55 protein-coding genes and 1 riboswitch (2 of these 56 running past the window's edge) are annotated in these 54552 nt (G+C 68.1%); of the genes, 25 read left to right on the forward strand and 30 right to left on the reverse strand.

Annotated features, from left to right (window positions below; all coding sequences use genetic code 11):
- On the reverse strand, positions 1-1436 hold the 5' portion of the coding sequence (locus VER16_RS09580) for a TonB-dependent receptor (RefSeq protein ID WP_324807549.1). It extends 1204 nt beyond the left edge of the window; the window shows 1436 of its 2640 coding nt (coding positions 1-1436); its start codon is at positions 1434-1436; its stop codon lies beyond the left edge, outside the window.
- A 190-nt stretch (positions 1437-1626) separates the two neighbouring features.
- Between VER16_RS09580 and queD the strand changes: the two genes are divergently transcribed.
- Both queD and VER16_RS09590 read left to right on the forward strand, forming a co-directional pair.
- Positions 1627-1989 (forward strand): 6-carboxytetrahydropterin synthase QueD, encoded by a 363-nt coding sequence (gene queD, locus VER16_RS09585; RefSeq protein ID WP_313206832.1) that lies wholly within the window; start codon positions 1627-1629, stop codon positions 1987-1989.
- A gap of 115 nt (positions 1990-2104) precedes the next feature.
- Positions 2105-2458 carry a phasin family protein gene (locus tag VER16_RS09590; RefSeq protein WP_324807553.1) on the forward strand — a complete coding sequence of 118 codons (354 nt, stop codon included), beginning with the start codon at positions 2105-2107 and terminating at the stop codon, positions 2456-2458.
- A 192-nt stretch (positions 2459-2650) separates the two neighbouring features.
- Here VER16_RS09590 and VER16_RS09595 read toward each other — a convergent pair whose 3' ends face one another.
- Positions 2651-4123: a HAMP domain-containing sensor histidine kinase gene (locus VER16_RS09595; protein WP_324807555.1), complete on the reverse strand. Its 1473-nt coding sequence runs from the start codon at positions 4121-4123 to the stop codon at positions 2651-2653.
- Positions 4120-4839, reverse strand: a complete 720-nt coding sequence (locus VER16_RS09600; RefSeq protein WP_324807557.1) for a response regulator transcription factor — start codon at positions 4837-4839, stop codon at positions 4120-4122. Before VER16_RS09600 ends, VER16_RS09595 begins: the two co-directional genes overlap by 4 nt.
- A 144-nt stretch (positions 4840-4983) precedes the next feature.
- On the opposite strand from VER16_RS09600, the gene msrB (VER16_RS09605) reads away from it, so the two are divergent.
- From msrB (VER16_RS09605) to VER16_RS09620, 4 genes are all read left to right on the forward strand, one after another.
- Positions 4984-5559, forward strand: a complete 576-nt coding sequence (gene msrB / locus VER16_RS09605) for a peptide-methionine (R)-S-oxide reductase MsrB (RefSeq protein ID WP_324807559.1) — start codon at positions 4984-4986, stop codon at positions 5557-5559.
- A 2-nt stretch (positions 5560-5561) separates the two neighbouring features.
- The gene (locus VER16_RS09610) at positions 5562-7331 is read left to right on the forward strand and encodes a cytochrome c biogenesis protein DipZ (RefSeq protein ID WP_324807561.1); all 1770 of its coding nucleotides are present in this window, start codon (positions 5562-5564) and stop codon (positions 7329-7331) included.
- Positions 7332-7346: 15 nt separating this feature from the next.
- Entirely contained in the window at positions 7347-8084 is a 738-nt protein-coding gene (msrA, locus tag VER16_RS09615; protein ID WP_324807563.1) for a peptide-methionine (S)-S-oxide reductase MsrA, read from the forward strand.
- Positions 8085-8293: 209 nt separating this feature from the next.
- Positions 8294-9745 carry a PLP-dependent aminotransferase family protein gene (locus VER16_RS09620; protein ID WP_324807564.1) on the forward strand — a complete coding sequence of 484 codons (1452 nt, stop codon included), beginning with the start codon at positions 8294-8296 and terminating at the stop codon, positions 9743-9745.
- A 78-nt stretch (positions 9746-9823) separates the two neighbouring features.
- Here VER16_RS09620 and bioD read toward each other — a convergent pair whose 3' ends face one another.
- Complete coding sequence (gene bioD / locus VER16_RS09625; RefSeq protein ID WP_324807566.1) at positions 9824-10507, reverse strand: dethiobiotin synthase; 684 nt, start codon at positions 10505-10507, stop codon at positions 9824-9826.
- Positions 10508-10574: 67 nt separating this feature from the next.
- Here bioD and VER16_RS09630 point away from each other — a divergent pair, with 67 nt between their 5' ends.
- Together VER16_RS09630 and VER16_RS09635 are read left to right on the forward strand one after the other, a co-directional pair.
- Positions 10575-11057, forward strand: coding sequence for a GAF domain-containing protein (locus VER16_RS09630; protein ID WP_324807568.1), 483 nt, complete (start codon positions 10575-10577; stop codon positions 11055-11057).
- Positions 11054-11404: a TfoX/Sxy family protein gene (locus tag VER16_RS09635; protein WP_324807570.1), complete on the forward strand. Its 351-nt coding sequence runs from the start codon at positions 11054-11056 to the stop codon at positions 11402-11404. Before VER16_RS09630 ends, VER16_RS09635 begins: the two co-directional genes overlap by 4 nt.
- Before the next feature lie 45 nt (positions 11405-11449).
- Here VER16_RS09635 and VER16_RS09640 read toward each other — a convergent pair whose 3' ends face one another.
- Positions 11450-12028 (reverse strand): histidine phosphatase family protein, encoded by a 579-nt coding sequence (locus tag VER16_RS09640; RefSeq protein WP_324807572.1) that lies wholly within the window; start codon positions 12026-12028, stop codon positions 11450-11452.
- 142 nt (positions 12029-12170) lie between these two features.
- Positions 12171-12393: riboswitch (cobalamin riboswitch) on the forward strand.
- Positions 12394-12509: 116 nt separating this feature from the next.
- Between VER16_RS09640 and btuB the strand changes: the two genes are divergently transcribed.
- Entirely contained in the window at positions 12510-14357 is a 1848-nt protein-coding gene (gene btuB, locus VER16_RS09645) for a TonB-dependent vitamin B12 receptor (protein ID WP_324807574.1), read from the forward strand.
- 193 nt (positions 14358-14550) lie between these two features.
- On the opposite strand, the gene gph is transcribed toward btuB, so the two are convergent.
- From gph to VER16_RS09660, 3 genes are read right to left on the reverse strand one after another with little or no spacing between them, the layout of a single operon-like run.
- Entirely contained in the window at positions 14551-15207 is a 657-nt protein-coding gene (gene gph / locus VER16_RS09650) for a phosphoglycolate phosphatase (RefSeq protein ID WP_324807576.1), read from the reverse strand.
- A 60-nt stretch (positions 15208-15267) separates the two neighbouring features.
- Positions 15268-16059, reverse strand: a complete 792-nt coding sequence (locus VER16_RS09655) for a class I SAM-dependent methyltransferase (RefSeq protein ID WP_324807578.1) — start codon at positions 16057-16059, stop codon at positions 15268-15270.
- Positions 16056-16985, reverse strand: a complete 930-nt coding sequence (locus tag VER16_RS09660; protein WP_324807581.1) for a LysR family transcriptional regulator — start codon at positions 16983-16985, stop codon at positions 16056-16058. The genes VER16_RS09655 and VER16_RS09660 overlap by 4 nt, the downstream gene beginning before the upstream one ends.
- Before the next feature lie 108 nt (positions 16986-17093).
- Between VER16_RS09660 and VER16_RS09665 the strand changes: the two genes are divergently transcribed.
- A complete protein-coding gene (locus VER16_RS09665) occupies positions 17094-17732 on the forward strand; it encodes an NAD(P)-dependent oxidoreductase (protein ID WP_324807583.1) in 639 nt (212 codons plus the stop codon).
- A gap of 84 nt (positions 17733-17816) precedes the next feature.
- On the forward strand, positions 17817-18731 hold the full coding sequence (locus VER16_RS09670; protein ID WP_324807585.1) for an MBL fold metallo-hydrolase: 915 nt from the start codon (positions 17817-17819) through the stop codon (positions 18729-18731).
- 325 nt (positions 18732-19056) lie between these two features.
- Here the strand turns inward: VER16_RS09670 and dinB are convergent, their stop codons facing one another.
- The gene (dinB, locus tag VER16_RS09675; protein ID WP_324807587.1) at positions 19057-20124 is read right to left on the reverse strand and encodes a DNA polymerase IV; all 1068 of its coding nucleotides are present in this window, start codon (positions 20122-20124) and stop codon (positions 19057-19059) included.
- Positions 20125-20315: 191 nt separating this feature from the next.
- On the opposite strand from dinB, the gene fabA reads away from it, so the two are divergent.
- A complete protein-coding gene (gene fabA / locus VER16_RS09680) occupies positions 20316-20831 on the forward strand; it encodes a 3-hydroxyacyl-[acyl-carrier-protein] dehydratase FabA (protein ID WP_324807588.1) in 516 nt (171 codons plus the stop codon).
- Positions 20831-22039 carry a beta-ketoacyl-ACP synthase I gene (gene fabB / locus VER16_RS09685; protein ID WP_079220497.1) on the forward strand — a complete coding sequence of 403 codons (1209 nt, stop codon included), beginning with the start codon at positions 20831-20833 and terminating at the stop codon, positions 22037-22039. Before fabA ends, fabB begins: the two co-directional genes overlap by 1 nt.
- A 131-nt stretch (positions 22040-22170) precedes the next feature.
- On the opposite strand, the gene VER16_RS09690 is transcribed toward fabB, so the two are convergent.
- The 3 genes from VER16_RS09690 to VER16_RS09700 are packed head-to-tail and all read right to left on the reverse strand — an operon-like array spanning position 22171 to position 24613.
- Positions 22171-22854: an HAD family phosphatase gene (locus VER16_RS09690; RefSeq protein WP_324807589.1), complete on the reverse strand. Its 684-nt coding sequence runs from the start codon at positions 22852-22854 to the stop codon at positions 22171-22173.
- Positions 22851-23552 (reverse strand): pseudouridine synthase, encoded by a 702-nt coding sequence (locus VER16_RS09695; RefSeq protein ID WP_324807591.1) that lies wholly within the window; start codon positions 23550-23552, stop codon positions 22851-22853. Before VER16_RS09695 ends, VER16_RS09690 begins: the two co-directional genes overlap by 4 nt.
- Entirely contained in the window at positions 23549-24613 is a 1065-nt protein-coding gene (locus tag VER16_RS09700) for a class I SAM-dependent methyltransferase (RefSeq protein ID WP_324807593.1), read from the reverse strand. Before VER16_RS09700 ends, VER16_RS09695 begins: the two co-directional genes overlap by 4 nt.
- A gap of 158 nt (positions 24614-24771) precedes the next feature.
- On the opposite strand from VER16_RS09700, the gene VER16_RS09705 reads away from it, so the two are divergent.
- Complete coding sequence (locus VER16_RS09705) at positions 24772-25035, forward strand: hypothetical protein (RefSeq protein WP_324807595.1); 264 nt, start codon at positions 24772-24774, stop codon at positions 25033-25035.
- A gap of 77 nt (positions 25036-25112) precedes the next feature.
- Here the strand turns inward: VER16_RS09705 and VER16_RS09710 are convergent, their stop codons facing one another.
- Positions 25113-25406, reverse strand: coding sequence for a DUF3247 family protein (locus VER16_RS09710; RefSeq protein ID WP_324807597.1), 294 nt, complete (start codon positions 25404-25406; stop codon positions 25113-25115).
- 46 nt (positions 25407-25452) lie between these two features.
- Positions 25453-27444, reverse strand: a complete 1992-nt coding sequence (locus VER16_RS09715) for an ATP-binding protein (RefSeq protein WP_324807599.1) — start codon at positions 27442-27444, stop codon at positions 25453-25455.
- 244 nt (positions 27445-27688) lie between these two features.
- Here VER16_RS09715 and VER16_RS09720 point away from each other — a divergent pair, with 244 nt between their 5' ends.
- A complete protein-coding gene (locus tag VER16_RS09720; RefSeq protein ID WP_324807601.1) occupies positions 27689-28255 on the forward strand; it encodes a DUF3016 domain-containing protein in 567 nt (188 codons plus the stop codon).
- A 356-nt stretch (positions 28256-28611) separates the two neighbouring features.
- Here VER16_RS09720 and alr read toward each other — a convergent pair whose 3' ends face one another.
- Positions 28612-29682 carry an alanine racemase gene (alr, locus tag VER16_RS09725; RefSeq protein WP_324807603.1) on the reverse strand — a complete coding sequence of 357 codons (1071 nt, stop codon included), beginning with the start codon at positions 29680-29682 and terminating at the stop codon, positions 28612-28614.
- A complete protein-coding gene (locus VER16_RS09730) occupies positions 29661-30965 on the reverse strand; it encodes a D-amino acid dehydrogenase (RefSeq protein WP_324807604.1) in 1305 nt (434 codons plus the stop codon). The genes alr and VER16_RS09730 overlap by 22 nt, the downstream gene beginning before the upstream one ends.
- Before the next feature lie 149 nt (positions 30966-31114).
- Here VER16_RS09730 and VER16_RS09735 point away from each other — a divergent pair, with 149 nt between their 5' ends.
- Positions 31115-31594: a winged helix-turn-helix transcriptional regulator gene (locus tag VER16_RS09735; protein ID WP_200733436.1), complete on the forward strand. Its 480-nt coding sequence runs from the start codon at positions 31115-31117 to the stop codon at positions 31592-31594.
- A 71-nt stretch (positions 31595-31665) separates the two neighbouring features.
- Here the strand turns inward: VER16_RS09735 and VER16_RS09740 are convergent, their stop codons facing one another.
- Positions 31666-31854, reverse strand: coding sequence for a lana protein (locus VER16_RS09740; protein WP_324807608.1), 189 nt, complete (start codon positions 31852-31854; stop codon positions 31666-31668).
- Positions 31855-31968: 114 nt separating this feature from the next.
- The gene (locus VER16_RS09745; protein ID WP_324807610.1) at positions 31969-32352 is read right to left on the reverse strand and encodes a classical arabinogalactan protein 4; all 384 of its coding nucleotides are present in this window, start codon (positions 32350-32352) and stop codon (positions 31969-31971) included.
- A gap of 139 nt (positions 32353-32491) precedes the next feature.
- Between VER16_RS09745 and msrB (VER16_RS09750) the strand changes: the two genes are divergently transcribed.
- The 5 genes from msrB (VER16_RS09750) (at position 32492) to VER16_RS09770 (ending at position 35725) form a co-directional block, all read left to right on the forward strand.
- On the forward strand, positions 32492-32959 hold the full coding sequence (gene msrB / locus VER16_RS09750) for a peptide-methionine (R)-S-oxide reductase MsrB (RefSeq protein WP_324807612.1): 468 nt from the start codon (positions 32492-32494) through the stop codon (positions 32957-32959).
- A 90-nt stretch (positions 32960-33049) separates the two neighbouring features.
- Positions 33050-33904 (forward strand): flagellar motor stator protein MotA, encoded by an 855-nt coding sequence (gene motA / locus VER16_RS09755; RefSeq protein ID WP_324807615.1) that lies wholly within the window; start codon positions 33050-33052, stop codon positions 33902-33904.
- Between the two features lie 3 nt (positions 33905-33907).
- Complete coding sequence (gene motB / locus VER16_RS09760; RefSeq protein WP_324807617.1) at positions 33908-34846, forward strand: flagellar motor protein MotB; 939 nt, start codon at positions 33908-33910, stop codon at positions 34844-34846.
- A gap of 101 nt (positions 34847-34947) precedes the next feature.
- Positions 34948-35439, forward strand: coding sequence for a hypothetical protein (locus tag VER16_RS09765; RefSeq protein WP_324807618.1), 492 nt, complete (start codon positions 34948-34950; stop codon positions 35437-35439).
- Positions 35440-35452: 13 nt separating this feature from the next.
- Positions 35453-35725, forward strand: coding sequence for a DUF4031 domain-containing protein (locus tag VER16_RS09770; protein WP_324807620.1), 273 nt, complete (start codon positions 35453-35455; stop codon positions 35723-35725).
- 63 nt (positions 35726-35788) lie between these two features.
- Here the strand turns inward: VER16_RS09770 and VER16_RS09775 are convergent, their stop codons facing one another.
- Entirely contained in the window at positions 35789-36331 is a 543-nt protein-coding gene (locus tag VER16_RS09775) for a DUF6630 family protein (protein ID WP_324807622.1), read from the reverse strand.
- Positions 36332-36420: 89 nt separating this feature from the next.
- Between VER16_RS09775 and VER16_RS09780 the strand changes: the two genes are divergently transcribed.
- Positions 36421-36669, forward strand: coding sequence for a DUF3297 family protein (locus VER16_RS09780; protein ID WP_032128750.1), 249 nt, complete (start codon positions 36421-36423; stop codon positions 36667-36669).
- A gap of 90 nt (positions 36670-36759) precedes the next feature.
- Here VER16_RS09780 and VER16_RS09785 read toward each other — a convergent pair whose 3' ends face one another.
- The 4 genes from VER16_RS09785 to VER16_RS09800 form a co-directional block, all read right to left on the reverse strand.
- Positions 36760-38409 (reverse strand): Na+/H+ antiporter, encoded by a 1650-nt coding sequence (locus tag VER16_RS09785; protein WP_108763919.1) that lies wholly within the window; start codon positions 38407-38409, stop codon positions 36760-36762.
- 110 nt (positions 38410-38519) lie between these two features.
- On the reverse strand, positions 38520-39173 hold the full coding sequence (locus VER16_RS09790; RefSeq protein ID WP_324807626.1) for a phospholipase: 654 nt from the start codon (positions 39171-39173) through the stop codon (positions 38520-38522).
- Positions 39170-39976, reverse strand: a complete 807-nt coding sequence (locus VER16_RS09795) for a class III extradiol ring-cleavage dioxygenase (protein WP_324807628.1) — start codon at positions 39974-39976, stop codon at positions 39170-39172. Before VER16_RS09795 ends, VER16_RS09790 begins: the two co-directional genes overlap by 4 nt.
- 31 nt (positions 39977-40007) lie before the next feature.
- Positions 40008-40418, reverse strand: a complete 411-nt coding sequence (locus VER16_RS09800) for a DoxX family protein (protein ID WP_324807630.1) — start codon at positions 40416-40418, stop codon at positions 40008-40010.
- 95 nt (positions 40419-40513) lie between these two features.
- Here VER16_RS09800 and VER16_RS09805 point away from each other — a divergent pair, with 95 nt between their 5' ends.
- Positions 40514-41395 (forward strand): LysR family transcriptional regulator, encoded by an 882-nt coding sequence (locus VER16_RS09805; RefSeq protein WP_324807632.1) that lies wholly within the window; start codon positions 40514-40516, stop codon positions 41393-41395.
- Positions 41396-41442: 47 nt separating this feature from the next.
- Here VER16_RS09805 and VER16_RS09810 read toward each other — a convergent pair whose 3' ends face one another.
- On the reverse strand, positions 41443-44394 hold the full coding sequence (locus VER16_RS09810; protein WP_324807634.1) for a bifunctional diguanylate cyclase/phosphodiesterase: 2952 nt from the start codon (positions 44392-44394) through the stop codon (positions 41443-41445).
- A 288-nt stretch (positions 44395-44682) separates the two neighbouring features.
- Between VER16_RS09810 and VER16_RS09815 the strand changes: the two genes are divergently transcribed.
- Positions 44683-46794: a M13 family metallopeptidase gene (locus VER16_RS09815; protein WP_324807636.1), complete on the forward strand. Its 2112-nt coding sequence runs from the start codon at positions 44683-44685 to the stop codon at positions 46792-46794.
- 192 nt (positions 46795-46986) lie between these two features.
- Here VER16_RS09815 and VER16_RS09820 read toward each other — a convergent pair whose 3' ends face one another.
- Positions 46987-47916: an oxygenase MpaB family protein gene (locus VER16_RS09820; protein WP_324807638.1), complete on the reverse strand. Its 930-nt coding sequence runs from the start codon at positions 47914-47916 to the stop codon at positions 46987-46989.
- A 309-nt stretch (positions 47917-48225) separates the two neighbouring features.
- On the opposite strand from VER16_RS09820, the gene VER16_RS09825 reads away from it, so the two are divergent.
- On the forward strand, positions 48226-48840 hold the full coding sequence (locus VER16_RS09825) for a hypothetical protein (protein ID WP_324807640.1): 615 nt from the start codon (positions 48226-48228) through the stop codon (positions 48838-48840).
- Positions 48841-48914: 74 nt separating this feature from the next.
- Here the strand turns inward: VER16_RS09825 and VER16_RS09830 are convergent, their stop codons facing one another.
- The 5 genes from VER16_RS09830 to VER16_RS09850 all read right to left on the reverse strand — a co-directional run.
- Positions 48915-49685 (reverse strand): LytTR family DNA-binding domain-containing protein, encoded by a 771-nt coding sequence (locus VER16_RS09830; RefSeq protein ID WP_324807642.1) that lies wholly within the window; start codon positions 49683-49685, stop codon positions 48915-48917.
- On the reverse strand, positions 49675-50934 hold the full coding sequence (locus tag VER16_RS09835) for a sensor histidine kinase (RefSeq protein WP_324807644.1): 1260 nt from the start codon (positions 50932-50934) through the stop codon (positions 49675-49677). The genes VER16_RS09830 and VER16_RS09835 overlap by 11 nt, the downstream gene beginning before the upstream one ends.
- 163 nt (positions 50935-51097) lie before the next feature.
- Positions 51098-52747 (reverse strand): M28 family metallopeptidase, encoded by a 1650-nt coding sequence (locus tag VER16_RS09840; protein ID WP_324807646.1) that lies wholly within the window; start codon positions 52745-52747, stop codon positions 51098-51100.
- 132 nt (positions 52748-52879) lie between these two features.
- Positions 52880-54130: an RNA polymerase sigma factor gene (locus VER16_RS09845; RefSeq protein ID WP_324807648.1), complete on the reverse strand. Its 1251-nt coding sequence runs from the start codon at positions 54128-54130 to the stop codon at positions 52880-52882.
- A 58-nt stretch (positions 54131-54188) separates the two neighbouring features.
- Positions 54189-54552, reverse strand: partial view of a VOC family protein gene (locus VER16_RS09850; RefSeq protein WP_324807650.1) — the 3' portion only. It continues 47 nt past the right edge of the window; the window shows 364 of its 411 coding nt (coding positions 48-411); its start codon lies off the right edge, out of view; it ends in the stop codon at positions 54189-54191.

The following is a 54552-nucleotide window of genomic DNA, read 5'->3' on the forward strand; positions in this document are numbered from 1 at the left end:
GCCGGGCGCAGGGTGGAGATGTTGATGGCATCGATCACCGACTGCGGGGTGGCCGACGGGTTGAGCAGGTTGTAGCTGCCGCTGGCCAGCGCATCGGCCAGCGCCCAGCGGTTGGCGAAGCCGCCCGACACCGTCTCGCGCTCGCTGCTGCGTGCGCCGAACGCGGCCACTTCCCAATCCCAGGCGGCGGTGCTGCCGCGCAGGCCGACCACGCCGCGGTAGGCGGTGGAGCGGTTGGTCTTGATGGTGCCGCCGAGGTCGAAGAAGGTGTATTCGATCGGCACCGCGCGGCCATACGGGTTGTACGGGCTGCTGGCCGGCAGGTTGGACGACACCGGCTCGGCCAGGCCGGTTTCCGCGTTCAGGGCGAAGCGACCACTTTCCAGGGTGAAGAACGGGCTGCTGCCGAACCAGGCGGCGCTCTTGATCTGGCTGTACAGCACTTCGCCGAAGGCTTCGACGTTCTCGCCGAGGCGGAAGGTGCCGTTGGCATACGCCTGGTAGCGCTTGGTCGAGGGAATCAGGGTGGTGTACGGCGCCTGGTTGTAGCCGCAGGTATCACCGGCCAGACCGTCGATCGGCGCGCTGGCGACGCGGGTGGTGCCGGTGGGGCAGTTGCCGTCGGCATCGAGCATCGGCACCGAAACGCCGTTGATGAGGTAGCGCGCGCCCTTGGCCGACCAGCCGTTCCAGCGGCCGCCGGGCTGGTCGCTGTAGATGCCGCTCCTGGTCAGGTTGCGCTCGTCCTGGTCCAGGCGCTCGCGGTTGTAGCCCTGCAGGCTGAAGAGGATGTTGTAGCCATCGGTATCCAGGTCACCGAGGCCACCGACGAACTTCAGGTTCTGCTCGTGCAGGCCGCCCTGGTCGGCACCACCGAAGCTGCCGCCGATCTCGGCGCCTTCGAAGTTCTGCCGGGTGATGATGTTGACCACGCCAGCCACCGCGTCGGAACCGTACACCGCCGATGCACCGTCCTTGAGCACTTCGATGCGTTCGACCGCCACCAGCGGCAGCGCGTTGAGGTCGACGAAGGTGTCGGACAGGCCGCCAGCGGGGAAGCCGTAGTTGGCCAGGCGGCGGCCGTTGAGCAGCACCAGCGTGTTCTTCTGCGAAAGGCCGCGCAGGCCGATGCCGGCCGAGCCGGAGGCCCAGCCGTTGTTGGTGGTTTCGTTGTTGGCGTTGCCGGTGTTGGCCGAGATCGAACGCAGCACGTCGGCCACGGTGGCCTTGCCGGTCTGTTCCAGCTGCTGGCGGCCGATCACCTGCACCGGGTTGGACGCCTCGGTATCGGTGCGCTTGATGTTGGAACCGGTGACGCGCACGGCGGCCAGGGTATTGGCTTCGCTACTGGCGTCGGCGGTGGTTTCGGCGGCGGCAGACAAAGGCGCGGCCAGAGCGACGGCCAGGGCCGCCACGAGCAGGGTGTGCTGGGGCATGACGATGTGGGGGGGGTAGTGGACGACGGAAGTTCCGCAGTAATCCATGCCAGGTCTGGCGCGACCAATAACATCTCTTCATACGGATATAAGAGAAGCTAACATCTCTTCATCCGGATAGAAAGAATTACTTTACGGAAATCCAACAACCGGGACGGCCGCGGCGGCGGGGCCGGCGTACAATCGCGCCATGGAAATCTTCAAAGTCTTCATGCTCGAGGCGGCCCACCGCCTGCCCAACGTGCCGCCGGGCCACAAATGCGCGCGCCTGCACGGCCACTCCTTCCGCGTGGAACTGAAGGTGGAGGGCGAGCCGGGTGCGCAGACCGGCTGGATCATGGATTTCGGCGACGTCAAAGCCGCCTTCCAGCCGATCTACGACCGCCTGGACCACCACTACCTCAACGACATCCCCGGCCTGGAAAACCCGACCAGCGAGAACCTGGCGGTGTGGATCTGGAAGGAGCTGAAGCCGGTCCTGCCCGCGCTGAGCGAGATCACCGTGCACGAAACCTGCACCTCCGGCTGCCGGTACCGCGGCCCGGGCGCCTGATCAAACTATTGATCTTGAAGGGTTTCTGAAGGCGCCTTGAGCGCCTTCCTGTTTTTTGTTGCATTGCGGCATGATCGGCGTATGCTGCATTGCATCAACCGCTTTCGATGCCGCCATGGCCAACGCCTTCGCCGATCGTTTCAGTGATGCCACCCGCCAGCTGGCGGCTGCGGCAACGCGTGCAAACCGATTGGCGCTGGAAAACGCCGAGAGCATGTTCGGCGTGCAGCTGAAGGCGATGGAACGCAACCTGACCGCGACCGGCGGCTGGCTGGGCGAACTGGCCCGCAGCGAAGATCCGGCCGGGTTGCTGCCCAAGGGCGCGCAGCTGTGGCAGGACAACCTGCAGCGGCTGGGCCAGGCCCAGCAGGACGTGGTCGATCTGGGCCTGCAGGCCGGTCGCGCCTGGTCCGACCTGGTGCAGGGCCAGACACAAACTTCGGCGGACGCCACCGGCAACAGCCACTGACGTCACGCCCACGCTCATTGCATGGGTCCCTCCCCCCATGCAATCCGGACCCGGCAGATCCCTCCCTCTGCCGGGTCTTTTTTTGCCTGCGGTTTACGCGAAGTGCATCCACGCATGGCGTGGATCTACTGGATGGTTGCGATCTGCGCGAACAGCATCCACGCATGGCGTGGATCTACCGCTGCGGCTCGGTCAGGTGGATGCGTTGTCCGCACGCGGCAGGGCGAACACGAACAGCGCGCCCGTCTCGCTTTCGCGCAGTTCAATGCGGCGCCCGTGCAACTGCACGATGCGCTGCACGATCAGCAGGCCCAGCCCGCCGTTCTCGCCGCGCCGCGCCCCCAGCGCCGCCGGTGCCTGGAACAGCTGCGCGCGCAGTGCCGGGGCCACGCCGGGGCCATCGTCGGCCACGCTCACTTCCACGCTGCCTTCGATGGCGCGCAGCTGCACCCGCACCTCGCCGCCTTCGGGCGCATGCCGCAGTGCGTTGTCCAGCAGGTTGGTCAGCACCCGCTCGACCAGGCCGAGATCGGCACGCACCAGCGGCAGCCCCGGTGGAAAATCGGCATGCAGGTGCTGGCCACGCGCCTGTGCGGCCAGTTCGAACTTCTGCAGCACGTCCTGCAGCAGCTCCGGCAGCGCGAACACCTCCCACTCCAGGCGCACTTCACCATGCTCCAGACGCGCCAGCTCGAACAGTGCGCGCGCCAGGCGGCCGACCTTGGCGCTCTGCGCCAGGGCAATGCCCAGGTAACGGCGGCGTTCATCCGCCGACAGCGTGGCTTCTTTCAACGCCAGTGTTTCCAGGTAGCCATGCAGCGACGACAGCGGCGTGCGCAGATCGTGCGAGATGTTGGCCACCAGCTCGCGGCGCTGCAGGTCCTGCTGGCGCAGCTGCTGCCACTGTTCGCCCAGCCGCTGCGCCATCTGCGCGTGGGCATGTTCGAGGATCTTCAGCTCGTCGCGCTCGCCACTGCGCAGCGGTACGGGGGCAGGCAATGGCGTGGGTGCATCGATGTCGAACGCCTGGATGCGCCGGGTCAACCGGCGCAGCGGCCGGGTGACCCAGTAGAACGCCACCAGCCCGGCCAGCAGGCCCAGGCTGCCCACCAGCAGCACCGACCACCACGTGGTGTTCCACTGGTTGCTGGCCGCCAGGTCGTCGGCCAGCATCTGCCGGTGTTCACCCACCAGCACCACGTAGACGTACCCGGCCTGGCGCCCCTGCACCACCAGCGGGGCGACGCTGAAGACCTTGCGGCCCGCGTTGCTGCGTGGGTCGTCGCCGAGGATCGGCAACGGCGCGCCAGCCAGCAGGCGACGCAGCGGTGCCAGGTCGACACGATCACGCAGCAGGTGGCCGCTGGGTGCATCGTGGCCGAGGATGCGCCCCTGGTCGTCCAGCAGGTACACCTCCACGCTGGGATTGACCGCCATCAATTGGCCGAACAGCGCGCGTACGGCGGTATCGCGCATGCCGCTGGTGTCCATCAGTTCGCTGCGCTGGGCGATGTGTTCGGCCAGGCCCAGCGACAGGCGCTGCACCACTTCCTGTTCGTGGCGGGTGTTGGCGTGCATCTGCAGGGCCAGCAGGGCCATGCAGCACATCAGCATCAGCGCGGCGATCACTGCCGCCAGCTTCTGCCAGAGGTTGGGCGTGATCATGCCGATGCCCCGGCCGGATCGACCAGCTTGTAGCCGCGCCCCCACACCGTCAGCAGCCGTCGCGGCGTGGCCGGGTCGACTTCGATCTTGCTGCGCAGGCGGTTAATATGGGTGTTGACGGTGTGCTCGTAGCCATCGTGCTGGTAGCCCCAGACCTGGTTCAGCAGTTCCATCCGCGCGAATACCTGGTCGCGGTGGCGGGCAAAGAACAGCAGCAGGTCGAATTCGCGCGGGGTCAGTTCCAGCGGCGCGCCCTCCACCGAGGCGGTGCGCGCCACCGGGTCCAGCTGCAGGCCACCGACCTCGACGGCACCGGCATCGATGCGTGCGTTCTGCGCCATCGCTTCGGCACGGCGCAGCAGCGCACGCACGCGCGCCACCAGCTCGGGCATCGAGAAGGGTTTGGCCAGGTAGTCGTCCGCGCCCAGTTCCAGGCCGACGATGCGCTGGGTTTCGCTGCCACGTGCGCTGATGATGATGATCGGCACGTAGCGCGCCATCGCCCGGGCACGCTGGCAGATCTGCAGGCCATCCACGCCGGGCAGCATCACGTCCAGCACCAGCGCGTCCCACGGGCCATCCTGCTCCAGCAGCCGCAGGCCGGCATCGCCGGTGGCGGCGTGGGCGACGTCGTAGCCCTCGTCGGCCAGGTGCATGCGCAGCAGGTCGGCGATGTGGGCGTCGTCTTCAACGATCAGGACACGTTTGGCGGACATCGGCAGCTCGGGCCAGTGGGAGAGGCTGCCTGCATTGTGGCGCGGGACGGCAGCCGATACCTCACGAAAAATTGAATCCTGCGTGAGGATTCGTTGACCCGGGCAGGCGCAGCATGGCCCCGTCGCCCCTTCCCGGAGTACGCCATGTCCCTTACCCGCCGCCACCTGCTGGGCCTGGGCGGTCTTGCCACCGCCGCCGGCGTGCTCGGCCTGGGCGCGTGCAGTCGTCCCACCACGGCCGCCGCCGAAGCGCGCCCGGCGCGTCAATTTCCGCTGATGCGCACCGACGCCGAGTGGCGCCGGCTGCTGACCCCGGCGCAGTATGCGGTGCTGCGCCAGCAGGCCACCGAACGCGCTGGCAGCAGCCCGCTGGACCGTGAACATCGACAGGGCACGTTCACCTGCGCCGGGTGCCAGCAGCCGCTGTTCTCCTCGTCCACCAAGTTCGAGAGCGGCACCGGCTGGCCCAGCTTCTGGGCACCGCTGCATGGCGCGGTCGGCGAGGACCGCGACACCACCTTCGGCATGCTGCGGGTGGAAGCGCACTGCAGCCGCTGCGGCGGCCACCTCGGCCATGTCTTCAACGATGGCCCGCGCCCCACCGGCCTGCGCTACTGCATGAACGGTGTCGCGCTGCTGTTCCAGCCCGGCGCCGCGCAGCAGGACAGCAATGGCGACTGGCGCGTGCCGCTCGGTTCTTCCCCCACTTCTGGAGCCTGATGATGCTGCTGTTGCTGCTGGCCTATCTGGGCGGCGTACTGACCCTGCTCAGCCCGTGCATCCTGCCGGTGCTGCCCTTTGTGTTCGCGCGCGCCAACCGGTCGTTCGTGCGCAGCACCCTGCCGCTGCTGCTGGGCATGGCGCTGACCTTTGCTGCAGTGGCCAGCCTGGCCGCCGTAGGCAGCCAGTGGGTGGCGCAGGCCAACCAGATCGGCCGCTGGCTGGCCCTGGTGCTGATGGCGGTGTTCGCCCTGGCGCTGCTCTGGCCGCGCCTGGCCGACCATCTGCTGGCGCCGTTCCAGCGCGTGGGTGCGCGCCTGAGTGCGCGTGCCGATGCCGCCGACGATGCCGGCCGTGGCGGTGCGTGGACCTCGCTGCTGATCGGCATCGCCACCGGCCTGCTGTGGGCACCGTGTGCCGGGCCGATCCTCGGTCTGGTGCTGACCGGTGCCGCGCTGCATGGCGCCAGCGTCGGCACCAGCGCGCTGCTGCTGGCCTACGCGCTGGGCGCGGCCACCGCGCTCGCGCTGGCGGTGTGGATCGGCGGCCGCGTGTTCAACGCCCTGCAGGCGCGCCTTGGCCTGGGCGACGTGCTGCGCAAGGTGCTGGGCGTGGCTGCGCTGCTGGCAGTGGTGGCCATCGGCCTGGGCTGGGATACCGGCCTGCTGACCCGCCTGTCCACGGTAAGCACCGCGCGCATCGAACAGGGCCTGCTCGACGCCGTGCCCGGTGCGCAACCGGCGGCGCCGCCGATGATGATGATGGCCGGCGCGAAGGCTGCTGCCGACGCGCCGCTGCCGGTGGAAGGCACCCTGCCCGCGCTGGACGGTGCCACCGGCTGGCTCAACAGCCCGCCGCTGAACGCCGAACAGCTGCGCGGCAAAGTGGTGCTGGTCGATTTCTGGACCTACTCCTGCATCAACTGCCTGCGCGCGATGCCCTTCGTGCACGAATGGGAGCGCCGCTACCGCGACCACGGCCTGGTGGTGGTCGGCGTGCACACGCCCGAGTTCGCCTTCGAACGCGACCCGCGCAACGTGATGAAGGCGGTGCAGCAGCTGAAGGTGGACTACCCGGTGGCGCTGGACAACCAGTATTCGATCTGGCGCGCGTTCAACAACCAGTATTGGCCGGCGCAGTACTTCGTCGATGCACAGGGCAACATCCGCGCCCATCAGTTCGGTGAAGGCAACTATGCGCATTCGGAACAGGTGATCCGCCGCCTGCTGACCGAAGCCGGCCAGACCGACCTGCCGCCGCCGGCCGACCCGGCCGCCGCCGACCTGCAGGGCGTGGCCACGCAGGCCGACATGGGCAACCTGCGCTCGCCGGAAACCTACCTGGGCCACGCACGCGCCGAGCATTTCGCCTCGCCCGGCGGGCAGCGTACCGGTGCGGTCTTTGACTACGCGCTGCCGGCCAGCCTCGCGCTGAACCAGTGGGGCCTGTCCGGCCGCTGGACCATCACCGATGAAGCCGCGCAGCTGCAGCAGGCCGGCGGCCGCATTGCCTTCCAGTTCCATGCCCGCGACCTGCACCTGGTGCTGGCACCGACGCAGGACGGCACACCGGTGCGCTTCCGCGTATGGCTGGACGGCAAGCCGCTGCCGGCCGCCGATGCCGGCAGCGATGTCGGCGCCGATGGCAGCGGCGTGGTCAACGAGAACCGTCTGTACCAGCTGGTGCGCCAGCGCGGCACGGTCGGCCCGCACCGCTTCGAGATCGAATTCCTCGACGCGGGCGTGCAGGCCTATGCCTTCACCTTTGGTTGAGCACAGGAGGGCACGATGAAATTCTCCTTCGAACAGGGCATTGCAGTGGGTGTTGCCGGGCTGGTCGCTACGGCACTGGTGGCCGGCGTGCTGCTGGTGGATCGCGGTGCGATGGCTGCGCCGGCCGCAGCCAGTGCGCAGGTACAGCCACTACCGGCCCCGGCCGGCGATGCGGCCTTCAGTGATGGCGCCACCCATGCCAGCGTGGTGTTTGCCGGCGGCTGCTTCTGGGGCGTGCAGGGTGTGTTCCAGCACGTGAAAGGCGTGAGCAACGCCGTGGCCGGCTATGCCGGTGGCAGCGCGGCCGATGCACGCTACGAGCGGGTCAGCAGCGGCCGCACCGGTCACGCCGAAGCGGTCAAGGTCGACTACGATCCGCGCCAGGTCAGCTATGGCCAGTTGATGCAGGTGTTCTTCTCGGTGGTGCACGACCCCACCCAGCTGAACTACCAGGGGCCCGACCACGGCAGCCAGTACCGCTCGGCGATCTTCAGCGATGATGCCCGCCAACTGGCCGCCAGCCGCGCCTACATCGACCAGCTGGGCAAGGCCGGCAGCTACCGCGGCCCGATCGTGACCCAGGTGGCCAGTGGGCAACGCTTCTACCCGGCCGAGAGCTACCACCAGAACTACATGGCCAACTACCCGCAGGCGGCCTACATCCGCTATTACGATGCGCCCAAGCTGGCCGCCTTCGGCAAACAGTTCCCGGCGCTCTACCGGCGCGAGGCCTCGCTGGTACCGATGCGCTGACCGCGCTTGAGTAGAGCCGAGCCCACGCTCGACTCTACGAAACGCCAGGCATCGTTGGCGCGGATTCGTTGACGTCCACGCAAAAAAGACGCACGGCCCTGCGGCCGTGCGTTTGAAATGGACCGGCCGGGCCCCGATCAGGCCCCACCGACGGCACCATGCTAGGCTCGGCGGCATCATGGGTACAGCTCCAGACGCAGGCCAGTCCAATGGATACAGATCCGCGTACTCCCCCGGCCCCGCCGCGCTACCAGCGCCTGTCCGATGAACTGGCCGAGGCCATCCACGGCGGTCGCCTGCCGGTCGGCAGCCGCCTGCCCTCGCTGCGGCAGATGGCCGCGCAGCGCAAGCTCAGCTTGAACACTGTCATCGCCGCCTACCGGCAGCTGGAAGATGCAGGCCTGGTGGTACCACGGCCGAAGGCCGGTTTCGAGGTGGCACCGCGCCTGTCGGTGCCGCAGCGTTCGCTACGCGATGCACCTTCGGCGCCGACCGCACCGCTGCAGCAGGTGTTGATGGCGCGCGTGCTCGAAGCACAGCGACGCCCCGGGGTGATCGACCTGGCCTTCGCCGGGCCACGTGGGCGGCAGTTCTATCCCGGCGCGCAGCTGGCCCGGCATACCGCACAGGTACTGCGCCACGGCCAGCAGACGGTGGAGACCTATGCGCGCCCGAACGGCTCGCCGCGCCTGCTGGCGCAGATCGTACGGCGCGGCCCGCGGCTGGGCCTGCACACCCATGCCGATCGCCTGCTGCTGACCCACGGCGCGATGGAAGCGCTGCAGCTGGCCCTGCGCGCGGTGACCGAACCCGGTGCCGCCGTAGGCATCGAGGCGCCGTCCTACTTCAACCTGTACCCACTGCTGGCCAACCTCGGCCTGCAGGCCATCGAACTGCCCACCCATCCGCAGCACGGGCTGGATGTGGATGCGCTGGAATCGCTGCTGGAACACACACCGCTGGCCGCGCTGGTGGTGATGCCCACCGTGCACAACCCGCTGGGCTGCACCATGCCCACGGCCGCCAAGCAGCGCCTGGCCGAGCTGGTCAACGCACGCCAACTGCCATTGATCGAGGATGCGGTGTACGCCGAGCTGCAGTTCTGCGAACCGCCCGCCCCCCTGCTGAAGGCGTTTGATCGCGATGGCTGGGTGATGGTGGTCGGCGGTTTCTCCAAGACGCTGGCACCGGACTACCGCATCGGCTGGCTCGATGGCGGCCGTTTCGCCGAGCGCATCGCCCTGCTGAAATTCCAGTCGACCGGCGGTGAACCGCAGCTGCTCGGCGATGCCGTTGCGGCTTACCTGGAAGCGGGCAGCTACGAACATCATCTGCACCGCATGCGCCGGCTGTACCGCGAACAGGTCGGACGCCTGCGCCAGCTGGTGGCCGAGCACTTCCCCGCTGGCACCCGCGCCACCGAGCCGCAGGGCGGCTTCCTGCTGTGGCTGGAGCTGCCGGGCGTGGACACCCGCGAACTGTTCGAGCGGGCGCTGGCGGAGGACATCGTGTTCATGCCCGGTCAGGTGTATTCGCGCGGCGCGCGCTACCGGCATTGCCTGCGGCTGTCGTGCTGCCAGGCGCTGGATGCACGCTTCATCAGCGCGGTGGAACGGCTGGGCGCGATCGCGCGGGAGTTATCTGCACGCTCTGCCCTGTAGAGCCGAGCCTGCGCTCGGCTGCGTTTCATCCGGATCCGGTGCCGAGCCGAGCATGGGCTCGGCTCTGCAGGAAGCAGATCAATCGCACAGGTGCACTGCGAGTCGCTCACCATCCGCGCCCGGCAGGTGCGGCAACCGCCCCCAGCACGGCATCGGCAGGCGCTGCTGCAGCGTGGCGATGTTCTCGTCCTGGCGCTGCATGGTGGGATCGATGTGGTTGCCGATCCAGCCCAGGCATTCCACGCCGCTGGCCTGCAGCGACTGCGCGGTCAGCCGCGCGTGGTTCACACAGCCCAGGCGCATGCCCACCACCAGCAGCACCGGCAACCGCAGTGCGCGCACCAGATCCAGCTGGTCCAGCGTGGCCGACACCGGCGCCAGCCAGCCGCCCACGCCTTCCACCACCACCACGTCGGCCTGCGCCCGCAGCCGCTCGAATGCGGCCACGATCGGCGCCAGCTGCACGTGCACGCCATCCTCGGCGGCGGCCAGTTCCGGCGCCAGCGGCTGCCGCAGCGCATAGGGGTTCAGGTCGGCGTAGTCCGGCACCGGCCGGCTGGCCGCCTGCAGCGCCAGCGCATCCTCGTTGCGCAGGCCCTGGCCCAGATCCCGGCTGCCGCTGGCTACCGGCTTCATGCCCACCGCACGCAGCCCACGCCGGCGCAGCGCGAACAGCAGCGCCGTACTGGTGGCGGTCTTGCCGATTTCGGTATCGGTACCGGTGACGAACAACGCCGGAGGCAGCGTGGCGGGCAGGTGCATCAAGGGCTCCAGGCATGCAACAGAGCGTGCATTATCGCTGGTCCCGTGCGCTTGCTAGACTGCAGGCATGTTCGCCAACGCCTCGCTCACCGGCAGCAAGCCGGAACAATACGCCCAGCTGCTGGAACAGGCCCGTGGCCTGGTCTACGGCGAGTCCGACCGCATCGCCAACGCGGCCAACCTCTCCGCACTGGTCTACCACGCCCTGCCCGACCTGAACTGGGTGGGTTTCTACCTGTACGACGGCAAGGAGCTGGTGGTCGGCCCCTTCCAGGGCCTGCCGGCCTGCGTGCGCATTCCGCTGGACAAGGGCGTGTGCGGTGCTGCCGCCAGCCAGCGCATCACCCAGCGCGTGGAAGATGTCGATGCCTTCCCCGGCCACATCGCCTGCGATTCGGCCTCGCGCTCGGAACTGGTGGTGCCGCTGCTGCGCGGTGAGGAACTGATCGGCGTGTTCGACATCGACAGCCCGAAGGTGGGCCGCTTCGATGCCGAGGACCAGGCCGGGCTGGAAGCCATCGCCCGCGTGTTCGTCGAGGCCCTGGGATGAGCGCACCGAAGCTGCGCAACATCGGCCCGAAGAGCGCGGCGTGGCTGCGCCAGGTCGGCCTGCGCAGCCGCGAGGACCTGGCCGCGCTCGGCGCGGTCGGGGCCTTCGTCAAGGTCAAGCGCGCCGGCTTCAAGCCCAGCCTGAACCTGCTCTATTCGCTGGAAGGCGCGCTGCTGGACTGCCACTGGCAGGAGCTGGGCGAAGCCCAGCGCGAGGCGCTGGTGCAGGATTACGAAGCACGCATTGCCGCACAGCCGTTGAAGGCGGCCGGCCCGGCATCGGGCCCGGTGCATGAGCAGCGCTTCGATACCGAAGAGGATGGCGAAGACCGCTTCGCCGAAGATTAAGGCCGCCGCGCTGCGCACTCGCCGGGCATGGCCCGGCGAGTGCGCTTACGGCTGCTGCAGTTCCAGCAGTTCGCCGACCAGGCCCACTTCGCCGCGTTCCAGCCGCACCCGCAGGCGCGTGCCATGGTCGATGCGCAGTGCCCAGCACAGCGAGAGGGGCAGGCCGCAGACCTGCGACAGCACCATCCGCAACGGCCCACCGTGGCTGACCACCACCGTAGGCACGGGATCATCGTCATCCAGCAGGCGATCCAGCGCGCGCGCGATGCGGCGCTCGAAGTGGCCCCAGCTTTCGCCATTGGGCGGCGGGAAAGCGTGCGGATCGGCGTGGAAGGCGGCCAGCGCATCTTCTGGCAGCTCGAACAGCGACTGCCCGTCCCAATCGCCGAAATCCAGTTCTTCCCACTCTTCGTCCGCGTCCACATCCAGCCCGCGCGGGGTGGCCAGGGCCATCGCCGTATGCAGCGAGCGCAGACGCGGCGAGCTGATCACCCGCTGCCAGTCATGCCCGGCATAGGCGTCGACCAGTTCCTGCGGCAGGCGGGCCAGCTGCGGCGGATCGCTGCGTCCATCGAGGAATTCGTCGCGGCCATTGCCGGCGTGACGGACCAGATCAAGGATCATGCGTGCGTCCTGTGCAGGCAACGCGGGAACAGCGGAAAACGGGGGGACATCGGCAACGGCACCACGGGATCGAGGGGATATTCTAAGGGCAGAGCAAAGGCAGTCGAGCAAGCTCGACTCTACCGGCCGGCCGGGATGCCGTAGACTGCGCGCACTTCCAGGTGACCTGCGGCCATGGCCGGCAGGTTGAAACGGGAAGCCGGTGACGCGTGGCAACACGCCAGGCCGGCGCTGCCCCCGCAACGGTAAGCACGTCTGTTCCAGGCAATACCGCCACTGTGCCATCGGCATGGGAAGGCGCCTGGACGGTGGCCTCGCGCCACCTGGCTGCAAGCCCGGAGACCGGCCCGGAAGCCTCAGGTCGCGATGCGGTGGGCATGGCGCTGGATGACCGCGGTGCTGCCGCGGCTTCGGCGCCTGCCTGCGTTCGCGGCTCCTCCCCTTCGCCACGCGGGCGTGCGTGGCACCCGGAGCCCTCCCGATGAAACTGCAGTCCCGAATGCTGTCCCTGGCCGTGCTGGCCGCCCTGCCCGCCCTGGCCCATGCGCAGGCCAGCGATGACACCGCCGCGCTGGACCAGGTGCTGGTCACCGCCACCCGCACCCCCATCGCCCTGCAGGACAGCATCGCCCCGGCGCAGGTGATCGACCGCGCACAGATCGAATCCAGCCAGGCCACCTCGCTGCAGGAACTGCTGGCCGGCCGCGCGGGCATCAACCTCACCAACGCCGGTGGCCTCGGCAAGCAGAGTTCTTTGTTCCTGCGCGGCACCAACTCCTCGCACACCGTGGTGCTGGTCGATGGCGTGCGCATCAACAGCGCCGACCTCGGCCTGGCGATGTACCAGGACCTGCCGCTGGCGCAGATCGAACGCGTGGAGATCGTGCGTGGGCCGCAGTCGAGCCTGTACGGCGCCGATGCCATCGGTGGCGTCATCCAGATCTTCACCCGCCGCAATGCAGGTGGTTTCAGCCCGCACTTCCAGCTTGGCGGCGGCAGCAACGGCCTGCGCGAAGCCAGCGGCGGCATCGGTGGCAGCGGCGAACGTGGCTGGTTCGGTGCCGACATCGCCTACCAGCACACCGACGGCATCAACGCCTGCCGTGGTTCGGCCACGCTGTTCACCGGCTGCTATGCCGATGAGCCTGATCGCGATGGCTACCGCAACCTGTCCAAGAGCCTGCGCGGCGGCTACACCTTCAACGAGCAGTGGAGCGTGGAAGGCAGCGCCCTGCGCGCCGAAGGCGAGAACCACTACGACGGCTACTACAACTATTCGGAAACGCTGCAGCAGGTGATGTCCGGCAAGGTGCGCTACACCCCGTCCGAGCGCCTGGCCTTCACCGCCAGCGTCGGCCGCAGCGACAACGAATCGGACAACTACGGTGATTTCGGTGCATTCGGCAGCGCGCAGACGCACCGCGACAGTGCATCGCTGCAGGCGGACATCGGCCTGGCCGAGGGCCAGCTGCTGAGCACCGGCGTCGACTGGAGCGAGGACAACCTGGATGGCAGCAGCGCGGGTTATCTGGTCGACAGCCGCCGCAACACCGGCGTGTTCGTGCAGTACCAGGGCCGTTTCGGCCGCCACCAGCTGCAGGTGAGCGCACGCAATGATGACAACGCGCAGTTCGGCAACCACGCCACCGGCAGCCTCGGCTGGGCGATGGACCTGGGCCACGGCCTGCGCGTGAATGCCAGCTACGGCACCGCGTTCAAGGCACCGACCTTCAGCGACCTGTATGACCCGTGGAGCGGCGTGCCGACGCTGGACCCGGAGAAGTCGAAGAGCGCCAACATCGGCCTGTCGCAGCATGGCCAGGGCTGGCACTGGGGCGTGGACGTGTACGAAACCCGCATCGATGACCTGATCACCTACGATGCGGCGACCTTCATGATGCAGCAGGTCGAGAAGGCGCGGATCCGCGGTGCCGAACTGACCGCAGGCGTGGTGCTGGTCGGCTTCGACATCAATGGCCAGCTGAGCTACACCGATCCGCGCAACCGCACCGCTGGCAGTGCCCAGTTCGACAACTGGCTGCCGCGCCGCGCGCAGCAGACCGCGCGCCTGGACGTGGACCGCCGCTTCGGTGATGTCCGCGCCGGGCTGACCGTGCAGGGCGCGGGCAAGCGCTACGACGATGCCAGCAACACGGTGAAGCTGGGTGGGTACGGCACCCTGGATCTGCGCGTGGAATACGCGCTGACGCCAACGTGGTCGCTGCTGGCGCGCGCGGCCAATGTGTTCGACCGCCGCTACGAGACCGTGGCGTGGTTCAACCAGCCGGGCCGCGAATACCAGCTGAGCGTGCGTTACCAGCCGAAGTAACGGGCTTCGGCATCGACGCATGGCGTCGTTCTGCTGTAGAGCCGAGCCCATGCTCGGCTGGGCATCCAGTTCGTGGCGTCGAGCGTGCTCGGCTGCGCGGTTCGCGCCGAAAGCAGCCGGGCGTAGGCTCGGCTCTACAGGGCCGCATCAGCAGCAACGGGGTGCCGGCCAGCGGCCGGCACTACCCAGTGCGTCAGCGCTGCAGCCCGGGCAGTTCACGCAGGTCGTCGATCACGGCCACGGCGTGTGCCTTTTCCAGGTCCAGGCCACGCGGGTAGCCGTAGCGCACCAGTGCGATCGGCATGCCCGCGTCCTCGGCGGCACGGTAGTCGGTAAGCGAATCACCGACCATCAGGCAGGCGTCGACTGCCAGCCCGAAGTGCGCGGCGATATGCCGCAGCGGTTCGCCACTGGGCTTGCGCTGCGGCAGCGAATCGCCGCCCAGCACCAGCGAAAATGCATCGCCAATGCCCAGGTGCTGCAGCAGCGGCGGCACCAGCGCGGCCGGCTTGTTGGTGCAGATGGCCAGCGGCACGCCACGCGTGCGCAGCAGGGCCAGCGCTTCGGGCACGCCGTCGAACAGGCGCGGGCTGCGCAGCAGGCACTCACGGTAATGCACCATGAACGTCGGCATCACCTCGGCCAGATCGATGTCACGACCGGCGGCGTGCACCGCCTGCTCCACCAGCCGACGCACGCCATCGCCGATCCAGCCCAGCACGGTGGCTTCAGGCACGCGGGCCAGGCCGATGTCTTCCAGCGTGCGGTTCAGTGCTTCGGCGATATCAGCCGCACTGTCCACCAGCGTGCCGTCCAGATCAAACACCACCAACGAATAGGGATACGACAACGGACGACACCTGTACGACGCGGGCCGTCCATTGTACGCCCTCCCTGCAACCCCGCCGCCTCAACCGATCCGGCGTGCACGCGTGGCCAGGAACGTGGGCAGGTAGCGGTCGATCAGGAAGCGCGGGCGTGGTTGCCAGTCTTCCATGAAGCGTTCGACCACGAAGCCGGCATCGAGCTGGCCACCGATCAGTTCGCCCAGGCTGTGGCCGAAGGTCAGCGCTTCGCCGCGCGCCAGCTTGGCTTCGCGCTCGTCGGCGGGCAGGTCTTCCAGGTCCGAATACGGAATGGCAAAACGCGGGCGTATCAGCCCCTGTTCCTGCAGCTGCGGATCACGCGCACCGACAAACACCACCGGGTTGTAGAAGCTGGCCAGCAGCAGCCCATCGCTGGCCAGCACCCGCTGGCACTCGGCCCAGACCGGGCGCACATCGGGCACGTACAGATTGGAAATGGGATGGAACACCACATCGAAGCTGCCATCGGCGAAGGCATGCAGGTCGCGCATGTCGCCCTGCACGGTGCGCAGTGACAGACCCTCGCGCTGGGCCACGCTGCGGTCCTGCGCCAGCTGGCCGTCGGACAGATCGAACACGGTGACCACCGCGCCCGCAGCGGCCAGTACGGGGGCCTGCTGGCCGCCGGCCGAGGCTAGGCAGAGGATGCGGCGGCCGCGCACATCGCCCAGCCAGTCCAGCGGCAGCGCGCAGGGCGTCAGGTGTACCTGCCAGCGGCCCTGGCGGGCGGCGGCGATGGTCCCGGCATCAACGGGGCGTGACCAGTCGCATGCCTCGCGTGCCTGCCGGTCCCACGCCGCGCGGTTGTGGTCGAGCAGTGCCTGTCCATGGTTCATGTGTCCTCCTTGATCGCTGGGCGCCAATCCAGATCCTGGAAGTCCGGGCTGGCAAAACACTCGGCCAGGAAATCCAGGAACCGCCGCATGATAGCGGGCTGCTGTCGACGCGATGCGTACACGGCATGAATGCCCAGCTCGTCCAGTTCATAGGCCGGCAGCAGCTGCACCAGTTCGCCCGAACGCAGCAGCGGTGCCACCTGGTAGGTCGGCAGCATGGCGATGCCGGCGCCGGCGCGCACTGCTTCCAGCAGCAGCGAGGCTTCGTTGGCACTGATGTTGCCGCCCACCGCCACCGACAGCGCGCGGCCGTCGCGGTGCAGCTGCCACAGGCTCTTTCCCACGTAATGATGGGTGAGGCAGTTGTGCGCGGGCAGCTGTTCCGGCGCGCTGGGCGTGCCATGCGCCTGCAGGTAGGCCGGCGTGGCGCACAGCACCGAGCGGCAGGTGGCCAGGCGCCTCGCAATCAGGCTCGGGTCGATCTGGCGCGCGATGCGCACCGCCAGGTCCACGCGCTCCTCCACCAGGTTGACCATGCGGTCGACCAGCAACAGCTCGATGCGCGCCGCCGGGTGGCGCTGCACGAAGGCGGCCACCGCACGGGCCAGATGGCTCTGCCCGAACGACACGCTGGCGGTGATGCGCAGGGTGCCGTGCGGCTCGGGATCGTCGCTGGCCAGTTCGCCCTGCAGTTCCTCGCCGATGGCCAGCATCTGCCGGAAGCGCGCCAGCGCGGCTTCACCGGCGCCGGTCAGGCTGATCCGCCGCGTGGTCCGGTGCAGCAGGCGCGCGCCCAGCCAGCCCTCCACTTCGGCCAGGTAGCGGCTGACCATGGCGCGGGACATGTCCAGCACCTCGGCGGCGGCGGTCAGGCTGCCGCGCTCGGCCACTTCGACGAACACGGTCATGGCGGTCAATCGGTCCATCTGCTCGATCCATGCAACAAACAAGCGCGTTATACGCTGTTTTTCGATCAACTGCAGCGGCCTACAGTGGCCTCGTTCCCACCCCATTCCGCCCCAAGGAGTCCTGCCATGAAGATTGCCCTCATCGGTGCCACCGGCAACATCGGCCGCCAGATCGCCCGCCACGCGCTTGCCAACGGCCACCAGGTCACGGCCGTGGTCCGCAGTGAAAAGGACCTGCCGGCCGAACTGGCCGGTGCCCAGCTGGCCATCGCCGCGCTGGACGACACCGACGCACTGGCTGCGGTCATTGCCGGCCACGATGTACTGGCCAGCGCCTACGGCCCGCGCCCCGGCGATGACATCGCCCAGATCGCCACCGTGGCCGACCAGCTGGTCGCCGCCGCACGCCAGGCCAGGGTGCCGCGCGTGGTGGTGGTCGGTGGTGCCGGCAGCCTGGAAATCGCGCCGGGCGTGCAGCTGGTCGACACCCCGGATTTCCCGGCCGCCTACAAGCCCTACGCACTGGCCGCGCGTGAAGCACTGAAGCGCCTGCAGGCCGTGGATGACCTGGACTGGACCTTCTTCTCGCCGGCCGCGGAAATCGGCCCGGGCGACGAGCGTGGCCAGTACCGCGTGCAGGCGAAGACCTTCCTCGCCGATGCCAGCGGCCACAGTCGCATCAGCTACGCCGATTACGGTGCCGCCTTCGTGGCCGAGCTGGAAGCGGCGAAGTACCCGAAGCAGATCATCACTGCGGCGTATTGATGACGTCTGCGACGTCGTAGAGTCGAGCTTGCTCGACTGCCCAGGTATCCCGTCGAGCAAGCTCGACGCTACGAGGATTCGTTGATGCGTACTGCTGCCCTGCTGCTTCCCCTCGCGCTGGCTGCGGGTTTCGCCAGTGCACCGCTGCTGGCTGCGCCGGCCGCGCCCGCTGCCGCCACCTCGGCGAAACACTCACAGCTGCACCTGCAGACCTTCCATCCCGGCCCGCAGGCGATGTTCTCCGTGTCATCGGTGCTGATCGAAGGCCGCCATGAGGCGATCCTGGTCGATGCGCAGTTCGCCGCCAGCGATGCGCGTGCAGTGGTCGAAAAGATCCGCGCCAGCGGCAAGCAGCTGACCACGATCTACATCAGCCACGGCGATCCGGATTACTACTTCGGCCTGGCCACGCTGCAGGATGCCTTCCCGCAGGCACGCATCGTCGCCACCGCGCAGACCGTCGCCCATATCGAGCAGACCCAGGCCGTCAAGCTGGCGTACTGGGGCCCGAAGATGGGGGCTGATGTGCCCGCGCGCATCGTCGTGCCGCAGGTGCTGGACGGCGATGCGCTGCAGCTGGAAGGCCAACGCCTGCCGCTGATCGGCCTGGAGGGTCCGACCCCGGGCCGCACGGTGCTGTGGGTGCCGTCGCTGCGTGCGATCGTCGGCGGCATTCCGGTGGTGGCCGGTGAGCACGTGTGGATGGCCGATACGCAGACGCCGCAGTCGCATGCCGATTGGCTGCAGACGCTGCAGCGGCTGCAGGCACTGAAGCCGGAGGTGGTGGTGCCGGGTCATTACGCACCGGGTGCGGCGCTGGATGCGAGCGCGCTGCGGTTTACGGCGGACTACATCCGTGCCTTCGATGTGGAAGCGGCGAAGGCGAAGGACGGTGCGGCACTGGTGCAGGCGATGCGGGCGCGCTACCCCACCCTGGCAGGCGTGGAATCGCTGGAGCTGAGTGCGAAGGTGGCCAAGGGCGAGATGCAGTGGCCATAAGGTAGGTGGTTTCTTTTTGCAGGGCTGCGCCCTGCACCCGCCGAAGCAAGGTCAAGATCAACAGCTGAGCATCTTTGGGTTGGCGGGGTGGGTCCGGTTGCGGGGGACGCCGTGAATCCGTCCATGGAGGCTCGGTCGCGCCATCCATGGCGCTCACGCCCCCGCAACCGGACCCACCCCGCCTTCGACAGTTTCCCGCGATCTGTCGGAACAGCACGGGGTCGGATCCCGTTGCTGCGCAACGGGCTCTGACCCCATCGCTACAAGGCAGTAGATCCACGCCATGCGTGGATGCTTCTGTAGCGTCGAGCCGTGCTCGACTGCCTCAATCGAACAACTCGCCCTGCACCACCGGTTCCTTATCGCGGAATCCGCCCAGACCGACACCGACCAGGCGGTAGCGGGTGTCGGCGGGAAGGTCGACGCGTGCGCGCAGGGACAGGGCGATGTCGCGCAGTTCCTGCAGCGATTCCGGGGGGCGGTCGGGGGTGTAGCTGCGGGTAAGGATGCGGAACTGGGCGGTTTTCAGTTTCAGCACCACGGTGTGGCCGATGCGTTCGGTCTTCCGTGTGGCATGCCAGGTCTTCTCGGCCAACTGCACGATGGCCTCGCCCAGGTCTTCCAGCAGCAGGTCTTCGGCGAAGGTGTCCTCGGAGGAAATCGACTGCACCTGCTGGTCCGGTTCCACCGGCCGCTCGTCGATGCCGCGCGCGCGGTTGTAGAGGCTGCGACCAAAGCTGCCGAAATTCTCTTCCAGGTCCGGCAGCGTCCAGTTGCGCAGGTCACCACAGGTGAGGATGCCGCGCTCGGCCAGCTTGCCTTCCATCACCTTGCCCACGCCCGGCACGCTCTTCACCGGCAGGGTCAGCAGGAACGCATCCACGCGTTGCGGCGGAATGACGAACTGGCCATCGGGCTTGCGCCAGTCCGAGGCGATCTTGGCCAGGAACTTGTTCGGCGCGATGCCGGCTGAAGCAGTCAGGTTCGTCTCTTCGCGGATCTGCGCGCGGATGGTGCGGGCGATTTCCGTGGCCAGTTCGATGCCGCTCTTGGGCGCGGTCACGTCCAGGTAGGCCTCGTCCAGCGACAGCGGCTCGACCAGGTCGGTATGGCGCAGGAAGATCTCGCGCACCTGGCGTGACACCGCTTTGTAACGCGCGAAATCCGGCGGCACGAAGATCGCGTCCGGGCACAGGCGCTCGGCGCGCAGTGCCGGCATGGCCGAGCGCACGCCGAACACGCGCGCCTCGTAGGAGGCCGCGCACACCACCGAACGGGCACCGCGCCAGGCCACCACCACCGGCTTGCCGCGCAGCGATGGATCGTCGCGCTGCTCCACCGACGCGTAGAAGGCGTCCATGTCGACGTGGATGATCTTGCGCAGTGCGTTCATGGTTGGCCGACATGATAACCGCACCGTACCTGTCCAGACGGCAAAGTATGGTCGTTGTGCATCAACGGGATGCGTGATTCCCGGGGAAAACACTACGCACGCGTACGGTGCGGCGGTTTGATTCCCGTTGCAACCGTCGTGCATCCTCGGGGACTTGTTGCCTCGTTTTCGCCTCCAGGATTGCGCTTTCCATGACTCGTCTCCACGCGTTCAACCGCGACCAGCTGCTGGCCAGCGCCCGCGGTGAACTGTTCGGCGCCGCCGCCGGCCGTCTGCCCAACGACCCGATGCTGATGTTCGACCGCATCACCGACATCCGCGAGGACGGCGGACCGCATGGCAAGGGCATGGTGCGTGCCGAACTGGATATCCGCCCGGACCTGTGGTTCTTCGGCTGCCACTTCATCGGCGACCCGGTGATGCCCGGCTGCCTGGGCCTGGATGCCATGTGGCAGCTGACCGGCTTCTACCTGACCTGGCTGGGTGCGCCCGGCAAGGGCCGCGCCCTGGGCTGTGGCGAAGTGAAGTTCACCGGCCAGGTGCTGCCGGAAGCCAAGCTCGTGCGTTATGAGATCGACATCAGCCGCGTCATCAACCGCAAGCTGGTGATGGCCCAGGCCGATGCCCGCATGTACGTGGACGACCGCGAGATCTACAACGCCCGCGACCTGCGCGTGGGCCTGTTCACTGAAACCGGGAGCTTCTGATGCGTCGCGTCGTCATCACCGGCATGGGCATCACCTCGTGCCTGGGCAATGATCTGGATACCGTTTCCTCGGCGCTGCGCGAAGGCCGCGCCGGTATCACCGCCCTGCCCGACCACGCCGAAGCCGGCCTGCGCAGCCAGATCGGCGGCCGCGTGGACCTGGACCTGGATGCGCAGATCGACCGCAAGCAGAAGCGCTTCATGAGCGATGCGGCTGCGTTTGCCTACATCGCCATGCGCGATGCGATCGCCGATGCCGGCCTGTCGCCGGAACAGGTGAGTGCGCTGCGCACCGGCCTGATCGCCGGTTCCGGCGGTGGCTCCAGCGAATGGCAGGTGGGTGCGGTTGACCTGCTGCGTGCCCGTGGCGTGCGCAAGGTCGGCCCGTACATGGTGCCGCGCACGATGTGCTCCACCGTGTCGGCCTGCCTGGCCACCGCGTTCCAGATCAAGGGCGTCAGCTACTCGCTGTCGGCCGCCTGCGCGACCTCGGCGCACTGCATCGGCGCGGCTGCCGACATGATCCGCCACGGCGCACAGGACATCATGTTCGCCGGTGGCGGCGAAGACCTGCACTGGTCGATGAGCGTGATGTTCGATGCGATGGGCGCGCTGTCGACCAGCTTCAACGACACCCCGGCCAGCGCCTCGCGTCCGTACGACAAGGACCGCGACGGCTTCGTCATTGCCGGTGGCGGCGGCATGCTGGTGCTGGAAGACTACGACCACGCCGTGGCCCGCGGCGCGCGCATTCATGCCGAGCTGATCGGCTACGGCGTGACCTCCGACGGTGCCGACATGGTGGCTCCGTCCGGTGAGGGCGCGGTGCGCTGCATGAAGATGGCGCTGCAGAACGTCGACCGTCCGCTGGATTACCTCAACACCCACGGCACCTCGACGCCGCTGGGCGACGTGACCGAGCTGGGCGCGATCCGCGAAGTGTTCGGCGATGCGGTGCCGCCGCTGTCGTCGACCAAGGCGCTGTCGGGCCACTCGCTCGGCGCGGCCAGCGTGCACGAGGCGATCTACTGCCTGCTGATGATGCGCGATGGTTTCGTGGCCGGTTCGGCCAACATCACCGAGCTGGACCCGGCGGTGGAAGGCTTCCCGATCCTGCGCGAGAGCCGCGAGCAGAAGCTGGATACAGTGATGTCCAACAGCTTCGGTTTCGGTGGTACGAACGCAGCCCTGGTGTTCGGCCGCGTTTGATTGAAAGGCGTGCCGACCAACGGTCGGCACCCACCCGTCAAGGCGTAGAGTCGAGCTTGCTCGACTGTGCCAACCAAGGTTGGCACCTACCAGAGCGGTGGAGCGTGCCAACCAAGGTTGGCACCCACCGGTTATTCCGGTAGCAGCGGCACCAGCAGCGCGTGTGCATCCACCAGCGAGCCGACGATGCGGTGGCCCAGTGCGCGCAGGGCTTCATCCGGAGGCACCAGGTCCGGCACCTGGATCACGGTCATGCCCGCGGCCACCGCGGCGCGCGTGCCGGCCGGTGAATCCTCCAGCGCCAGGCAGCGTTCGGGTGCTTTCCCCAACCGCTGCGCGGCCAGCAGATAGATATCCGGCGCCGGCTTGGGATGGGCGACATCACCACTGGTGATGACCGCATCGAAGTACGGCAGCAGGCCGGCCGCGGCCAACTTGCGGTTGGCCCGCGGCTGCCGCGTGGTGGTGGCCACGGCACGCGGAATGCCGTGCACCTTCAGCAGTGCCAGCAGCTGCAGGATGCCCGGCCGCAACGGCAGGCCGGTCTGCGTGCGCGCCTCGTAGAGGTCGTGGCAGCGCGCGGCCATCGCCTCGATCATCGCATCCGATACGCCCTGCCCGCGCAGCAGCGCCTGGCTGTCACGGTCGCCGAGGCCGACCATGCGCACGAAGAACGTCGCGTCCAGCGGCAGTCCCAACTCAGCGGCCGCCTCGCTCCAGCAGGCGATGGACACCCGCTCGCTGTCGATCATCAGGCCGTCCATGTCGAAGATGACGGCCTCCGGCAGGAACGGCAGCGCAGTGATGGCGGTCATGGAGCGAACAGCGTGTCCAGGTCGGTGGCGGCCAACATCCGCCATTGGCCTTCGTCCAGCCCCTGCAGGTCCAGGCCGCCCACGCGGCTGCGGTGCAGGGCCTGCACGTGGTTGCCGGTGGCGGCGAACATGCGGCGTACCTGGTGGTAGCGGCCTTCGTGCAGCACCAGGCGCGCCTTGCGCGGGCCCAGCACCTCCAGTTCAGCCGGCAGCAGCGGCGTCTTCTCCGCTTCCAGCATCAGCGTGCCGCTGGCGAACTGCGCCACTTCATCGCCGCGCAGGTCTTCGGCCAGTTCCACCTCATAGACCTTGGGCAGCTTCGACTTGGGCGAGATGATCCGGTGCAGCAGGCCACCATCGTCGGTCAGCAGCAGCAGGCCGCTGGTCTCGCGGTCCAGGCGGCCGACGGTGGACAGCACCGGGTCACGGTCGCGGAAACGCGGCGGCAGCAGATCGTAGATCAGTCGGCCGGTGTCCTTGGTCGAACAGGTGTAGCCAGCCGGCTTGTACAGCGCCAGCGACAGGCCCGGCGGCGGGTCCAGCGGTTCTCCATCAACCCGGATCGCCTCGTGCGGCACCTGGTCATCGGCATACAGGACTTCACCGTCGGCATCGGTGATGCGACCTTCGCGGAACATCCACTGCACCTGCTTGCGGCTGCCATAGCCGAGGTTGGCGATGTGCTTGACCAGCTTCACTTGCCCTTCCCCTTCACCGCTTCGACCAGCTTGAAGCCATCGCGCTCGGCGACCACGCGTACCGCGCCGAAGCTGTCGTTGAGGGTGTGTTCGTAGGGCAGGTGGCGGTTGGCCACCACGTACAGGCGACCGCCCGGGCACAGCGCCTGCGCGGCCACGGCGATGAAGCGCTGGCCGATGTCGGGACGGTCGGCGCGCGAGGGCGTGTGGAACGGCGGGTTGCTGATGATGACGTCGTAACCCGGCTCGATGCCGGCGGTGACGTCGCGCCACAGGAAACGCAGCGGCAGCGCGCGCGGCGGCGGCGCCAGGTTCAGCTCAGCCAGGGCCAGCGCACGCTGTTCGGCCTCGTACAGGTCCAGCGCAGTGATCTTCGGGCAGCGTTCCAGCAGTTCGCGCGACAGATAGCCATAGCCGGCGCCGAGATCGGCGGCGCGACCGGCCAGGTCGCCCGGCAGGTGCTCGGCCAGCAGCGCCGAGGCCGGGTCGATGCGGTCCCAGGCAAACACGCCCGGGCGGCTGAGGAAGCGGCCGCCGACGATCGGTCGCACCACATCCAGCGCGCTCCAGCGCTTGGCCAGGTCGGCATCGTGCTGGCCCTGCAGCGGCGCGGTCCAGTACACGCGGCAGTGGTTCTTGGTCAGGCAGCCGCCGAGGCCGGTCAGCTGCTTGAGGTCGCCTTCGCCGGAACGGGCGCCCTCGTTGTTGGACTGGCAGGCGACGATGCGGCCGCCCTCGGCCACCAGCGCCAGGGCGCGGGCAAACAGGGCGCGGGCTTCCTCACGCTGGCGCGGCGGCAGCACCAGCACCAGCGGATAGCGGCCCTTGCCGGCGGCGTCGTCGATCTGGCCGCTGACGGTCCAGCCATTGGCCTGCTGCAGCGGCCCGGCAAACGGGGCGAAGCTCTGCTCGCAGTGCACCTCGCGGTTGCCGGCGATCTCGCGCAACGGCCAGCCGTCGCGGGCACGCAGGAAGGCCACCGGGCCCTCGGGCCAGCGCAGGGCACCGGAACTGAACGGCAGGAACAGGGTCTGCAGGGGGGCGTCGTCGCTGGAGGCCATCGGCGCAGGTACTTCAAGCTTGGGGCCGACCATTGTACCGGCTTGGCCGGGTCGGCCCCGGCGGGCCGATTTGCGAAACTTCAACGGGCTGTTGATGTGCCGACAACATCAAAGCGTTCAGGGTAAGGGCTCCCCCAGCAAACCCCAGGAGAACCCGCATGCGCGCCTTGTTCGTCGGTGGAGTGGTCGACAACAGTGAAATGGACCTGGAAGGCAGCCATCCGCCCGTGCACTATCCGGAAGACACTGGTGGTGGCCACTCGCGTTACCGCCTGCACCAGGTCGGCCATGGCGCCGATGGCAGCGTGGCCTATGCGGTCTACGGTGCGCCGGATCTGGCCGATGCGGAGGTCGCCCGGGTAGCCGACGAACGCGCCTATGCGCGGCGGTTCGAGGCAACACCGACCGTGTTCGAGCATTGACGTCCTTGTAGCGCCCGAGCCCATGCTCGGGCGGCGGCGCAGCCGGCAGCCGAGCATGGGCTCGGCGCTACATCCGATCAAGGCACCTTCGGCGGCAGCCGGCTGACGCTGGCGATCTCATCCAGCCAGACATGATGCTGCTGTACCGGGTTGTCGTAGTCGTCCAGGCGCAGCTGGCCATTGCTGCCTTCATCGCCCGCTTCGTTGCGGTACTGCTGCAGGGTCGGGCGCACGGCCACGGTGCCGAGCAGGCGGCGGCCATCGTGCAGGGTCACCTGCACCTGCCATTCCCCCCCCAGCTGCGGCAACAGGGCTTCCAGGCGCGCGATCTGCGCCGGGTCGGTATGGATACGCGGAGCAATACGGGACATCGGTGAACCTCCTTGCCGGGCAGGTTCGCCGATCGGTCGTGAATGCTCAGTGCAATGGCGGGGTGCTGGCACGCATGGGGCGTACGCTGCGCACCGCCGACACCAGCTGGGCCACCGAGTACGGCTTGGCCACATGTTCCTGGAAGCCCGAGGCCAGCGCGCGGCGGCGATCATCGGCACGGGCCAGCGCGGTCACCGCTACCGCCGGCAGGTCGGTCGCCTCCACGCCCATGTCCTCGCGCAGCGTGCGCACCAGGCCATAGCCATCCATGCCCGGCATGCCGATGTCGGTGAGCATCACGTGGTACTGCAGGTGGCCGCTGTCAGCCAGCAGGGCCAGCGCTTCACCGGCCGAACCGACCGCCGAGACGCTGGCGCCCTGCTCTTCCAGCATGCGCCGCAGGTACTCCAGCACTTCCGGCTGGTCTTCCACGGCCAGCAGGTGCAGGCCGCGCAGCGGGTACGGCTCGACCACCGTCGGTTCCAGGATCGGCCCGCTGAACACCTCGCGCAGCGGACGGCGGTCGGCATCGGGAATGTACTGCGGCAGGCGCACGGTGAACGTCGAGCCATGGCCATGGCCCTCGCTGGCCGCACTGACCGTGCCGCCGTGCAGTTCCACCAGCTGCTGCACGATGGCCAGGCCCAGGCCCAGCCCGCCATGGCGGCGCGTGGTGGTGCCATCGGCCTGGCGGAAACGGCTGAACAGGTGGTGCAGGAATTCGGGCGCGATGCCATCGCCGGTATCGCGCAGGGTCATCGTCCAGTAAGCACCGTCGGCGCGCAGCTGCGCTTCGATGCGGCCTTCGGCCGGGGTGAACTTGATGGCGTTGGAGAGCAGGTTCCAGAACACCTGCTGCAGTCGCGTGGCATCGCCCAGCACCAGGCAGGGCTGCTCGGGCAGCTGCAGGGTGACGTCCAGCGCCTTGCCCTCTGCCACTGGTTCCTGTGCGCCGATCGCCTCGGTCAACTGCGCGCCCAGGTCCAGCACTTCCACTTCCAGCTGCACCTTGCCCAGCAGCATGCTGCTCAGGTCCAGCATGTCCGAGATCAGGCGCTTCTGTGCTGCCGCACTGCTGGCGATCACGTTCAGACCCTTGTACAGCGGGCTGGTGTTGTCCACCCGCTGCAGCAGCAGTTCACTCCAGCCCAGGATGGTGGTCAGCGGCGTGCGCAGTTCGTGCGACAGCGTGGCGAGGAATTCGTCCTTCAGCCGTGCCATGTTTTCGGCGGCACTGCGCGCGGCCCGTTCGGACTGCAGCAGCTCCTCGCGGGCCAGTTCGATCTCGCGCCGCTCGGTCACGTCCGGGCTGCTGTCGGCCAGGCCGATGAAGCGGCCCATGCGCGAGAAGCGCGGCCGCGCGTTCATTTCCAGCCAGCGCCACTGTCCATCGGCGCGCTGCGCGCGCACCAGCGCATGCATGGACCGCTGCGCCTTCAGCGCTTCCTGCAGCTCGTATTCAAATACCGAGGCATCATCGGGATGCACCAGGCCGCGCCAGACGTCTTCCGGCACGCGGGTCTCGTCGCCACCGAAGAATTCGCTGAAGGCACTGTTGACGAAACGGGCATGGCCACGCTCATCCAGCACCCAGACCGGCATCGGCAATCCGTCGGCCAGGGCGCTGAAGCGCGCCTCGCTTTCACCCAGTTCCACTTCAATCTGCTTGCGCGCGGTGACGTCGAAGAACAGGATGCCCACCTTGTCCTCGCCCGGCTCCCCCACGCGCACGGCATCCACCGCGAACGAACGGCCCAGCGCGCGCGCATCCATCTCGAACTGCGCCGGCTGGCCGGTCCGCGCCACTTCACCGTAGATGCGGAACCAGTCACGTTCATGCTGCGGTTCCAGCACCGTCATGCGCTTGCCCTTGGCGCCCTTGAGGCCGGTATGGCGCTCGAAGGCCTCATTGACCTCCAGGAAGCGGTAGTCCACCGCCTGCTCACCTTCGAACATGACGTGGATCACGCAGAAGCCAGCATTGATGTGCTCAAGCACGCCGTGATGCAGGTCGGGTTCGGGCGCCGACGCCATCATGGGCGCGCGCTCGACGAGGGGCGGCTGTGTGGACAAGGGCGTGGGAGACGAACCGGGTGGAGGTACAGCATCTTCCAGAGCGCGTATTCACAGCGTCAAGCGCCGTCAGTCAGGGTTGACGACCATGAATTGGCGACAACTGCTGTCGTATATGACGCAATGGACCATTGCTGAGGCCTCCCTCCAGGCTCACACTCGCGCTGTACCCCTAGAACGTCCCGATCATCGGGCGCAGGAGACCGCCATGAACCGCTCGCTTTCCGCCGCCCTGCTGCTGGCTGGCGCCCTGGCCATGGGCAGCGCTGCCGCTGCGCCACGCACCGTCACCGATCCACAGGCCCCGCGGGCGCTGGAGGCCAAGGGCCCGGTCAGCGTGAAGTGGAATGACCCGGCCCAGTTCACCGAGATCCGCCAGAGCAGCAACCGCTTCGAAGCCGAGCGCGGCGACTGGGTGCAGCAGCTGGCGCGCTACGTGCAGACCAGCGCGGCCAAGCCCCTGCAGCCCGGGCAGACGCTGGATGTGACCCTGGTCGACGTCAAGCGTGCGGGTGATTACGAGCCCTGGCACGGCCCGCGCGGCAGCGACATCCGGATCATGCGTGACATCTACCCGCCACGCATCACGCTGCAGTACACGCTGAAGGACGCCAGCGGCGGCATCATCGACGAAGGCGAAGCCAAGCTGAGCGACAGCGGCTACCTGCACAACATCGGAGTGCGCAGCGACAGTGATCCGCTGCGCTTCGAAAAGCGCCTGATCGATGACTGGGTGAAGCGCCAGTTGACCACCCAGGCAACCGCGGCACGTTGATCATTGGCCGGCATCGTCTCGATGCCGATGGGCCAGGTCCAGGCACGGCCTGCCGTGGTAGCTGCCAACCTTGGTTGGCGCCTTGCCAGCATCGCGCGAAAAACCTGCCGACCAAGGTCGGCATCTACCAGAGCGCGGCCTGACCTGCCGGCACCGCGCGAAAGACCTGCCGACCAAGGTCGGCATCTACCCGAGCGCGGCCTGACCTGCCGGCATCGCGCGAAAAACCTGCCGACCAAGGTCGGCATCTACCAGAGCACGGCCTGACCTGCCGGCATCGCGCGAAAAACCTGCCCACCAAGGTCGGCATCTACCAGAGCGCTGTACGGTAGTGCCGGCCGCTGGCCGGCATCACTTCAGTCCTGGTAAACCCGGGCCACGCGCTTGACCGCGCACGGCAGCTGATAGGCGCTGACGCCGCAGCGCGGGGCCAGCTCGGCCAGGGTCGGCGCCGTGCCCCACAGCTCCACCACGCTGCCGATACCGGCCTTCGCATGCGCGGTCAGGTCCACGGTGAGCATGTCCATCGACACGCGGCCGATCAGCCCGCCGGGCTGGCCGTCGATCAGCACCGGGGTGCCGTTCGGCGCGAACTGCGGATAGCCGTCGGCATAGCCCAGCGCAACCACGCCCACTCGGGTGCGGGCCTTGGCCACGAAGCGGGCGCCATAGCCCACCGGCTCACCGGCATCGATCCAGCGCTCGGCGATCACCTGCGACTGCATGGTCATCACCGGGCGCAGGCGCGCGGTCAGCGTGGTGTCGTCCGGCAGCGGGTTGGCCCCGTACAGCATCAGGCCCGGCCGCACCCAGTCGCTGCGCACGTCCGGCCAGCCCAGCAGGGCCGGCGAATTGCACACGCTGGTTTCGCCCGGCAGGCCGTCGATGGCCGCCTTGAAGGTGGCGGCCTGTTCATGGGTGCGCTCGCTGTCCAGTTCATCGGCGCGCGCCAGGTGGGTCATCATCACGATGCGCTCGACCTGCGGCAGCGCCGACAGGCGCGCGTGCGCAGCGCGGAAGCCGGCCACGTCCAGGCCCAGCCGGTGCATGCCGCTGTCCAGCTTCAGCCACACCGTCAGCGGGCGCGGGCTGTCGAAGGCGGCCAGCGCCTCCACCTGCCACGGCGAGCCCACCGAGAACCACAGGTCATGCTCGGCCACCAGCGGCAGTTCGCTGGCTTCGAAGATGCCTTCCAGCAGCAGGATCGGCGCACGGATGCCGGCCTGGCGCAGTTCCAGCGCTTCTTCAATGGTGGCCACCGCAAAGCCATCGGCCTCGCCTTCCAGCGCCTGTGCGCAGCGCACCGCGCCGTGGCCATAGGCATCGGCCTTGACCACCGCCAGCGCCTTGCCGCCGCCCAGTTCGCGGGCCAGCCGGTAGTTGCTGCGCAGCGCGCCCAGGTCGATCAGCGCGCGGGCAGGACGCATGCGCGGCTCTCCTGCTGCGGGGCGTGGCCGTACTGGCCATAACGGAAGATATCCAGGCCCTCGGTGCTGATCTGCGGCTGGCGCGCGCTCATCAGATCGGCCAGGTAGCGGCCGGAGCCGCAGGCCATGGTCCAGCCCAACGTGCCGTGGCCGGTGTTGAGGTACAGGTTGCGCAGTGGGGTTGCACCGATGACCGGCGTGCCGTCCGGCGTGGCCGGGCGCAGGCCGGTCCAGAACTCGGCCTTGGCCAGGTCACCGCCCTTCGGGTAGAGATCGCGCACCACCAGCTCCAGCGTCTCGCGACGGCGCTGCGACAGCGACAGGTCGAAACCAGCCACTTCGGCCATGCCGCCCACGCGGATGCGATTGTCGAAACGGGTGACGGCCACCTTGTAGCTCTCGTCCAGGATGGTCGAGGTCGGGGCCATCGCCGGGTCGGTGATCGGCAGGGTCAGCGAATAGCCCTTCAGCGGGTACACCGGCAGGCGCATGCCCAGCGGCGCCACCATCTGCGGCGAATAGCTGCCCAGCGCCACCACCACCCGGTCGGCGGTTTCCACGCGGTTGCCGATGCGCACGCCGGTCACCCGGTCACCCTCGACCTGCAGGCCGGTGATGTCCTGGTCATAGCGGAACTCGACGCCGGCATCGGCGGCCATCTGCGCCAGGCGGCGGGTGAACAGCTGGCAGTCGCCGGTCTGGTCACGCGGCAGGCGCAGGGCGCCCACCAGGCCATCCACATGCGCCAGGGCCGGTTCGGCCTGGATGATGCCGGCGCGGTCCAGCACTTCATAGGGCACGCCGTACTGGGCCAGGATCTCGATGTCCTGCGCCGAGGCGTCCAGCTGCTGCTGGGTGCGGAACAGCTGGGTGGTGCCCAGGTCGCGGCCCTCGAATTCGATGCCGATCTGCGCGCGCAGCTCGTTCAGGCAGTCGCGGCTGTATTCGGACATGCGCACCATGCGCGCCTTGTTGATGGCGTAGCGCTCGTGGGTGCAGTTGCGCAGCATCTGCCACAGCCAGCGGTACTGGGCCAGGTCCATGCCCGGCTTGATCGCCAGTGGCGCATGCTTTTCGAACAGCCAGCCGATGGCCTTCTTCGGCACGCCGGGGGCGGCCCACGGCGAGGTGTAGCCGAACGACAGCTGGCCGGCGTTGGCAAAGCTGGTTTCCAGCGCAGGGCCGGGCTGGCGGTCGATGACCGTGACTTCAAAGCCGGCCTGCCGCAGGTACCAGGCACTGGTGGTGCCGATCACGCCGCTGCCGAGAACGAGGACTCGCATGGGAACTCTCCAACCCGATGATTCCCTGCGTTTGAGCACGCCGGGAGCATAATCAGGGAAGTATATGCCTGCGATACCGGTTGATTTGCCTGATTTGCATGCTTGCGGCAGGATGTTTTCCTGCAATTCACCCATCGAGGTTGACGGCCATGGCCACACGCCCCCGCGAGCTGGACAAGATCGACCGCAGAATCCTGCGCATCCTGCAGGCCGAGGGCCGCATTTCCTTCACCGAGCTGGGTGAACGGGTCGGCCTGTCGACCACCCCCTGCACCGAGCGTGTGCGCCGGCTGGAACGCGAAGGGATCATCACCGGCTACCACGCGCACCTGGACCCTGCGGCGCTTAAAGCCAGCCTGCTGGTGTTCGTGGAGATCAGCCTGGCCTACAAGTCCGGCGACATCTTCGAAGAGTTCCGGCGCGCGGCGCTGAAGCTGCCCAACGTGCTGGAATGCCACCTGGTCTCGGGCGATTTCGATTACCTGCTCAAAGCCCGCATCAGCGAAATGGCCAGCTACCGCAAGCTGCTGGGCAGCACCCTGCTGACCCTGCCGCATGTGCGCGAATCGAAGAGCTACATCGTGATGGAAGAAGTGAAGGAGACCTGGGCGCTGCCGATCGCCGATTGAGCGCCTGGGCCGGGATGGGGCCAGATCCCGCACGGCGGGCTCTGACCCCAGCTTCTGTCAACGAGCTTCTGTCAACGCTGCTGCGGGTGCTTCTGCGACCCCTGCTGGCGCTGCTCCTGCTGCTTGCCGCCCTTCTGCGGCTGCTGCGCGTCCATCTGCTGCTGTTGCTGCTGCGGGCTGCGGTTCTGGCCCTGCTGCTCCTTGCCGGGATGACGGTTCTGCTGGTTTTTCATGATCGCGATCCAATGGACAAAGGACATACAACGGCGGTTGCCGCTGCAGGGCCACGGTGGTCCCGAAGGGGTTAATCGCAGGCGAAAAACCAGTGATCGTGCGGGTGTCGTTTTCGTGGGTTCAGCCCCGCATGACGCACATCACGGTTTGATCTGCTGCCCATCCGCAGCCGGTACGCTGTCGTAGTAGCGGCCGGTGCGTGAATCAAATACGCGGTTGGGGCCGGCCGGCTTCACCCCGGGCACGATGCGGCCGTTGCGGTCATACACCTTGTCCGGTGCGCGCGACGCCGGCGCCGGGGTCACCTGGGCCGGGCCGGTCGACCGGATCGGCTGCGCCTGCTGGCGCGGCACCTGCACCGGCAGATCGGGGTTGGCCGGGCGCGGGGCGGGCTGTGGCGCGACCGGCGGCGGGTTCACGCTGTTGCTGCTGCGCGTGGCGGTCGGGCTGGACGACGTGGGCATTTGGGCCTGGGCAGCCAGCGGCAGCAGGGCGCACAACAGCAGGGCAAGATGCGGTTTCATGGCACGCTCCATCGTGTGAGAACCCCACCATGCGCCCAGCGCCGTGTGCCGGCCATGAATGGCCATCACACTTGCAACGGCGGGCCCGCACCCCCACGTCTGCGGGCATCCCCAGGCCACATTCCCACGGAGAGCCGGCATGAGTGCTTTCGACCTGACGCCCCCCAACGCCGCCCAGACCGACGCCCTGGTGGCCGGCCTGAGCGCCGAAGAACGCCGCGTGCTGCTGCAGCACGGGACCGAGGCCCCGTTCTGTGGCGTGTTCCTGGACAACAAGCGCGAGGGCGTCTACTGCTGCCGGATGTGCGGGCTGCCGTTGTTCCGCTCCAGCACCAAATTCGATTCGGGAACGGGCTGGCCGAGCTTCTTCGCCCCCTACGACCCGGCGCACGTCACTGAAATCCGCGATACCAGCCACGGCATGGTCCGCACCGAGATCACCTGCGCCCGCTGCGGCAGCCACCTGGGGCACGTGTTCCCGGACGGCCCGCCGCCCACGTTCGAGCGCCACTGCCTGAACTCGGTCTCACTTTCGTTCGCCGGCAACGGTGAGCCGTGGCCCAATCCGCTGCAGCGCGGCGGCGCCGAGACCGGCACGGCGGGCTGACCACCCCGTCGACCGACTTCACAGAATTCCCTCTTCAGAAACAGCGGGTGCGGGCCGACAAGGAGATATCCCCCCTCCTTGCGTCGCGCCATGCTCATCATCGTTGGATTCCTGGTCGTCATCATCAGCGTGCTCGGCGGCTACCTCGGTGCCCACGGCCGCCTGGGTGCCCTCTGGCAGCCCTACGAACTGGTCATCATCGGTGGTGCCGCGCTCGGCGCCTTCCTGGTCGGCACCCCGGCCAAGACGGTCAAGCAGACCCTGCAGGCCATGGTCGGCGTGTTCAAGGGCCCGCGTTACAAGCAGCAGGACTACATCGACGTTCTCAGCCTGCTCTATGAGCTGCTGAACAAGGCCCGCCGCGAGGGCTTCATGTCGCTGGAAGACCATGTCGAGCGCCCGGCCGAGAGCGCCCTGTTCGCCAACTACCCCAAGGTCCAGGCCGACCACCACCTGATCGACTTCATCACCGACTGCCTGCGCCTGATGATCGGCAGCAACATCGAGCCGCATGAGCTGGAACCGCTGCTGGAACTGGAGCTGGAAAAGCACCACGCCGAAGCAATGGCCCCCTCGCAGGTGCTGACCAAGGTGGCCGACGGCCTGCCCGGTTTCGGCATCGTGGCGGCGGTGCTGGGCATCGTCATCACCATGGGTTCCATCGGCGGCGACATCGTCGAGGTCGGCGGCCACGTGGCCGGCGCGCTGGTGGGCACCTTCCTCGGCATCCTGCTGGGCTACGGCTTCGTCGGCCCGATGGCTGCAGCAATGGAAGCCCGCGCCGAGCAGGACAGCCGCATCTATGAATCGGTGAAGACGGCGCTGCTGGCCTGCCTGCGCGGCTACAACCCGAAGATCGCGCTGGAATTTGCCCGCAAGACCCTGCCGTCGAACGTGCGCCCGCCGTTCTCCGAATTCGAGCAGCACCTGAAGACGGTCAAGTAAGCCATGGCCGAGACCAAGCCCACCGTCATCGTCCGCCGGGTGAAGAAAGGCGGCCATGCCGCCCACCACGGTGGCTCGTGGAAAGTGGCCTACGCCGACTTCGTGACCGCGATGATGGCCTTCTTCCTGGTGCTGTGGCTGATGGCCAGCACCAGCAAGCCCGAGCGCGCGGCGATCTCCGAATACTTCCGCAACCCCAGCCCGCTGTCCGGGCAGAGCCCGACGCCGGCACCGGGCATGGCCGGGCCGGGCGGGGCCAGCACGTCGATGATCAAGCTGGGCGGCGCCACCGATGTCTCGCGCGGCAACAGCAACGACCCCTTCCAGAACCAGAAGGAGGCCGTGCCGCAGCCGGTGGACCAGCAGCAGCGCGACAAGCAGCAGCTGGAGCAGCTGATGAAGGAGCTGCAGGAAGCCATCAGCAAAAGCCAAGCACTGGAACCGTTCAAGGACCAGCTGCTGCTGGACCTGACCCCGGAAGGCCTGCGCATCCAGATCGTGGACAAGCAGAACCGGCCGATGTTCGACCTCGGCAGCGCCACGCTGAAGCCCTATACCCAGCAGATCCTGCACGAGCTGGCCGAGTACCTGAACCACGTACCGAACCGCATCAGCCTGACCGGCCATACCGACATCACCGCCTATTCGGCCGCCCGCGGCTATGGCAACTGGGAACTGAGCGCCGACCGTGCCAATGCCGCGCGCCGTGCCCTGGTCGATGGCGGCATGGAGGACAGCAAGATCACCCGCGTGGTCGGGCTGTCTTCCTCGGTGCTGTTCGACAAGGCCGACCCGCAGAACCCGATCAACCGCCGTATCAGCATCGTGGTGATGACCAAGGCCGCCGAAGAGGCCGCCCTGGCCGGTGCCGGCCCGCAGGTGGGGCTGTCGGCCCCCGTGGCCGACCCGGACGTGCAGGCCGCGCAGGGTGAGGCCCCTTGATCCGGGGTCGGATCCCTTGATTGGAACGCGTGCGGACCAAGGTCCGCACCTACCAAGGGCAGTACAATGGCGGTCTTTCCGTTTCCAGGTGACCCCACCCCATGTCCCAGAACTCCAAGGCCAAGCGCGACAAGCGCAAGAAGCAGCAGGCCAAGCGCCCGTTCCTGCGCCTCAATGCCCAGCAGCAGGTGCAGAACCACGCCGTGCTGACCAACGAAGACGGCCAGGCCGTGGCCGCCATCGGCCTGCAGGGCCGCGAGTGGCTGCTGGCCATCGGTGGCCAGACCATGGGTAACGCCGACAACCCGGTGCCGATGCTGGCCATGCTCAAGCACCTGTCCAACGTGCAGGAAAAGGAAGGCCGCACGGTCAACCTGGAATATTCCGAGCTGATGCAGAAGCTGCTGGACACCCTGGCCGCCGAAGCCGGCCAGACCGCTGACGAGTACCTGGACAAGCTGGTGGCCGAGTTCGAGACCCAGGATGCCGAAGAAGGCGAAGACGCTGCTGAAGGCGACGTGGTTGAAGCCGCTGCCGACGCCGAGGCCGCGCCGGCCGACGCCGCCGACACCGACGGCAAGCCGCAGGCCTGAACCGGCCGCGGCGGTGGCGGTCTACGTCGATGACGCAGTGCATGCCTGGCGCGGACAGCGCTGGGCGCACCTGATGGCCGACACCCTGGCCGAGCTGCACGCGATGGCGGCGCAGCTCGGCATTCCGCCGCGGGCCTTCCAGAACAAGGCCAGCGGCGCTCACTACGATGTCAACGCGGACCTGCGCGCGCAGGCGATCGCACTCGGTGCACGCGCCATTTCCCGGCATACCGACCGCGAGCTGGTGAAGGCAGTGATCGCCAACGCAAGGGCGCAGTACCGGTAGAGTCGACCGTTGGTCGACTGCTTTCCTTTCCGCCGCCAAAACCCCGCCGGGGCGGGCCATCACTCAGAACGGGTCGCTGCCCAGCCGCACTTCCACGTTCAGCAGCGAGCACAGCGCCAGCAGCGCGTCGTCGTCGCGGGTCAGCGCCATCCAGCCGGTGAAGCCGTCGCCGCCCGCATCCACGCTCCACAGCGTGTAGTTGTGCTCACGCAGGCGGTCGAAGGCGGTGGACATCAGCTGCACGCCGTCCAGGTCCGCAGCGAAATCCTCGTCATCCAGGTCACCGCCCCAGTCCAGCTGCAGGTTGAAGCGCGCCGACAGCTCGTTCACCGCCGACTGCAGCGATTCCAGGTCATCACGCTCGACCTCGAAGCCGGACTGCCAGGCGATGGCCGTGAACAGCGCCGGTACCCAGTCGCTGTCCGCTTCCAGCGGCTGCCCGTCCTCGGACAGATGCTCGCGCCAGCGGTTGAACTGCTGCAGCGCCAGCTCCTCGTCGCCCGGGTTGATGAGCACCAGCAGGTTCCAGACCCGCGCCTCGAAGTCGTCTTCGTCGAAATCGTGGGCGTCTTCTTCGAAGTCGAAATAATCGCTGTTGTCGGGCATGGTCGGCATTCCTTGGGGCAGGCCGGCATTCTACGGTTTATCCTGTGCCGCTGAAGCCGGCCTTGGTGGCCGTCACTGTGAATGAAACGATGAGCGATACCCCTCCCGACCACCTGGCGATCAACCCGGCCAGCCCTTTCCATGATGCGCAGGCCCTGGAGCGCGGCGTCGGCGTGCGTTTCAACGATGTCGAGCGCGACAACGTCGAGGAATACTCGGTCAGCGAAGGGTGGATCCGCGTGCAGGCCGGCAAGGCCCGCGACCGCCGCGGCAACCCGATGACCATCAAGGTCAAGGGCAAGGTCGAGGCGTACTTCCTGGACCAGAAGCCGGAATAACCCGCGCCGTCGGGTCGGTAGAGTCGAGCTTGCTCGACTGCTTTGGGAAAGAGCAGTCGAGCAAGCTCGACTCTACGTTTCAGGGCAGGGTCAATCGCGTTTGCGCGATTCCAGCAGGTCCAGATTGCGGATCAGGCGCCGCGAGATCTCATCGGAGATCACCCCGCGCCGGGTCAGGCGGAACAGCTCCTCGCGCTCGGCGTTCAGGCCGGCACTGCGCAGCTGGCGGTAGCCCTGCTCCATCCGGTTGACCTTCTCCGGGTCCACGTCGGGGCCGTCGCTGTCCTTTTCCAGATGGCGCTGGTACAGCAGGCTGACCCGCGAGGCCGCGTCGTTGTACAGCTGCACGTTCTCGGTGTTCTGGTTCATCACCAGCTGCTGGCGCATGCGCTCCACCCCGGCCAGGGCGGCCTTGGAGGACAGCTTGCGGGCCAGATCCTCTTCCTTGCGCTCGCCCGAATCGGCCGGCAGCTGCAGGCCCTTCAGCAGCTGCGGCAGCGCCACGCTGGCACCGACCAGCGAGAACAGGATGACCGCCGCAGCCAGGAAGATCACCAGGTCACGCGCGGGGAAGGCGCTGCCATCGGGCAGGAACAGCGGCAGGGTCAGCACACCGGCCAGGGTGATGGCACCGCGCACACCGGCCACCGAGGTCGCCACCACGATGCGCCAGTTCGGTGCTTCGCCCCGCTCCAGCCCGCGACGGCGCGCGCGCAGCAGGTTCCAGCGCAGCGACAGCCACACCCACAGCAGGCGCAGCGCGATCAGCGTGGCGTTGATGACCAGCACATACACCAGCAGCCACCAGGCGCTCTGGTGGCCGGTCTCGTTCATGGTGGTGGTGGCGCGCTCGACAATGCCCGGCAGCTGCTCGCCCAGCAGCACGAACATGATGCCGTTGAAGCTGAACTGCAGCATGTTCCAGACGCCCGCACGCTGCACGCGCATGCTGCCGGAAACGCGGCCGGTCAGCTCGACGTAGCTCATCGCGATGCCGGCGGCGACGGCGGCGAGGATGCCCGAGGCATGGATTTCTTCGGCCAGCAGGTAGGCCGCGAACGGAATGAGCAGGTTGACCAGCATCGCCGCGCCGGGCTCTTCGCCGAAACGGCGCCACAGCCAGCGCTGGAACGTGGACACGCCCAGGGTGACCGCCACGCCTACCGCCAGGCCGGCCACGGCCACCCACAGGAAGGTCAGCGAGGCGGTGGCCAGCGAGAAGCTGCCGGTCATCACCGCCGCCACGGCGAAGCGGAAGCAGACCAGGCCGGAGGCATCGTTGAGCAGCGATTCGCCTTCCAGGATGTGCATCAGGCGCTTGGGAATCGGCGCCTTGGCGGCGATCGCACCGACGGCCACCGGGTCGGTGGGCGAGACGATGGCGGCCAGCGCGAAGCACACCGCCAGCGGCATCACCGGAATCATCCAGTGGATCAGGAACCCGGCACCGATGACGGTGAACACCACCAGGCCGAAGGCCAGTTCGAGGATCGCGCCCTTATCGCGGAACAGGCCCTGTTTGGGAATGCGCCAGCCATCGAGGAACAGCAGCGGCGGCAGGAACAGCAGGAAGAACACTTCCGGTTCCAGCGCGTGGCCGCGATTGAACACGCCGGCGATGACCGCGCCCAGCGCGATCTGCACCAGCGGCAGGGGCAACGAGAATGGCAGGACGCGAACCAGGTAACCGCTGGCGACAACGGCTACCAGCATCGCCAGGACGACTTCGATGGTATGCATGCTTCTTCCAGGAAGCGGCGCGTGGGGCCCGGGAAAAACCGGTGTGCGCCGGAGACTGAAAAAAACTTAACACAGCAGGCCGTCGCTGCGGCCTGCTGTGTGAATGCGCGTCAGGGCCGCGACAGCAAACGCCCTTCGATCCAGCCGCGGATGTCCTGCTGCATGTCCGCCGACAGCGTGTGGCCAACCGGGTAGCCACGCAGCTGGTGGGCCACGCCAAGCGCCTGCAGGCGCTGCGCAGCAGATTCGGCCAGCGTGTACGGCAGCTTGTCGTCGGCATGGCCGTGCACCAGCAGGCCGTCCAGCCCGGCATCGGCGATGTCGGCCGGCACCTGCGGGGCGATCTCCGGCAGGATGCGCCCGCACAGCACGCCGAAGGACTTCACCCGCTGCGGCTGGGTGAGGGCAACACTGGCACTCATGATGCCGCCCTGGCTGAAGCCGGCCAGCACGGTCTGCCGCGCGTCCACGCCCAGCCGCTGCTGCTGCGTCGCCAGCCACTCACCCAGCAGCAGGCGCGACTGTTCGGCCTGGGCCGGGTCGATCACCGGCCCCTGCGCGCCGAAGCGCACGGTGAACCAGCCGAACGCCTGCGGCCCGAACACCAGCGGTGCGCGCGGCAGCAGCACGTGCAGGCGCGGGTCCAGCGCCTGCGCCAGGCTGGCCAGCGACTGCTCGTTGCTGCCCACGCCATGCAGCAGCACGACCAGCCCCTGCGCCGCCCCCTGCGCCGGCCGTTCCAGCATCGGCAGCACCGCGCTCATGCGGCCACCGCCGCAGCGCTGCCATCGAAGCGGTAGATATCCATCGCCAGCATGCCGGCGTCGATGCCCGCATCGATGCGTTGTGCGCCGAAGCCGCCCTCGCCGGCTGCGCCCATCGCGAAATACAGCGGCAGCAGGTGCTCATCGGTGGGATGCGCGCGCTCGGCAAACGGCGCCTGCCGACGGTAGTCGAACAACGCCTCGCGGTCATCGGCAGACAGTCGCTGTTCCACCCATTCGATGAAGGGGCGCACGTACGGCGCTTCCTTGCCGTCCTGGTAGTCGCGCCAGTCGTGCAGGTTGTGGGTGATGCTGCCCGAACCGATCAGCAGCACGCCCTGCTGGCGCAGCGGTGCCAGCGCGCGGCCCAGCGCGTACTGGTGCTGCGGGCCCAGCATCGGCTGGATCGACACCGGCACCACCGGGATGTCGGCCTGCGGACGCAGCAGGCACAGCGGCACCCACGCGCCATGGTCGAGGCCGCGCTGCGGGTCGATGGCCACCGGCAGGCCGGCGGCGGCGATGCGGCCGGCCACTTCGTCGGCCAGCGCCGGGTCGCCCGGGGCCGGGTACTGCAGTTCGAACAGTTCGCGCGGGAAGCCGCCGAAATCGTGGATGGTGGGCGGCTGCGGATGGCCGCCGACCAGCGGCTGGCGGGCGAGCCAGTGCGCCGAGGCGATGACGATCGCGCGCGGCGTCGGCAGGTCGCGGGCCAGCTCGGCCAGGCGCACGCCGACCTGCCCCGGATGCAGGGCCGTCATCGGCGAACCATGGGAGATGTACAGCGAAGGCAGGCGGGACATGGAAATCTCCAGGACGTCTTTCAGGGGGCGATCAGCGCGAACGCAGGGTCCAGCGGCCATCGCCCAGCAGGAACAGCACCACCAGGGCCAAGGCCCAGAACGCCGGGTATTCCCAGCCGCCGCCGGCATTGGCGAAGCTGAAGCCATTGGCGCCGTGTACGGTGACGATGGTGCCCAGCAGCAGCGGCACGCCGAGCAGGCCGATCCAGCGCGCGTACACGCCCAGCAGCAGGGCGGTGGCGATGCCCAGTTCGGCAACAATCGTGAAATAGCCCAGCACACCGGGCAGGCCCAGCGACTGGAAGTAGGCGGCGGTACCGGCCGGGGTGAACACCAGCAGCTTGGTCAGGCCATGGGCCAGGAACAGGCCGCCCAGCGCCAGCCGCAGCAGGGTGCCGGCGTAGGGAGCGAGCGGTGACAGCGGACGGGACGGGGTAGACATGGCAGGTACCTCGGAAGGAGTGGACACAGCTTATTGCGCTCACCAGAGCCGATAAATACGATGATCTGACCGTATTTGTTGCATAAGGTGGAACAATGGACACTCTGGACGCCATGCGTGTGTTTGTCGCGGTGGTCGAGCGCAATGGTTTCAGCGCCGCCGCGCAGGCGCTGGACATGTCCACGGCCGGGGTGACCCGGCAGGTGGCCGCGCTGGAAAAGCGCCTGTCCACCCGCCTGCTCCACCGCACCACCCGGCGGGTCAGCCCGACCAGTGCCGGCGCGGCCTACTACGCGCAGTGCGTGCGCCTGCTGGCCGAGTTCGATGCACTGGAGGCGAGCATCGGCGCGCAGGCGCTGGAGCCCTCGGGCACGCTGCGCATCAACGCGCCGGTCAGCTGGGGCATTGCCCGCCTCGGCCCGCTGCTGGCCGGCCACCGCCAGCGCTACCCGCAGGTGGAACTGGACCTGGCCCTGTCCGACCGGCTGGTGGACATGGTGGAAGAAGGCTATGACGTGGCCATCCGCATCACCCGCGAACCCAGCCCGGCGCTGATCGCACGGCGGCTGGGACAGGCCCGCATCAGCCTGTGTGCCGCGCCCTCCTACCTGGCGGCACGTGGCACGCCGCGCACCCCGCAGGCGCTGGAACAGCACGATTGCCTGGGCTACAGCTACTGGGCTTCGGGCAACCAGTGGCCGCTGCAGGGGCCGGGCGGCGAAACGCGGGTGACGGTGAACAGCATCCTGCAGGCCAACAATGGCGATGTGCTGCGGCAAGCGGCCATTGCCGGCATGGGCGTGATCCTGCAGCCGGATTTCCTGCTGGAAGACGCGCTGGCCGATGGGCGCCTGGTACGCGTGCTGCCGGAATGGGATGTGCCGGCCATCGGCATCTTCGCCGTGTACACCAGCCGCAGCCACCTGGCGCCGAAGGTGCGCAGTTTCATTGATTACCTGGTGGATGCGGGGGTGTGACGCCCGCGCTTCGCGCTCGCCGGGCGTGGCCCGGCGGAACTGCGCGCTCAGGCCACCACTTCATCCAGCGAATCGATGATCTGCTGCAGCGGCGCCGGCCGCCCCAGCAGATAGCCCTGCACCTGGTCGCAGCCGTGCGCGGCCAGCCAGTTCAGCTGGCCCGGTGTTTCCACGCCTTCGGCGATGATGGTCAGCCCCATGCTGTGGCCCAGCGACAGCAGCGCGCGGCAGATCGAGGCATTGCGCGGGTTGGTTTCCACATCGGCCACGAAACTGCGGTCGATCTTCAGGATGTCCAGCGGCAGGTGCTGCAGGTAGGACATGCTGGAATAGCCGGTGCCGAAATCGTCCAGCGATACGCTGATGCCCTGCTCGTGCAGGCGCTGCATGGTCTGCAATGCCTGCGCCGGCTTGCGCATCAGGCTGCTCTCGGTCAGTTCCATGTGCAGCGCACCGCGGGCCAGGCCGAAATCCTTCTGCGCGCGGGTGAACTCGGCCACCAGGTCGCTGTTGAAGAACTGCACCGCCGACACGTTCACCGCGATCGACAGCTCGCCCCAACCCGCATCCACCAGCCGCCGCTGCGCCTGTGCCGCCGCACGGATCACCCAGCGGCCGAGCGCCAGGATCAGCCCGGTGTCCTCGCACAGCTGGATGAACTCGTTGGGCGGAATGAAGCTGCCATCGGCCTGCGGCCAGCGCAGCAGTGCTTCCAGCGCGGCCGGGCTGCCATCGCTGGCATGGCGGATCGGCTGGAAATACAGCTGGAATTCGTTGTCGATGGCGGCATGGATGCGCGCGGCCAGGCGCAGGCGGTCAGCCAGGCGCGTGGTCACTGCGGTATCGAACCACGCCACCACGTTGCCTTCGGCGCGTGCGGCATGCGCGGCCTGCGCGGCCATGCCGATCACCTGCTCGGCGCTGTGCCCATCGCCCACCGCGTGCACGGCCATACCGATGCGTGGCTCGAACTGGTGCAGCGAATCCTTGCCGCGCATCGGCGCCGAGACGATCTGCAGCAGTTCATCCAGCGCCCGCTGCGCGGTGTGCTCGCCGCCGATGGCCAGCACGAAATCCTCGGCCGGCTGGAAGGCCAGGGTGCCGAAGCGCGCACCCAGGCCGCCCAGGCGCTGTGCCATCGACTGCAGCACTGCATCGCCGATCTCACGGCCCAGCGTATCGGCCACCAGCTGCAGGCCCCGCAGCTGCACGTAGGCGATGGTATAGGCCCCTTCCTGCGCATCCAGCTGCTCGGTCAGCGCGCGCACGGTCAGCAGGCCGGTGTCCGGGTTGTGCCGCGCGCGGTAGGCCAGATCACGTTCGTAGGCCAGACGCTCGCTGACATCCTCGGCCAGTACCAGGCACGCCGGGCGACCGTCGAAATCCAGCATGGACAGATGCGCGCGCACCTCGAATTCGCTGCCATCGCGGCGCCGGTGCATGCGTACCGTCGATTCGGGCAGCCCATCCACCCGCGCCCGGGCGATGGCCCCCATCACCTCATCCCAGCCCCCACGCGGCCGGATGTCCAGAATGCTCATCGCCAGGAACTCCTCCCGGCTGTAGCCATACTGTTCGACGGCCGCCTGGTTGACCTCCAGGAAACGCAGGCTGCCCGGATCGAATACCCAGAACGGCGCCGGATTGCGGTCGAACAGCAACCGGAAGCGGCGCTCGGCATGGCTCATCTGCTCACGCGCCCGGTAGCGCTCGGTCTGGTCGGTCAACGCGCCGATCATGCGGCGCTGGCGATCGGCCACTTCCACCCGCTGGCCACGCGCGGCCACCCAACGCACCTGGCCACCGGGCAGCACCAGGCGGAATTCCTCGTCCAGTACTTCATCGCCGGCAAACGCCTGGTTGAAGGCATGCTGCAGGCGCTCGCTGTCCTCGTGGTGCACGCGGTTGAAGAACTCGGCCACGGGCATGGCGTCGGTGTTCACCGCGAAGATCTCGCGGGCCAGCGGCGACCAGTGCAGCAGCGCCGCGTCCTCGTCCACGTGCCAGGTGCAGACCCGGCCCGCCTGGTGGGCCAGGGCCAGTTCGGCATGGCCGGTACGCAGTTCCTCGGCCATCGACTGCTGGCTGCGGGTGCTGCGGCGCACCGCATACAGCAGCACCAGCAGCACACCGGTGTAGGCCAGCATGATGGCCACGGCCGCCTGCAGGTAGGGCCACCACGGCGCCAGCACATCCTCGTCGGCCAGGCCCACCTGCACCGCCAGCGGGCTGCGCTGCAGCGTGCTGATGGTGGAAATGCGCGGGATGCCGTCCACCGCTCCGGGGAGGCTGCCCAGTTCGACCACGGTCGCGCGGCCCAGCAGTTCACGGCCCGGCAGCCGGTAGCGGCGGCCGACCGTGCCCTGCGGGTCGGGGACGCGGGCCAGCATGGCGCCATCACGGTCACTGATCGACACCAGCCCATGGCTGCCCACGTCCAGGCCGCTGACGATGCGCTGCAGTTCGTCGCAGTGCAGGCGCGCCAGCAGCCAGCGGTCGCCCGCCATGGGCAGTGCCAGCGGCACCACCCAGCGGCCATCGATGGCCTGCTGCGGCGGGCCCAGGTACAGCGCACTGCCCTGCCCGCGGCGCTGCGGGTCACTCCACAGCGGCAGCTGCAGGTCGCCCTTGCCGGCAGTCAGCGCACGGCCGTAGGCATCCAGCACGACGATGCTTTCCAGTTCCGCATGGCGGGCGAGCACACCGCTGATGGCCGCATCCAGCAGCGCCGGCGCCTGTGCCGGCACAGTGCGGAACAGCTCGGCGGCATCGGCGGCGATACCGCCCATGGCCCGTTCCAGGTTGCGCAGCTCCATCGCCAGCAGCCGCTCGGTGCCCACCGCCAAGGCATGGCTCTGCCGCTGCGCGGCTTCCAGGCGGCGCTGGTAATCATTGGCCAGCATCACCGCCAGCACGACCGCCAGCAGCACGCCCACGGCAATGCCGCCCCAGGTGATGGCGCGCAGCGGCCGGGCCAGTGCGTGCCTCAGCCCTGGCATCGGTCGGTGTTCCCTGTGCAGACGACTGGCTTCATGCGCGAACGATTCCTCCACATCCCCGACCAGAGCGGCCGCAGATCTGCATTCTTGACGCCTGGGTCTGCCCGCTGCGCCACCTTCCCCATGGCCGCACCGGATTCCAGCCTGCAGCATGCACCACCCCGATGACGGCGTGAAGATCGCACGTGCGTGTTCAGCCAGATCGCGCACAGCCCTGCCCCCGTGGCAGTGCGGCCAGTACCCGCGCAGGGGATTAGACTTGGGGTTTTCCCGCCGCAAGAGAAGTCCATGTCCAAGCTGCGCCGTCCCACCCTGGCGCTGGCCATCCTCGCCAGCCTGTCCCTGGCCGCCTGCGACCGCCCGGCCGAACCGGCCGCCGGCACCGCCGCGCCGGCCGATGCCACCCCTGCCCCGGCCAAGCCGATGCTGGGCAGCTTCGGCTTCGATGCCAGCGGCATGGACCGCAGCGTTGCCGCCGGCGACGACTTCTTCGGCTTCGCCAACGGCACCTGGGTGAAGAACACCGAGATTCCGGCCGACCGCTCGCGCTTTGGCAGCTTCAACGTCATCGCCGAAAAGACCCAGGCCGATACCCGCGCGATCCTCGAAGGTGCTGCCGGCAACGCCCAGGCCAGCGGCGATGACAAGCTGATCGGTGATTACTACGCCGCGTTCATGGACGAGGCCGGCATCGAGAAGCGCGGCCTGGCCCCGGTGCAGCCGCAGCTGGCCGCCATCGGCGGCATCGCCGACAAGGCGGCCCTGGCGCGTGCGCTGGGCGACGACATGCGTGCCGACGTCGACCTGCTCAACGCCACCAATTTCTACACCGACCATCTGTTCGGCCTGTGGGTGTCGGTGGACATGCTGCAGCCGGACCGCACCGCGCCGTACCTGGTGCAGGGCGGCCTGGGCATGCCCGACCGCGATTTCTACCTGGGTGATGGCCGCATGGCCGAGCTGCGCAAGCAGTACCAGGCCTACATCGCACAGGTACTGCAGCTGGCCGGCGTGGCCGACCCGGCCGGCAAGGCGCAGCGCATCCTGGCGCTGGAAACGAAGATCGCCCAGGCCCACGCCAGCCAGGAAGAGACCAACAACGTAACCCTGGGTGCCAACCCGTGGACGCAGGCCGACTTCAACGCCAAGGCGCCGGGCATGGACTGGGCGGCGTTCCTGGAGGCGGCCAAGCTGGGCCAGCAGCAGGACTTCATCGTCTGGCAGCCCAAGGCCGTGGCCGGCCTGTCCAGGCTGGTGGCCACCGAGCCGCTGGACGTGTGGAAGGACTACATGACCTTCCACGCGCTGGACCGCGCCGCCGCCTACCTGCCCAAGACCTTTGCCGACGCCCGCTTCGCCTTCCACGGCACCGCGCTGAGCGGCACGCCGCAGCAGAGCGACCGCTGGAAGCGTGCGGTGGACGATGCCAACCACGCCGTGGGTGAGGCCATCGGCAAGCGCTATGTGGAAAAGCACTTCGACGCGAAGACCAAGGAGCGTGCTGACGAGATGGCGAAGAACATCATCGCCGCCTTCGCCAAGCGCATCGACGCCCTGGCCTGGATGTCGCCGCAGACCAAGGCACACGCCAAGGCCAAGGTGGCCGGCCTGACCGTGGGCATGGGCTACCCGGACAAGTGGCGCGACTACACCGGCCTGGAGATCCGCCGTGACGATCCGCTGGGCAACGCGCAGCGCGCCGAACGCTTCGAGTACGAGCGCAACATCGCCAAGCTGGGCAAGCCGGTCGACCACAGCGAGTGGGCGATGCTGCCGCAGACCATCAACGCGATGAACGTGCCGCTGGAAAACCGCCTGGTGTTCCCGGCCGCGATCCTGCAGCCGCCGTTCTTCGACGGCGCCGCCGACGATGCGGTGAACTACGGTGCCATCGGCGCGGTGATCGGCCACGAGATCAGCCACGGTTTCGACAACGCCGGTGCACTGTTCGATGAAACCGGCAAGCTGCACAACTGGTGGACGGCTGAAGACCTCAAGCAGTTCAACGCTGCGGGTGATGCACTGGCCGCGCAGTTCAGCAGCTATGAGCCGTTCCCCGGCGTGCACGTCAACGGCAAGCTGACCCTGGGCGAGAACATCGCCGACGTGGCCGGCCTGGGCACCGCCTACGACGCCTACCAGCTGTCGCTGCAGGGCAAGCCGGGGCAGCCCCTGGAAGGCTTCACCCCGGACCAGCGCTTCTTCCTCGGCTTCGCCCAGGCGTGGCGCAGCAAGAGCCGCGAGCAGGCCCTGCGCAATGGGCTGCTGACCGATGTGCATGCACCGGGCCAGTACCGTGCGCTGACCGTGCGCAACATCGACGCCTGGTACCCGGCGTTTGAAGTGAAGGAAGGCCAGAAGCTGTACCTGGCCCCGGACAAGCGGGTCAAGGTGTGGTGATGTGATGCGAACGGGTGCCGCGAGGCGCCCGTTTTTTTTGGAAGAGCGGGTACGGGATGCTCTGGTAGGTGCCAACCTTGGTTGGCACGATCCGTCCGGTACCCCATCCACGCATGGCGTGGATCTACTCTGTGCCAACCTTGGTTGGCGCTTTTACGCCACCGTGAAATGCGTGCCAACCAAGGTTGGCACCTACCGGAGCATTTCGGGCCACTCGCGCAACACCTGCACCGGCACACCCACGCGTGCGCAGGCGCGCGTGGCCAGGCCATCGGGCAACGCGCGGCGGAACAGCGGTGCCATGCCCTGCATCAGCTTGGCCGACGCGGCTGCCTGCGTGCGCTGGCCGGCGCTGCGTTCCAGCATCGCTTCGGCCCAGTCGGGCATCAGCGCGGCACCGGCGCCGAGGAACACCGCGCGCGACAGGCCCGGAATCGGCACCGGCAGGTTGACCGACGACAGCACCTCCAGCACCTCGCGCGAACGCGCATCGGCCAGCAGTTCCGGCTGCCGCGCACAGAAATAGGCCGCCACTTCCGCCTCGCTGCGCGGCACGTCCACCGCACCCAGCGCCTCGGCCACGCAGCGGTACTCGTCGTAGTAGCGGTCGGCAATCTCCACCGGCACCTCGCGCCCGTAGCGGCGATAGCCCTGCAGGAAGCCGAACGCCTCGGTCACGTGCACCCACGTCAACAGCTGCGGGTCATCAGCCGCGTAGGCCTCGCCCTGCGCGGTGCGGCCGCGGATCTGCGCATGGATGCGGCGCACCTTGGCAACAAGTTTTTCCACTTCCCCGGCCGGGGCATAGCTGGTGCCGGCCACGAACGCGGTGGTCCGGCGCAGGCGGCCGACCAGGTCCTGGCGGAAGTTGGAGTGGTCGTACACGCCGGCCAGCGCACGCGGGTGCAGGGTCTGCAGCATCAGCGCACACAGGCCGCCGGCCAGCATCGAGGGCAGCTCGGCGTGCATGCGCCAGGTCACGCTGTCCGGCCCGAACCAGCCGGGGTCGCCCAGCGGATGGTCATAATCGATGCCGCTCTGGCCGCGCGGGAAGGCATCGAGCACCCAGCGCCGGATGGGCGCGGTGACGGGGCGGGAAAGGCGGTGCAGCAACGGCGGCATCTTCGGTCCAGGCGGTGACGGAATCGGCCGCGGTCTGCGCGGTCCACCCCGATTCTGGGCGATCACGCACGGTGCGGCGAGCCCGGCGGCTCAGCCAGGGTTCCATGTGCGGCCGCAGCACATTTCACCCTGCGACATCCTGTCGCAGGCATCCTGCGCGATGGTGCGCTGCACCAACCTTCACCTGTTCATACAGAACCCTTGCCGCCGTAGGCATTGCGCCCATTGCACGGCCCGCTGGAAGTGCTAGAACTGAACCCGCCACACCGTCCAATGCTGATCGACGCACGTTCCACAAGGGAGCCAGCCATGATTGCTTTGTTCAAGGGTTTGGGACTACTGCTTCGCGACAACGAGCTCTACCACAGCCCGTTCGATAAACAGGTCGCGCACTGGCGCAACCTCAGCGAGCAGCAGATCCGCGAGGAAGTGGCGGTGCTGGCCCAGGCCAAGTGCCAATGGCTGATCGCCTCGATCATCGGCTGGCAGGCGGCGTCGCTGCTCATCCTCGGCCTGATCGCCAACTATCTCTGGCGCGACGATTATCACATCACCTTCACCCGCGTGGTCGTGGTGTTCGGCTCGTGGGTATCGATCCTGTTCGTCATCTGGTTCATGGCCAACATGTTCGACCAGCAGGCCGGTTTCGAGCGCTGGATGAAGGCGTTCAACAGCCGTGCCCGCATCACCTCCAAGGCCGACAGCGTCGAATGCGTGGCCGAGGCGCTGGATCTGGCCGAGCATTACCCGGAAGTGCTGGACTACAAGCAGGCAGTCACCAGCAGGCGCGAGCTGCGCCACGAGGACATCCGCATCATGACCGAGATCGGGCGCATGCGGCAGCACTCGGAACTGGTGGGCCGGCTCAACCATGTCGGCGAAACCGAACACCACCACGATCTGACCCTGCAGCCGGCGTACTGAGCCCGGCGCACGGTTCCAGGGAAGCGGGGGGAGCCACAATGCCACCGTGCACGGTCACGGTGGCATTGTTCTTTCTACATGCCGCGGAACAGGCTCATGAACGGCTGGCTGACCACCAGCGTTTCCGGACGCTGGCGCAGGCGCAGTACGCCGCGGCCGGTGTCGTCACGGCTGACGGCCGCCACCGCCTTCATGTTGACGATGGTCGACCGATGCACCTGGCGGAAGTGCTGCGGGTCGAGCACTTCCAGCAGTTCGCGCAGCGGCGTGCGCAGCAGGCTCTCGCCAGCGCTGGTGACCACCGTGGTGTACTTGTTGTCGGCGCGGAAATAGACCACGTCCTCCAGCATGATCAGCTGCGTATCGCGGCCATTGCTGGCGGTGATCCAGGCCAGCGGCGGGCGATCACCCGCGCCCTGTGAAGGGCCCAGGCGCTGCAGCAGGCGTTCCAGCACCGCATCGTCCTGGCGAGTGGCCGGCAGCCGCGAAAGGATGCGCACGCGGGTGGCCAGCAGACGCTCGTCGCTGACCGGTTTCAGCAGGTAATCCATCGCGCCCTGCTCGAACGCATCGATGGCGTACTGGTCGTAGGCGGTGACGAACACCACCTGCGTGCGCGGACTCAATTCGGACAGTGCGCGCGCCACTTCGATGCCGCTGATGCCGGGCATGCGGATATCCAGGAAGGCGATGTCCGGCTGCTTTTCGGCCAGCTGTTCCAGCGCGCTGGCGCCATCCTCGCACTCGGCCACCAGCTTCAGCTCCGGCCACAACCGGCCCAGCTGTTCCACCAGCGACTGCCGCAGCAGTTCCTCGTCTTCGGCGATCAGCGCTTCAAGCGGCATGGCTGCGTTCCTTTGCCGGCTGCGGCAGGGTCATGGTGGCGGCAACGCCGCTGGGGAAATTGGCGACGATGGCCACGCCGGCCTGCTCGCCGCAGGTCAGGCGCAGGCGCTCGCGCAGGTTCTTCAGGCCGATGCCGGTGCCGCTGGTGCCCTGGCCGAAGCCCAGGCCGTCGTCGGCCACGGTCACCGTCACGTGGTCATCGAAGCCGCGCGCCAGGATCCAGATCGTGCCACCACCGGGCTTGGGTTCCAGGCCATGCTTGATCGCGTTTTCCACCAGCGTCTGCAGGGCCATCGCCGGCAGGTGCACGCCGTGCAGCTCGTTGGGCACCTGAACGTCCACCGCCAGCCGCGCGCCCATGCGGATGCGCAGGATTTCCAGATAGGCGCGGGTGCGCTCCAGCTCCACGCCCAGCGTGGACACCGACTCATCCACCTGCGGCAACGAACTGCGCAGGTACTGGATGAGGTGGCCGAGCATCTGTTCGGCACGGCCGGGATCGGTGCGGGTGAGCACCTGCGCATTGGCCAGGGTGTTGTAGAGGAAGTGCGGTTCCACCTGCGCGTGCAGCAGGTTCAGGCGGGCCACCGACAGTTCCTTTTCCACCTGGGTCTGCTCGGCGGCGGCCTGCTCGTCGCGGCGCTGGTCGGCCACGCGGCGGGTGATCGCGCGGGTGACCGCCTCGGCGTTCTCGAAATTGCTGCCTTCATCCAGCGCCAGCAGGTCGGCCCACCAGCCCGCATCGGGCTCGAACAGCAGGGTGACGGTGCTGGTGCCCTGCCCCGGGGTGACCGTGGCCTGCACGCTGTTGCGCTTGATGGCCAGGCGCGCCGGCAGGTTCCAGCGCGACGGCTGGCGGCCATTCCAGGGATCGACGCGGCGCACGTAGGCGCGCACCTGCAGGCTGCCGGCAGCGCTTTCCACGTCTTCCACCCGCGGCAGTTCGGCCACCGCCGCCTCGATCAGGGCGAAGGCCGGGCCGGCATCCAGCGGCACCTCGATCTGGCGCCGCTGATGCCCGGACAGGGTGCTGCCGTCGAGGCGGCCCGCGATCAGCCACACCCGGCGCACGTGGGTGATGGCACTGCCCAGCGCGGTGATCATCAGGAACATCGCCAGCAGGCCGAAGATCCAGCCCGGGCCGTCGTTCATGCCGCTGAAGATGCCGCTCCAGACCATGCCGGCCACCAGCAGTGCCACGGCCCAGGCCAACAGGTGACGGAGGATGAGGGTGAGGCTGGCGATCACGGCGGCGCCTTGGAGGAAGGGGGTGAGCCGAGCATAGGCCGGCCCGGCGGGCGAACAAGCGACCTGCGACGAAGCCCCGGAAACCGGGGATGGAAGCTGTTACGGCAACGCCGGGCATGGCCCGGCGCTACCGAAGGGTGGCGGGGCAGCGCCCCGCACTCCCTTATTTGCGCTGGTCGGCGCTGCTGTCACGCACGGCGCGGAACGACTCGTCGGTGCTCCAGTTCGGCCAGCTGCGCGAATTGGCCAGCTGGTTGCCCAGCGTGTAGAGCACTTCCAGGTCGCGGGCGGCACCGGCAAACACCCAGTCCGGCTGCCATTCGTCGCCCTGCTGGTGGTAGCGCTTGGCGGTGTAATCGGCCGAGGCCTTCTTGCCAGCGGCAACCCCGCCGTCCACCCAGTCCTCACCGGCCGACCAGGACAGCGCCGGCACGCCGCGCTTGGCGAACGAGAAGTGATCGGAACGGAAGAACAGGCCTGCTTCCGGCTTCGGGTCCGGGGTGTAGCGGATGTCCCAGCCCTTGGCGACGTCCTTCAACTGGTCCAGCAGTTCGAAGCGCGCCGTACCGTAGATGCCGAAATCACGCGACGGACCGAACGGCGCCATGCCGTCCATGTTGATCGCCGCCACCGTGGTTTCCAGCGGGTACAGCGGATGGGTGGCGTAGTACTCCGAACCCAGCAGGCCCTTTTCCTCGGCGGTGACCGCCAGGAACAGCAGCGAACGCTGCGGGCGCGGGCCCTTGGCAAAACCGCGCGCCAGTTCGATCAGCGAGGCGGTGCCACTGGCGTTGTCCAGCGCGCCGTTGAAGATGCGGTCGCCGCGTGCATCCGGCTCGCCCACGCCGATGTGGTCCCAGTGCGCGCTGTAGATGATGGTCTCGTCGGGGTGGCTGCTGCCTTCCAGGCGTGCGGCCACGTTGTGCGAGGTGATCACTTCGGTCTTCACCGCGTACTTCGCATCCAGGCTGGCGCCGGTCAGCGGCACCGGGGTGAAGTCACGCTGCTGCGCCTTTTTCTTCAGCGCCTCGAAATCCTGCCCGGCGGCGCGGAACAGCTCGACGGCGAGGTCGCGCTGGATCCAGCCTTCCAGCAGCGGGTGGGTCTCGCCCGGGTTGTCGCGCACCACGTCGAACATGGTGTTGGTGTTGGAGCCGGCCACGGTGGCCCAGCCGTACGAGGCCGGTGCGGTCTCGTGCACGATCAGCACGCCCAGCGCGCCCTGGCGTGCGCCTTCTTCGTATTTGTACGGCCAGCGCCCGTACCAGGTCATGCCCTTGCCGTCGAAATCGCCCTTGCCGGTTTCGAAATCGGGGTCGTTGATCAGCACGACGGCGATCTTGCCCTTCAGGTCCACGCCCTTGAAGTCGTCCCAGTTGCGCTCGGGCGCCTTCACGCCATAGCCGAGGAAGACCAGCGGGGCCTTGCTGATGTCGACGGTGGTGGCGCCGTTCATGGCGGCACGCACGGCGATCTGCTTGCCCTGGTCGAGGGTAAGGGTCTTGCCGCCCTGGTGCAGAGCCAGCTGCGGGGTACCGACGATGTCGCCCTTGCGCAGCGGCACGGCCTGGGTCCACAGGCGCTTGCCGTCCTGCAGGTCGCCACCCGGCTGCAGGCCGGCGGCGGCAAACTGCTTGCTGAGGTAGGCAATGGTCTTTTCTTCGCCTGCGGTGGCCGGCGAGCGGCCTTCGTAGGCGTCGGAAGCCAGTTCCTTGACGTCGGCGGAGATCCGCGCGCCATCGAATTTCGGCGTGGCCGCCATCAGTGCGCTCGACACCGACAGGGCCAGCATGCCCAGTACTGCTCGTTTCATTGCTCTCTCCAGCAGGAAAATCCTTCCGGAGTGTAATGGGAATCGGCAGGGCTGCGCCCGGTCGCTGGAACGGCGTTTCGCTCTGGCAGGTGTCGACCTTGGTCGACACTCCACGCCATGCGTGGATGCCGCTTATCGCTGGGCACGCGCCAGCAGCAATGCCCGCTCGCGCGCATTGCCGGTCAACGCCGCCGCCGCGGCAAACGCCTCCCGCGCATCCGGTTCCCGCCCCAGCTGCAGCAGCAGCTCCGCACGCACCACCTGCAACGGCGCATAGCCCTGCAGCCGCGCATCCACCAGCAACGGCTGCAACAACGCCCATGCCGCGAACGCGCCGTCACTGCGTGATACCGCCACCACCCGGTTGAGGGCCACCACCGGCGAAGGCATCACCTGCAGCAACCGCGCATACAACGCGGCAATGGCCGCCCAATCGGTCGCCTCGGCACGCCGAGCGCTGGCATGGCAGGCGGCAATGCGTGCCTGCAGCACGTAGGCATCGTCACTGCCACCGGCCTGCAGGGCGCGGGCCAGCACCTGCTGCCCCCGTTCGATCTGCAGCCAGTCCCAGCGCGCGCGGTTCTGCACGTCCAGCAGAACCGGCTGCCCGTGCGCATCGACACGCGCGGCGGCACGCGAGGCCTGCAGTTCCATCAACGCCAGCAGCCCCAGCACCGGCGGCGCGGGCATCCGATGGGCCAGGATGCGCGCCAGGCGCAACGCCTCCTCGCACAGTGCCGGCCGCATCCAGTCTTCGCCGGCACTGGCCGCATAGCCTTCGTTGAAGACCAGGTAGATCACTTCCAGCACCGAGGCCAGCCGCTCGGGCAGCGCCTCGGCGCGCGGTACTTCATAGGGCACCTGCTTCTGCACCAGGGTGCGCTTGGCGCGCACGATGCGCTGGGCGATGGTCGGCTCCGGCTGCAGGAAGGCGCGGGCGATCTCGGTGGTGGTCAGCCCGCCCAGCAGGCGCAGGGTCAGCGCCACCCGCGCATCGGCCGGCAGCACCGGGTGGCAGGCCACGAACATCAGCCGCAGCAGGTCATCGCCGAGGTCGTCTTCCAGTGCCTGGCTGTCATCGGGTGCGGGCAGCGCCGCCGGGTGCAGTTCCTCGCCCCATTGCGCATGCTGCTGTGCCACGCGCTGGTGCTGGCGCAGCACATCGATGGCACGGTTGCGCGCGGTGGTCATCAGCCAGGCTCCGGGGTTGTCCGGGATGCCCTGTGCTGGCCAGCGCTCCAGCGCGGCCAGCCAGGTGTCCTGGGCCAGCTCCTCGGCGCGGCCGACATCACCGCCGAGCAGCCGCGCCAGGCGCGCGATCAACACCGGCGATTCCATCCGCCAGAGGGTTTCCAGGCGCTGGCTGAGTGCGGGCTCGGTCATGCGCCGATCACAGCACGCACGCCGTGCCCGCACAAGCGCCACCGCGCAGCACCAACCATCAGCCCGGCTCGCCGTCCATGTGCGCGATTTCCCACAGGTGGCCGTCCAGGTCCTGGAAGCCGCGCTGGTACATGAAGCCATAGTCACGCGCCGGCTGCGGTTCGCTGCCACCGGCAGCCAGCGCCTTGTCCACCAGCGCGTCCACCGCCTTGCGGCTGGCTGCGGAAAGGCAGGTGATCACCTCGGTCTGCGCATGCGCATCGGCGATGCCCTTGTTGGTGAACTGCTGGAAGAACGGCTTGACCAGCAGCATCACGAAGATGCTCTCGCTGATGACCATGCAGGCTGCATCGTCGTTGGTGTAGGCCGGGTTGAAGCTGTAGCCCAGCGCGCTGAAGAAATCCTTGGACTGCTGCAGGTCC

The sequence above is a fragment of the Stenotrophomonas sp. genome (assembly GCF_035634915.1).
In the GTDB taxonomy this organism is placed as follows: domain Bacteria; phylum Pseudomonadota; class Gammaproteobacteria; order Xanthomonadales; family Xanthomonadaceae; genus Stenotrophomonas.

Excerpts from the sequence above, each read along its gene's own strand:
- queD (WP_313206832.1), top strand. The coding sequence starts at position 1,627 with ATGGAAATCTTCAAAGTCTTCATGCTCGAGGCGGCCCACCGCCTGCCC.
- VER16_RS09590 (WP_324807553.1), top strand. The coding sequence starts at position 2,105 with ATGGCCAACGCCTTCGCCGATCGTTTCAGTGATGCCACCCGCCAGCTG.
- VER16_RS09595 (WP_324807555.1), bottom strand. The coding sequence starts at position 4,123 with ATGATCACGCCCAACCTCTGGCAGAAGCTGGCGGCAGTGATCGCCGCG.
- VER16_RS09600 (WP_324807557.1), bottom strand. The coding sequence starts at position 4,839 with ATGTCCGCCAAACGTGTCCTGATCGTTGAAGACGACGCCCACATCGCC.
- msrB (WP_324807559.1), top strand. The coding sequence starts at position 4,984 with ATGTCCCTTACCCGCCGCCACCTGCTGGGCCTGGGCGGTCTTGCCACC.
- VER16_RS09610 (WP_324807561.1), top strand. The coding sequence starts at position 5,562 with ATGCTGCTGTTGCTGCTGGCCTATCTGGGCGGCGTACTGACCCTGCTC.
- msrA (WP_324807563.1), top strand. The coding sequence starts at position 7,347 with ATGAAATTCTCCTTCGAACAGGGCATTGCAGTGGGTGTTGCCGGGCTG.
- VER16_RS09620 (WP_324807564.1), top strand. The coding sequence starts at position 8,294 with ATGGATACAGATCCGCGTACTCCCCCGGCCCCGCCGCGCTACCAGCGC.
- bioD (WP_324807566.1), bottom strand. The coding sequence starts at position 10,507 with ATGCACCTGCCCGCCACGCTGCCTCCGGCGTTGTTCGTCACCGGTACC.
- VER16_RS09630 (WP_324807568.1), top strand. The coding sequence starts at position 10,575 with ATGTTCGCCAACGCCTCGCTCACCGGCAGCAAGCCGGAACAATACGCC.
- VER16_RS09635 (WP_324807570.1), top strand. The coding sequence starts at position 11,054 with ATGAGCGCACCGAAGCTGCGCAACATCGGCCCGAAGAGCGCGGCGTGG.
- VER16_RS09640 (WP_324807572.1), bottom strand. The coding sequence starts at position 12,028 with ATGATCCTTGATCTGGTCCGTCACGCCGGCAATGGCCGCGACGAATTC.
- btuB (WP_324807574.1), top strand. The coding sequence starts at position 12,510 with ATGAAACTGCAGTCCCGAATGCTGTCCCTGGCCGTGCTGGCCGCCCTG.
- VER16_RS09655 (WP_324807578.1), bottom strand. The coding sequence starts at position 16,059 with ATGAACCATGGACAGGCACTGCTCGACCACAACCGCGCGGCGTGGGAC.
- VER16_RS09660 (WP_324807581.1), bottom strand. The coding sequence starts at position 16,985 with ATGGACCGATTGACCGCCATGACCGTGTTCGTCGAAGTGGCCGAGCGC.
- VER16_RS09665 (WP_324807583.1), top strand. The coding sequence starts at position 17,094 with ATGAAGATTGCCCTCATCGGTGCCACCGGCAACATCGGCCGCCAGATC.
- VER16_RS09670 (WP_324807585.1), top strand. The coding sequence starts at position 17,817 with ATGCGTACTGCTGCCCTGCTGCTTCCCCTCGCGCTGGCTGCGGGTTTC.
- dinB (WP_324807587.1), bottom strand. The coding sequence starts at position 20,124 with ATGAACGCACTGCGCAAGATCATCCACGTCGACATGGACGCCTTCTAC.
- fabA (WP_324807588.1), top strand. The coding sequence starts at position 20,316 with ATGACTCGTCTCCACGCGTTCAACCGCGACCAGCTGCTGGCCAGCGCC.
- fabB (WP_079220497.1), top strand. The coding sequence starts at position 20,831 with ATGCGTCGCGTCGTCATCACCGGCATGGGCATCACCTCGTGCCTGGGC.
- VER16_RS09690 (WP_324807589.1), bottom strand. The coding sequence starts at position 22,854 with ATGACCGCCATCACTGCGCTGCCGTTCCTGCCGGAGGCCGTCATCTTC.
- VER16_RS09700 (WP_324807593.1), bottom strand. The coding sequence starts at position 24,613 with ATGGCCTCCAGCGACGACGCCCCCCTGCAGACCCTGTTCCTGCCGTTC.
- VER16_RS09705 (WP_324807595.1), top strand. The coding sequence starts at position 24,772 with ATGCGCGCCTTGTTCGTCGGTGGAGTGGTCGACAACAGTGAAATGGAC.
- VER16_RS09710 (WP_324807597.1), bottom strand. The coding sequence starts at position 25,406 with ATGTCCCGTATTGCTCCGCGTATCCATACCGACCCGGCGCAGATCGCG.
- VER16_RS09715 (WP_324807599.1), bottom strand. The coding sequence starts at position 27,444 with ATGATGGCGTCGGCGCCCGAACCCGACCTGCATCACGGCGTGCTTGAG.
- VER16_RS09720 (WP_324807601.1), top strand. The coding sequence starts at position 27,689 with ATGAACCGCTCGCTTTCCGCCGCCCTGCTGCTGGCTGGCGCCCTGGCC.
- alr (WP_324807603.1), bottom strand. The coding sequence starts at position 29,682 with ATGCGTCCTGCCCGCGCGCTGATCGACCTGGGCGCGCTGCGCAGCAAC.
- VER16_RS09730 (WP_324807604.1), bottom strand. The coding sequence starts at position 30,965 with ATGCGAGTCCTCGTTCTCGGCAGCGGCGTGATCGGCACCACCAGTGCC.
- VER16_RS09735 (WP_200733436.1), top strand. The coding sequence starts at position 31,115 with ATGGCCACACGCCCCCGCGAGCTGGACAAGATCGACCGCAGAATCCTG.
- VER16_RS09740 (WP_324807608.1), bottom strand. The coding sequence starts at position 31,854 with ATGTCCTTTGTCCATTGGATCGCGATCATGAAAAACCAGCAGAACCGT.
- VER16_RS09745 (WP_324807610.1), bottom strand. The coding sequence starts at position 32,352 with ATGAAACCGCATCTTGCCCTGCTGTTGTGCGCCCTGCTGCCGCTGGCT.
- msrB (WP_324807612.1), top strand. The coding sequence starts at position 32,492 with ATGAGTGCTTTCGACCTGACGCCCCCCAACGCCGCCCAGACCGACGCC.
- motA (WP_324807615.1), top strand. The coding sequence starts at position 33,050 with ATGCTCATCATCGTTGGATTCCTGGTCGTCATCATCAGCGTGCTCGGC.
- motB (WP_324807617.1), top strand. The coding sequence starts at position 33,908 with ATGGCCGAGACCAAGCCCACCGTCATCGTCCGCCGGGTGAAGAAAGGC.
- VER16_RS09765 (WP_324807618.1), top strand. The coding sequence starts at position 34,948 with ATGTCCCAGAACTCCAAGGCCAAGCGCGACAAGCGCAAGAAGCAGCAG.
- VER16_RS09775 (WP_324807622.1), bottom strand. The coding sequence starts at position 36,331 with ATGCCCGACAACAGCGATTATTTCGACTTCGAAGAAGACGCCCACGAT.
- VER16_RS09780 (WP_032128750.1), top strand. The coding sequence starts at position 36,421 with ATGAGCGATACCCCTCCCGACCACCTGGCGATCAACCCGGCCAGCCCT.
- VER16_RS09785 (WP_108763919.1), bottom strand. The coding sequence starts at position 38,409 with ATGCATACCATCGAAGTCGTCCTGGCGATGCTGGTAGCCGTTGTCGCC.
- VER16_RS09790 (WP_324807626.1), bottom strand. The coding sequence starts at position 39,173 with ATGAGCGCGGTGCTGCCGATGCTGGAACGGCCGGCGCAGGGGGCGGCG.
- VER16_RS09795 (WP_324807628.1), bottom strand. The coding sequence starts at position 39,976 with ATGTCCCGCCTGCCTTCGCTGTACATCTCCCATGGTTCGCCGATGACG.
- VER16_RS09800 (WP_324807630.1), bottom strand. The coding sequence starts at position 40,418 with ATGTCTACCCCGTCCCGTCCGCTGTCACCGCTCGCTCCCTACGCCGGC.
- VER16_RS09805 (WP_324807632.1), top strand. The coding sequence starts at position 40,514 with ATGGACACTCTGGACGCCATGCGTGTGTTTGTCGCGGTGGTCGAGCGC.
- VER16_RS09810 (WP_324807634.1), bottom strand. The coding sequence starts at position 44,394 with ATGCCAGGGCTGAGGCACGCACTGGCCCGGCCGCTGCGCGCCATCACC.
- VER16_RS09815 (WP_324807636.1), top strand. The coding sequence starts at position 44,683 with ATGTCCAAGCTGCGCCGTCCCACCCTGGCGCTGGCCATCCTCGCCAGC.
- VER16_RS09820 (WP_324807638.1), bottom strand. The coding sequence starts at position 47,916 with ATGCCGCCGTTGCTGCACCGCCTTTCCCGCCCCGTCACCGCGCCCATC.
- VER16_RS09825 (WP_324807640.1), top strand. The coding sequence starts at position 48,226 with ATGATTGCTTTGTTCAAGGGTTTGGGACTACTGCTTCGCGACAACGAG.
- VER16_RS09830 (WP_324807642.1), bottom strand. The coding sequence starts at position 49,685 with ATGCCGCTTGAAGCGCTGATCGCCGAAGACGAGGAACTGCTGCGGCAG.
- VER16_RS09840 (WP_324807646.1), bottom strand. The coding sequence starts at position 52,747 with ATGAAACGAGCAGTACTGGGCATGCTGGCCCTGTCGGTGTCGAGCGCA.
- VER16_RS09845 (WP_324807648.1), bottom strand. The coding sequence starts at position 54,130 with ATGACCGAGCCCGCACTCAGCCAGCGCCTGGAAACCCTCTGGCGGATG.